The sequence below is a fragment of the Aeromonas sp. 600276 genome (assembly GCF_049175815.1).
In the GTDB taxonomy this organism is placed as follows: Bacteria; Pseudomonadota; Gammaproteobacteria; order Enterobacterales; family Aeromonadaceae; genus Aeromonas; species Aeromonas dhakensis.
The window spans coordinates 1-48,740 of record NZ_JAAKVU010000025.1 but is presented as its reverse complement, the minus strand read 5'-3'; the positions used below and the strand labels follow the sequence as shown (position 1 = coordinate 48,740).

Genomic DNA, 48,740 nt, shown 5'->3' with positions numbered 1-48,740 from the left:
AAGGAAGTGCGCACTAAAGTAGCGTAAACAAGACACCGGTTTGAGGCCGGTGTCAGGTGATAACTAGATCTGTACACATAGATATCCCTTGTTGCAGCCATTTCTCAGTCGAGTGCTTTCAAAATGGTAGGGCACAATAAGCTCCATGCATTTCACCGAGAACTTAGAAGGCACTAGACCAAGCTTCTGTACCTATGTTAATTAGTGGTCTAATAATACCATGCCAGTCCAAGGTTAGAGGGGGATTGCAGCACTAATTAGACATTTACACATTAACAATGGATTCTGTTTAATATTGCTTCGTAATGTTTCTTCCAAGTCATATGTGATTCGACAAGGTCATCACAATTAATGTTGCGAAGATTTGGATGTTCTAATTCAATCGGGTTGATTCCTATAGGAGAACTTAATCCCGCATTAGCAATTTGATAGATTTTTGACAACACTTGGTCCTGTTTACTATGACAGTTATACAAAATTCCATTGATGGTATTTGCCGCATTACCCCAACCTTTTTTATCATTTCGGCCTACAGCCCCACCGAGTAAAATAACATCATTTATGTATTTTTCTGGCTTTGTAGAAAGAGCCTCTAGCGTATAATAAATAACTCTACAGCCTAAGGAGTGGCCGACTAGGTTAAATTTTTGATTTTCAGTGCGTGAGATTGCTTCAGCCAATTGAATGCCAGTTTGGGCAGCACGCATCATAGCGTTATGCCAAGGATTTCCGGCCAAGTCGGATAGTAACATTAGCCAACCTAACGGATTTAGCTTAGAGGCAGCATCTGTACCACCAGCTTTTCCAATTTCAATCAGCATATTTCTGGCTACTTTTGTTCCTACACCTTTTGCAAAAGCTAAACCTAACTTCCTATTGGTCTCTGATGCCCAATTTACACCATACATTATATGATTTTGGTCATAGGATAGTTGGGAACATTGCCAATCGTAAAAATTAATTTCATTCTCTTGCGTAAAACCATTTATGAAAATGGTTCTTACATTGCTATCTCTGTCCCTCAATTTGCGAATCGCAAAACTCTTATCTTCTCCGTAATATTTATTCGCGATAACTCCGCCCATTGCACCACCAAGAGCGAGACCTGAGGCAGAAATAATAGCTGTACCTGTTGCGACGCTACCTCCCACTGCAGCAAGAGAGGCGCTAGTCAATGCGGCTCCAGATAAAGAAGAAATGGCAGTCCCAGTAGATGCAGAGCCTAATAAGCCAAGTTTACCAATAGCAGCTGCAACAAGGGGCGCGGCCCCCATTCCTGTAGTTGCAGCTATCCCCGCAACACTGACTACACCAGCAACCCCTAAACCTACATATTTTCCTGTTTTAGAAAGGTTGTATTTTTCACGTTCAAATATCTTTTCATATTCGGAGATGTCATTGATTTTCAATCCTAATCGAGAGAAGTTGGCGATCGTACCATCATGTTCTGCACATAATTCATTGTCCCATGATTGTGCTAGTTTATCTAAACCATTAACCTCCATCTGTTTAAGGAGGCTTGTATTTGGCTTGCCACGAGCAAGCTCTGAGCAATAACGGCAAACTAGAGTGTGATTTTTGCAAGACAGACACATATAGACATTGCGCGTTAAATGATTTTTTTCTATTAATTTGTGTTCAGTTTTTTCGTAGCACCAAGAGCAATAACCTTGAATGTTAGACATAATATTCTCATAAAATAATATTTGGAAAGTCACTATTTTTAGTGATGTGTAGTGTGCTGCTGCTACTGCTACTGCTACTGCTACTGCTACTGCTACTGCTACTGCTACTGCTACTGCTTATCTCACCTAACTTATTGAGCAAGCTGAATTTCAGCCTCTAGTTTTTTGCTTGTTACCTGCGATATGGTATGGGCTTGGCTCATGACTGACTCCTGCAAGAGGTTGCCAAGCAGCTATGTTACCGAACGGGGCTGGAGTGAAAAGCGCAAGCGGGCGGTTTTCTGAGCAAGATCAACAAACTCATCAGTAATGGGCTGTGATATGGCCGTGCAACTGTGGTGGCCATCAGCGCTGAGGGAAATTGAACTGTGGAACGACAGTCTCGCCATCTTGTTGGGGAGCATTAAAAAAACCTATGAGCCTGCTGACCCATAGGTTTTTTCTGCGGAGGTAGTTTGTGTGCGGTGGTTATCTGGCTTGGTGTACCGGCACTGCGTCTGCAAGCGGCATTTCGTGGCGACGCTGGAGTCATCGGCCAGGGTCTTGATGCTGAGCACATTGCTGTTGCTCTCTTTCGTGACGTGAAATTGCTTCTGCACCGCCTGGGCGATCTGGCCGCTGCCGGCGGTAATCAAGTTTAAAAAACTCATAGTGAAAATCTTACGCGCTATGTATTGCTCTCGGTCATTGTCATATACGTGCAACCTGCTTGGCCAAGGCGGTCAACAGATCAATATTTAACGGCTCTTTATATATTTTTTCAAATAGATTGAAAGTCGGCTGGTCATGCTGCTGCAAATAATGAAAGCTTTTCTTTGAGCCTAGATACCACAAGTCGCGCATGTCAAAATATATCTCCAGAAGGTCATGTTGAAGCCAGGTACGACGATAATGACTATCTATGTCTTTATCATGCGCACGCTCCAGCATTTTCATCACCCACTGTTGAAGGTGTGCCTTATCCACCTCCGACGTTGCCGGTTTGCCATCTGCTAGCTTCTGCTTAACGCGAGCCAGGTAGCTGCTCCCTAAACCTTGTGTATCATAAATGACTTTTCCGTCACCGAAGCGAAGGGCTTCTTTTTGAATTGAACTTAGATAATCGGTTGGGTAAACCCATACATCAAGATAAATGCCGTGAAATAACCTCGTATCCCTTTGTTCTTTCGTGTGATCACAGAAACAGGCTATATCGATATCACTGGTTTCGGTTGCCTCATTGCGGGCATAAGAGCCATAAAGAATGATTGTATGAGGTGCATACTTTCCTTTTAGTTCTTCCATAGCCAAATCTAGAATATGTTCCATTTCTACTCCGGGCATATAACAGCTATTAATTTGTCCCTGATAACACAGCAATCCTTGCCGCATCTCTACTCGGAAAGTCAGGGTCGACATACACGTACATACGGCTTATCAGCGAGCCTGTAAATTCGAATACGCTACAAAAGCGGCCAATGGAGATATTATGGTCAGGCCAAGAGGTGCCATCACTCATTACTCCCCCTTCTTGCCCCTCGACAATCACGGTGTTGCCAGCAGTCGTTATCTTAAAGCCATCTATGTCGTGCCAGATGCTGGTGAGCGAGCCACCAATTCTATTGCCAAACTCAACCAATGCATCTTTTCCTTTAGCTTGCCCAAATTTGGGGAAGAAAAAATCAACATTCTCCGAGAATAGGTCAAGATAACTGGGATCACCTGCATCTACTTTCTTGAAATACTCAATTGCTATCTCAACTAAACTTTCCTGTTCCATTACCATTCCTATATCTCTATTGGTTGTTCGCATAACCGTGATTGGAAAGAGGAGGGGCACTGATGAGTGACACCACTTTATGAATCCACTCCATCCCGGCTGTCGTTATAAAACGAGTTAAATCAATGCATCGCCAGCAAGTCTAAATCAGTGGGGATTGAACTTCTTCGGGTCGCCTAGCTTGGACTGTAACCATAAATTCATATCGCTGACGACCTCTTTACGCAGGCTTTTCCCGTCACTGTTCTTCAATCCATGATCCAGTGCTTCGTAACGCCGATAGTCGATATTGCTTTTTCCGAGATCTTTAATACTCTGCATCAATTCATCTGTTTTTTGCGGTGATACCGAAGTATCCATTCCTCCCTGAATGATCAGCAAAGGAGACTTTACTTTTTTAAGGGTATCAAGCTGATCGATGGAGAGCATCTGCTGCCACCAATGATAGCCGTGTCCGCTCACATAAAGTTCAAATGGTTTACTGTTAAGAACATGTTCGGCAAACCCTTTAAAACCGTCGATCTCTTTTCTCGCCTCTTCGGGGTTGTTATGTTTGACAGCGATACTGTGTGAAACGTCATCGATAAACCAGCGACCGCCGCCATTAAAGGAAATGGTGGCATCGATATAGTCAACATCTGCGGTCACCAGGTTGGCGATAACGGCCCCTTCACTGCCGCCCAAGAGAATTAATGTCTTGTATTGCCCATCTTTTCGAACGATATCGAGCACAGCCTTGATATCCGCGACCCGCTGTGCGGGGCTGTCCTTTTCAAGGTACTGAGCAGGGCAATCCTTGCGTGCCGGATCGGTACTGTATTTTAATTTGCTGTCAATGCCGTACTTTTCGACCAGCAAAATATCAGCTTCTGGCCAAACATTTTTATAGTCAGCCAATATCGAGTCAATGTTAAGCACGCTGTTGCAATCAGAACCTTGCAGAATCAATAGCAAGGTATCTGTATCATGGGAATGTTGGACCAAGTAATAGGAGATAGGCGAACCATCATCCCTGCTGGCAGTGCGAGTCATGATCTCTGTTGCGCTTACCGAGCAGGTCAACATGAGCAAGAGTAAAGATATTACGCGGACTTGCATCTTATTTCCTGATAGTAATCATAGAGGCAGTATGTTAATCGGTGCTGAAACCTTCATTCCTCTTGAATGGATAAAGGGCTGAGGACGCGTAGTGAAAACCGCCCCAGCCTGGCTTTTATTGGCATTCGCGCCTTGTTATCAGCGATTAACCACCAAATTCACGGCTAATAATTTGTGTGGGGATAACATTCTCTGGCAAGTCACTAGACGCTTTTTGAACAAAATCGCCAGCCAAACCAAATGCTTTTTCAACGGGATCTACTTTCACTCCACTTTCGACAGCTAACTCCAAAATTTTCTTGCCAATATCATTGCAAACATCGACCCAGTTTCCTGGTAATTCCCCTATGGTGACTTTAGGCTGACAGATTAGTTGAAAAGTTTCTTTACCTTCTTGCACTTGAATTGAAATATCAACAAATTCACTTTTATATGGATTGGCTAAGACACTTGAGCTAAGTAAGAATATGGTTCCAATATATAATTTTTTCATGACACGTCCTTGTGATTTATAATGCCCGCCAAGGGGCTGGTAACGCACGACAGCTAAACGCAGTAGCAACAACGATAGCCACTGTGGTCATGGTCTGAATCGTCACGCGTTGACAGTCCCTCTTGAGGCGTTGGTTATGAGTGTGACTCAAAGGGAGTCAGGTTTATTTCTTCAAGTTCACAAACTGCTCTTATCGTTGTATTCTCGCTAAGACGCTGTAAGTACAGCGCTAAGTGATTAAAGGTCATTGGTGAACGTTTGATTGGCAGGGACCACCCTGCAAGCATAAATAGAAAGTAATCACATGCTGAAAATTTATCACCCAACAAATACTCATTTTTTTCTAGTTGGTCGTTGATAATAGATAAGGCTTCCGCTATACGCACATCCTGTGCAGCTATCACGCTAGGGATTGAAGCTTCATCAGTTGTATGTTTATGGGGATAGTAGCGAACCATCAATTCGGCTTGGAGGGTATTATTTAGAAATGACATCCATTGGAAAAATAATGGTCTTTTCGGATCACCAATAAGAGGGATTAATTTGTATTCAGGATGCAACTCACAAATATGGATACAAATCGCAGGGCTTTCGAAAATGGCCTGGCCGTCAACGACCAATGTTGGAATGCGACCTGCTGGATTTAACTTTAAATAGTCAGCTGACTTCTGAGCATTAGACTTTTTATCGACTAACAACAGCTCATAATCTGCTTGCACATGATGAAGTAAAAAATGAGGAGCTAAACTCGCATTGTTCGGATAATAGTAAAGTTTGAACAAAACTGGCTCCTGTCCGTGAAATATAAAATACTCATAATAGTGGTGAGATGTAAGACGGTACTAACACGTTATGACCGCCCTACATATAATACTACCCGGCCTTAATGCCAAGAATGAAAATGATGTTTTTAATGAATGCTTTAACTTTACCTCTTTGAGGCTTAATGACGTCACTTTACGTCCTCTTTTAGCGCCTCCATTACTACCGAATAAAGAAACAGTAAGGGAGTTGGTTGTGGAAATCATCGGCAAGGCTACCGCCCCTGAATTCCAGCCTCCAGTCTGCTGCGCTTTCCCTGCGATATGGCTCCGGTCTGGTTCATGGCTGACTCCGACAAGAGGGGATCTGATGGCCATGTTACCGAACGGAGCTGGTTAGGGAAGGGGGAGTGAGTGATTTCTCGGGCAAGATCAATAAATTGAGCTGCCATGGGGGGGCGGGCGATAGGGGTATCTCAACGCCCTTGCTTGCTCAATGCTCGCTGCGTATTTGGGCGGGGGGAATGAACTGCGGGATGCCACTTTGTGGAATGAGTTGCAGAGCAGATGCCAAGGTAATGACATCAAGGCCGGGCCAGTGATGGCATGGGCATCCCGGCCCAGTCAGATCTGCGTTTCCCACCAGAGATAAATGGGCCCGCTGTCGGTGACGACAGGGGCCTTTTTTGTTGTTAGCGCACGGTCTCGGGATCAGCGGGCCAGCACCACCTGGCCGGCGGGGCTGGGATTGGCGAGTTGTGGAGAGGCGGGTTGTTGCTGGAACTGGCGAACCAGCCGATCCAGTTCGCTCAGCTGTCGTACCAGCTGGTTGATGCCGTGGACGGCATGCTGACTGCCGACGCTGGAGTCATCGGCCAGGGTCTTGATGCTGAGCACGTTGCGATCGATGTCGGCAGTGACCTGGGACTGCTCCTGCACGGCCTGGGCTATCTGGCTGCTGCCGGAGGCGACCTGCTGCAACATGCTGTTGATCTGCTGCAGTATGGTGCCGGTAGCGGAGGCCTTCTGCTGGCAGCTGGCGGAGAGATCCCCCCCCTTTTCCATCGCCTGCTCGGCGTTGGCCGCGCTGGTTTGCAGCAGGTTGATCATCTTCTGGATCTCGCCGGTGGAGGCCTGGGTCTTGATGGCCAGGGATCTGATCTCGTCCGCCACCACCGAGAAACCACGGCCCGCCTCACCGGCACGGGCCGCCTCGATGGCCGCATTGAGGGCCAGCAGGTTGGTCTGGTTGGCGATGTTGTTGATGACATCGAGGATGCCGTCGATATCCCGGCATTGGGTCGCCAGGGTGTGGATCACCGTCTTGGAGGTAGCGATCTCGCCGTGCATCCCCTCGACCGCCCCTATGGTCTCCTGCACGCTGCGGTTGCCTTCCCGGAACAGGTCGGCGGTTTCATCCAGCAGGTCGGAGGCGGCGGTGGAGCTGTGGGAGACCTCGCGGATCGACTCGGCCATCTGGGTGATGGCGGTGGCGACCTGATTGGTCTCGGCCTGTTGTTGCTGCAGGTTGCTGGTGATGGATTCGGCATTGCGCAGATCGCCTTCGGCCGAGTGCAGGATCCGGCTGCAGGTCTGCTGGGTGCGCGCCAGCACGGCGTTGAACTCGGCCTGATTCATCAGCATGGCGAGCTCGATGGCGGCGATGTTGTCGACCTTGTTGGTGTAGAGCAGCTGCATCAGCGGGTTGTCGAAACGGCTGCGGGCCAGCTTGTCGAGCTTGCCGAGGCGACGGCTCAGGGCCTGGGTGATCATGGCCGCCAGCAGCAAAGGCAACACGGCCAGGGCCAGCAGCCAGCCGGAGGCCTGCTCATAGCCCAGCGCCATCATGGCCACCAGGCTCGGCAGCAGGCAGAGGGTGATTGCCAGCGTGTGGGAGAAGGCCGGCAGCCTGAGCGCCAGCGGCGCCTTGTCTGCGCGCAGCCCGGCATAGATGCGCTCGGCCCGCTGCTTGATCTCCTCGCTGGGGGCGGTGCGCACCGATTGGTACTCCACCACCTTGCCGCTGGCATCCTTGATCGGTGTGACGAAGGCGCTGACCCAGTAGTGATCGCCGTTCTTGCAGCGATTCTTCACTGGGCCCATCCAACTCTTGCCGGCCCGGATATGGTGCCAGAGATCGGCGAAGGCCTGCTTGGGCATGTCTGGATGGCGCACCAGATTGTGGTGCTCCCCCTGCAGCTCCTCCAGCGTGAAGCCGGCGATCTGGCAGAACTCCTCGTTGGCATAGGTGATGCGGCTCTCCAGATCCGTGGTGGAGATGAGGTGCTGGTGTTCGGGATAGCGACGCTCATGCTGGGTGACAGGCTGATTGACTCTCATGGTGTGCTCCGAAACCGGGTTGTGGGGAAGGAGTCATCACCAATGCAAGGGCTGCACCAGCGGGGGTGAAAATCGTCGATCATGCGGCACTCATGCGGCACGGCGGGGTCTATGGCCGGTAGCGGGCGGATCTGCGGGCGTGGGGCTGGCGAGTCAGAGGCTGCGGATTTGCATTTCAGGAACCGTTTTGGCAACGGCGGCGCCATTTCGCGAGCGGCGCAGGGGGGCGCAAAACAGCGGAGCCCTGACGGGCTCCGGAGGATCAGGGGGTCGGTTCGGCCGGGGTCGGCTCAGGCCCGGCGGGCGGGGTCAGCATCATGGTCTCGATCTGCAGCCCCTGCACCAGCACGGTTTTCAGATCTTGCAGGTACTCTTCCAGCGGCGGCTCCTGCAGCAGCTGGGCGAGCTCGTTGCCGACCGGGGTCAGCCGGTAGTAGAGCAGGGTGATGTTGGCCTGCTTGCGCTGCAGGCGCCAGCGCTGATCGCCGAACTCCAGCTCCACCCCGTCGGCGGGCAGCGGGCCGGATTCCAGCTCACCCCGGTGCAGCAGGCCGAGTTCGAACAGCTGCAGCAGGGCGTTGTAAGGGATGCGGTACTTGCCAAGGCCGAGCCGGGTCACCCGGGCGCGGCTGAGCAGGCTGGCCCCCTTGTGCAGCCCCAGCAGCAGGCGCTGCTCGTCGCTACCCACGTAGTGGCAGGAGAGGGAGCAGATGCGCTGGAACAGCTGGGCCTCGCGCTGGGTCATCTCTTTGAGGGTGGTGAGCGCCCGGATGGAGAAGCGGCCCGGGGTGGCGATCTCGATGGCGAAGATGCGGCCCCACAACTGCTGCATGGGCACCATGCTGATGTCTTCCGCCAGTTGCAGGAAGTGGGTCAGCCAGTCGCTGTCCATCTCGCCGCCGGCGGCGGTCTCCTCGCAGTGGCGGGAGGCCATCACCATGATGGATTCCAGGTTGCGCTGGCGAGCGGCCTGATCCGCCAGTTGGCGAAAGGCGGCGCGCTGCTCGAAGGTGCTGTCGCTGTTGCGGGTGAGCATGCCGTCGATGCCACGGCTGCGGGCCAGGCGCAGGGTTTGCTCCTGGCTGCTCAGGATGGAACTCTCTTTCTTGGGCGGGGGCAGGTCAGCCATGCTGGCTCCGTGATCGCAAGGTCTAGCCTTGAATGTTACTCCAACCGGGATGGCGGGCAATCCCTCAGGCAGGGGCTGGCCGGGTTCTTGCCGTCGCGGATAACAAAACGGCCTCCCGCGGGAGGCCGTCTGTGCCTGGTCACTGCTCTTCGTAGACGCTGACCTCGACCGCCTCCAGCGAATAGGAGGCGGTGGCCATCTCGTGACTGGAGCTGACCGTGCGCATCTTGCCCTTCACCCAGATGGCGTCCCACAGGTCGTCCACCGGCGCCCCCTTGGGGTAGCTCACATAGACCACCTGGTTGGTGGGCGGGGGCGGCACATGGATGCAGGCGCCGAAGTAGGGCACCAGCAGGAAGGCGGTGATCTTCTTGGCGTCCCCCTCCAGCGGTACCACGAAACCCGGGATACGCACCTCTTGGTTGTCCAGCTTCTTGTTGACCCCGCCCACCGGCTGGGGCACTGAGGCAAGATTGCCATCGTGGCTCACCTGGGGTGGGGGCAGCAGTTTTTCACCTTCCGGAATGAGCACATCCCAGTCGATGGTCTTGTAGTCGGCGGCCATGGCCGGCAGCGTCAGCAGGGCGGCCAGCAGCGCCACGATTTTCCATTTCATCATCTGTCCTTCTCGTTTCTTATGGGCGCCTGGCTAGACGCGAATGCTCATGCCATCGCTCAGGCTGTAGCGATAGGCGCGGGCGGCGGGCAACAGGCCTATCACCATGCCGGCCAGCCAGACCAGCCCCAGCAGTTGCCACTCGTGGGCGCTTGGCAGCCCCAGGCTCAATTGCAGGCCATAGTGACCGAGCAGCCAGGGGGTGGCAAGGGCTTGGCCCAGGTAGAGCGCGGCCACCCCGAGCGCGATGCCGGTGGTGGTGAGGGCCATCGCCTCCAGCGCCAGCAGCAGGAACAGGTGGGAGGGGCCGGCGCCGAGGGAGCGCAAGATGGCAAGCTCACGGCGCCGCTCGTTGAGGCCGGCCAGCAGGGTGGTCAGCATGCCGATGAGGCCTGCCACCACCACGAAGCCGGCGATCACCGACAGCGCCGTCTCCGCCACGCTCATCAGGCTCCACAACTCCTGCAGGGCGGCTCCCGGCAGGATCGCCATCAGCGGCTCGCCCCGGTAGGTGTTGACGCTGCGCTGCAGTTGGAACGCCAGGATCCGGTTGCTGAGCCCCACCATGAAGGCGGTGATGGTCTTGGGGGTGAGATCCTGTGCCAGCGCCTGTTCGGCAGTCACGTTCTTGCTGTGACGGCCGGTGTCCCAGCCCAGGTGGATCGCCTCGATGCCGGCCAGCGGCACGTGGATGGTGCGATCAATGGGGGTGCCGGTCGGTGCCAGGATCCCCACCACCTTGAACGGCAGGTTGTCGTGCTGGCTGAACGAGGTATTGCCGGCGCCGTGGGCGATGACGATGGACTGTCCCAGGTGATAGCCGAGCTTTTCGGCCACCTGGGCGCCGAGTACCGCCTCGAACGGCGTCTCGAATGCTCGCCCTTCGCGCATGACCAGTGCCTGCTGCTGGCCATATTTGAGGTGGGTGAAGTAGTCGCCATTGGTGCCAAGCACTCTAAACCCCTTGTGGGAGTCGCCAAGGGAAAGCGGGATGGTCCAGGCGATGCCGGGTTGTTGCTTGATGGCCTGATAGGCGTCCCAGCCCACGTTGTTGGTGGGATTGCCGATGCGAAACACCGAGTAGAGCAGCAGGTTCACCTGGCCGGAGCGGGCGCCGACGATGAGGTCCGTACCCGACACCGTATTGGCGAAGCTCTCGCGGGCCTGGTTGCGCACTCGCTCCACTCCGAGCAGCAGGGTGACGCTGATGGCGACCGCCAGCAGGGTGAGCCCGGCGGTGAGGCGGCGGGCCCAGAGGCTTTGCAGGGCGAGTTTCAGCATGTTGCCCTCCTGTTCAGTTGTTGCAGGTTCTCCACCCGCGGGAAGAGCGGTTCGAGATAGGGGTCGTGGCTGACGAAGACCAGGGTAGAGCCCTGCTTGTCGCACTCCTCGAACAGCAGCTTGATGAAGGCGGCCCGGTTGTCGGTATCGAGCGCCGAGGTGGGCTCGTCGGCGATCACCAGCGGCGGTGAGCCGATCAGTGCGCGGGCGGCGGCCACCCGTTGCTGCTGGCCGATGCTGAGGGCATGGACGGGTCTGTGCAGCGCCTCCTCGGGCAGTTGCAGTTCCCGCAGCAGGCGGCGCGCCTCGTCGGCCGGGCTGCCCTGCAGCCGGGCCCGCTTCTCGGGGGAGAAGGTGAGGGCGCTGGTGACGTTGTCCTGCACGGATAAAAACGGCAGCAGGTTGAACTGCTGGAAGATGTAACCCAGATTGGCCGCCCGGAAGTGGTCGCGGGCACGGCCAGAGAGCCGGGCCAGCGGCTGGCCCAGCACCTCCAGGGTGCCGTGGTTGGCGGTCTGGATCCCGGCCAGCAGGCCGAGCAGGGTCGACTTGCCCGAACCGGACGGTCCCTTGATGAACACCCGCTCCCCCTCGCCGATGGTGAGGGCGGGCAGATCGAGTACAACCTCGTGACCCGGCCAGGCAAAGGCCAGATCGCGGATCTCAACCACGGCGTTTTTCATGGCGTTACCAGCTCAGTTTGTTGGCGGAGGGGGTCAGCTCGGCCGAGGTCTGGCCGCTGGGCAGTATGCCCTGCACGCTCAGCTTCTCCAGGCTCGGATAGACGCTGAACAGGGTGGCTTCCAGCCCGGTCAGTTTGGCTGGCTCCGCGCAGGTGTAGGTGTACATGGCCCCCATGTCGGCGTGACCGGCATCGTCGTGCTGGTGTTCGTCGTGCTTGCCGTCAGACTTCTGGTGGTCATGGTCATGGTCATGGTCATGGTCGTGATCTTCCTTGGCGGCCTGCAACGCCTGCTGGGTCAGCGTGCAGCCGGCGGCCGGGTCGAAGCGCAGCAGGGCATCGGGTTGCTTGAGCTGAGCCACTGCCTTGGCGTATTGCGCCTTCTCTTCATCGCTCTTGGCGGCGTGCTCGAAGCCCACCAGATCGGCGGCGGGGGCCTGCAGCTCGATCATCAGCTGGTTGCCATCGAGCACCAGGTTGAGGTGGCCGTGGCCGTGCTCGTGGGCACCGTGGCCGTGACTGTCGTGTTCATCGTGGTTTGCCTGCACGCCAAATGCGGCGGCCGCCAGTAACAGGGTGACTGCTTTCATCGTTAATCCTTTGAAAAGTTTATTGAAAAATGGATTTAGCCGGATAAGCGATGAAGTGGTGGCGGTGCGCGGATGCGGCACTGACCTGAGGGGGTGGCATGAGGTTTGGGCAAGGCGGCATCAAGGAGCTTGCCGATGACGACCTGTGAAGAGGGGATGAGCAGGGTTGGGGCGAGTGCCAGCTTGCCATCCAGATGCAGGGCGCAGAGGACGCAGGCGTGGTTGTGGCCGGGCAGGTCGGCTTCCAGCGGATGTTGTGCCAGCACGGGTTGCAGCCACAACCAGCCCAGCAGCAGCAACCAGATTTTCAGCTTGGTACGACCCATAGACCCCTATCAAAGGGGCGCCATCAGCGCCCCTTTTCTCTGGCTTAGAGATGGGACTGGATGAGCCCCATCACGGTAGCGATATTGTTGGCATCGAGCTGACCGTCCTTGACGAACAGCACCTTGCCCTCTTTGTCCAGCAGGATGATGGCCGAGCTTTCCGGCGCCAGATCCCAGGCGTTGCGGGCCATGCCCTTGGCATCCAGCACCATGGCGGACCAGGGGAATTCCTTCTTGCTGTCCTCGGCACTGCTCTTCACAAAGCCGGAGGTACCCCAGATGGCGTCATTGCTGTTGATGATGGTGACGGTCTGGTACTTGTCGTGGGGCAGCTTGGCCGCCTTGATCGCTTCGATCATGGGGGCGTTGAGCTCCTTGGCGCTGGAACGACCGGCGATGTGCTGGATCAGAAAGACCTTGCCGGCCAGCACCTTGCTTTGCCAGGGCTGATAGCTGATCTCTTTCTCTTTCAGAACCAGTTCACCCTTGTCGCTGATGTTGACCAGCGGCACCTGGGCCGATTCCTTGATGTTGTGAGCCAGGGCCAGCGTTGGCAGCAGCGCCAGAGTAAGTACGAGATGTTTCATCCTGATGACACTCCTTTTGTTATGTTATAACGATTTTTGCATTGAGGGAATGGGGCCGAACTCATCCTAAACTGATCGGATCTGTTTAAAAAGTGTTAAATATAAGCCGGCATTGAGGTGTTCGACTGCCCGCCAGCACGGGGGCTGGTGGACAAAGGCGGCTAGGATGGCACGCAGTCGATAAAAATCAATTGCTTATAAACTGGTTTGAGGAGTCTGGCCGCGCTCTGCAGCCAGACTTGAGGAAGGGGATAGGCCTCAGTAGAGCGGTTCGCTCACCAGCGGGATCTTGGCCATGGTCATCTGCTGGGCCAGCAGGGGCGAGCCGGTCAGCAGTATGTGGCGCTGGTTGCCGATCACCACGGTATCCCCTTTCAGGCCGCTGTCGGCGGTGATGGCCAGCCAGGCTGGCGAGACGCTGCCGACACTGATGTTCGGATAGATGATGCTGAGCATGTACTGGGGGGCCAGCTCGGCCAAGAGGCTTGCCATCAGCAGCGCCTTCTCGTCGCTGTCCGCCTTGTTGCTCTGCAAGGCTTGCAGCGGCGGCGCGAAGTGGTCCATCTGCTCGGGTGGGGTGGGAATGCCGCTCAGCCACTCCTGCAGCAGGCCGACGCTGGTGGCGAGATCCTTGGCCAGGAACTGTTTCGCCAGGGGCCTCAGGTCGCCTTTGAACTGGTAGAACAGCTGCGAATAGTTGGGACGCACGCAGGGCAGCTTGCGATTGGCGGGATGGACGCAGGGCACCACCCGCATCTGATAAAAGGCATCGTCCTGATACTGCTGGTAGGCCTGCCAGAACAGGGTCGACTCCATGCTGTCGTCGTGCAGGGTGAAGGCCTGCTCCAGATTGCGAAACTTGGTGGCGGTCTCCGGGCTGGTCTGATTGATCAGATTGATGCTGTTGTAGAGCCGCGGGCTGATGTAGGAGTAGAGGGTTTCCAGCGGATAGTTGAGGGAGGCATCGAGCAGGGTCATCTCGTGGCGGCTGGCGGCGATGACCCGCTCGTCTGCGTTCAGTTGCAGATGCTTCTGCTGACCGTCGCTCGATTGCCACTGCCAGCTCAGGGTGACCTCGTTGGCCCCGGCCATGGACGCGAACACTAGACTCAACAACAGACCTTGTGCCAGTTTCATGATATGCATCCTGCTCGGGGTGATAATAAACAACTAGGTGAGCTGGCCGATTTTGGATGAGTCTGGCATTTGTGATTTTGATAACAGATTGATCGGGCTTTTAATTTAATTCTGGAAATAAGTCATGCAGGAAACCGTCATGAAGCGAATCACACCCTTGTTGCTGCTGTTGGCCACGCTGCCGGCCGCGGCGGGGCCTGTCATCGTCAACCAGGGAATGTCCAGCGCGGATACCTTTGCCCTGCGCGACAAGCTGGCGAAGGAACATGAGTGGCAGGAGTGGCTACGCTTTCAGCAGGCCATCAAGTGGCTTGAGGTGCTGCCGGTAAACTGCGAGCTGATGAGCGATGCTGGTGGCAGTTATCGCTGCGGGGGGAATTACTACCGGCCCTATCAGCAGGATGGACGCGACATCTATATACAGGGGGATCCCAGCGGTGTGACGCCGGGTCAACCCCAGCAACAGCCCACGAAAAAGGCGCCCTGAGGCGCCTTTTTCACGAAGGTTACGCTTACTTGGCAGCGTAACGCTCGGCAGAGCTCTTGATCTCTGCTTCGGCAGCGGCCTTGTCGCCCCAGCCTTCAACCTTGACCCACTTGCCAGCTTCCAGCTCTTTGTAGCGCTCGAAGAAGTGCTGGATCTGGGCGCGCAGCAGCTCAGGCAGATCGTTCACATCCTGGATGTGGTCGTACTGCTTGGTCAGCTTGGAGTGCGGAACGGCCACGATCTTGGCGTCTTCGCCAGATTCGTCGGTCATCTTCAGCACGCCAACCGGGCGGCAGCGAATGACGGAGCCGGCCAGCAGCGGGTAGGGAGTCGGAACCAGCACGTCAACCGGATCACCATCCAGAGACAGGGTGGCGTTCACGTAGCCGTAGTTGCACGGATAGAACATCGGGGTAGACATGAAGCGATCAACGAAGATGGCACCGCTGTCCTTGTCGACTTCGTATTTGATCGGGTCGGCGTTCTGCGGGATTTCGATGATGACGTAGATGTCGTCGGGCAGGCTCTTGCCAGCCGGTACCAGATTCAGGCTCATGACGTTTCCTTTGAGTGTTGGAGTCAAGTTTGCAGGCCGATATTATAGCGATGTCGCGTCAAATGACCATATTTCAGGGCCACTGCGACAGAGTTGGTGGATACCGTGCAGCTTGGGTCTGCCAAATTGCCGTCACCTTGTTAGAATGCGCACTTCCCTTTACTGCGAAAGGAAGCGGTATGCATATTCACATTCTCGGGATCTGCGGCACCTTCATGGGTGGTCTGGCGGTGTTGGCAAAACAGCTTGGTTATCGGGTCACCGGCTCTGACGCCAACGTCTATCCCCCCATGAGTACCCAGCTCGAGCAACAGGGCATCGAACTGACCGAAGGCTACGACCCTTCCCAGCTCGATCCGGCGCCGGATCTGGTGGTGGTCGGCAACGCCATGAGCCGCGGCAACCCCTGTGTGGAGTATGTGCTGGACCGCAATCTGCCCTACATCTCCGGCCCCCAGTGGCTGCTGGAGCACGTGCTGCAGGATCGCTGGGTACTGGCCGTCGCCGGCACCCACGGCAAGACTACCACCGCCAGCATGCTGGCCTGGGTACTGGAATACGCCAAGCTGGAGCCCGGCTTCCTCATCGGCGGCGTGCCCGGCAACTTCCCGGTCTCCGCCCGTCTCGGCTCCGCCCCCTTCTTTGTCATTGAGGCGGACGAGTATGACTGCGCCTTCTTCGACAAGCGCTCCAAGTTTGTCCACTACCACCCGCGTACCCTGGTGATGAACAACCTGGAGTTCGACCACGCGGATATCTTCCCGGATCTCGCCGCCATTCAGCGCCAGTTCCACCACCTGATGCGCACCGTGCCGAGCAACGGTCGGGTGCTCTTCCCCAAGGGGGACGAGAACCTGGCCGCCGTGCGCAAGATGGGCTGCTGGAGCGAGGTGGAGCTGGTGGGGCAGAACGATGCCAAGTGGAAGGCGGTCAAGCTGGCCGACGATGGCTCCGCCTTCGAGGTATGGCTGGATGGCGTGAAACAGGGCGAGGTGCACTGGGAGTGCATTGGCGAGCACAACGTCAACAACGGCCTGATGGCCATCGCCGCCGCCCGCCATGCCGGTGTCATGGTGGAGCACGGCATTGCGGCCCTCTGCCAGTTCAAGTCTCCCAAGCGGCGCATGGAGCTCAAGGGGGAAGTGGCCGGCATCAGCATCTATGACGACTTCGCCCACCACCCCACCGCCATTGAAACCACCCTCGGCGGCCTGCGCGCCAAGGTGGGCAAGGCCCGTATCCTGGCAGTGCTGGAGCCCCGCTCCAATACCATGAAGCTGGGAGTGCACAAGGAAGAGCTGGCAGGTTGTTTCGACGGCGCCGACGAGGTGTTCTTCTTCCAGCCGCCCAACATCGGCTGGGATCTCGGCGAGGTGACCGCCCACATGACCCGACCGGCCAAGGTGTTCAACGATCTGGAGACCCTGATCAACCGGCTGGTGGCCGAGTGCCGCGATGGCGATCATATTCTGATCATGAGCAACGGCGGCTTCGGCGGCATTCATGACAAGCTGATCGCCCGCCTCAAGGACTATCACGGCCAGCTATGAACAAAGCGATCACCCTGGCGCTGACCGGTGCCTCCGGCGCCCCCTATGCCCTGCGCCTGCTGGAATGCCTGGTGCAGGCGGACTATCGGGTCTATCTGCTCGCCTCTTCGGCGGCTCGTGTGGTGCTCAAGACCGAGCAGCAGCAGGAGTGGCCTAGCTCGCCAAAAGAGCTCTCTGCCTACCTCTGTCGCCAATATGGCGCCAAGGAGGGGCAGATCGTCGCCTGTGGCAAGGAGGAGTGGTTCTCGCCGGTGGCCTCCGGTTCGGCGGCGCCCAGGCAGATGGTGGTCTGCCCCTGCTCCATGGGCACCGTCTCGGCCATTGCCAACGGCACCTCCGACAACCTGCTGGAGCGGGCGGCGGACGTGGTGATCAAGGAGCGCGGCCAGCTGATCCTGGTGCCCCGCGAGAGCCCCTTCTCGGCGATCCACCTGGAGAACATGCTGAAACTGGCCCGCCTTGGGGTGACCATCATGCCGGCGGCGCCGGGCTTTTATCATGAGCCAAAAAGCATCGCGGATCTGGTGGACTTCATGGTGGCGCGGATCCTCGATCATCTGGGGATCGAGCACGCACTAACCCGCCGCTGGGGCTACGCCAAAGGGTGAGATGAGCGGATAGCGGACAAACAAAAGCGGCGCCAACCTGAACAGTTCGGCGCCGCTTTTTTGCTGGCGCGGGTTAGGCTGCCTGGATGGGGGCGGTTACGTACTTGAACAGAAAATCGGTCACCTCTTCCCGGCTCGGGCGTTGTGGCTGATTGATCATCTGCATCATGACGTAGCCAAAGCCGGTCAGGGAGCGGGCCAGATCCTGCGCCGACAGCACGCTCTGGATCTCGCCGGCATCCATGGCGCGTTGCAGGTGAGGTGCAATGCGCTCCAGAGCCTTGTCCAGCAGCTTGGCGTAACGGGGCCAGACCTCTTCCCGCACCGATGAGCTCCACTCCAGCCAGATGCTGGCGTGGTCAGGCTGATCGTAGGCGGCGTCAACAAACAGCTTCACGTGGCGGCGAATGCTGTCGCTGACCGGGCCCTGGCCGGAGTAGGCCTGTTCCAGCATCTGATGCACGAAACGTTCGATCTCGGCCAACACTTCATCCACCAGCTCTTCACGGGTGTTGAAATAGTTGAACACGGTAGCAACCGAGACCTTGGCCTGTTCTGCGATTTCGGCGTGACCCGCACGGCCGATGCCGCGACGGGAAAACACCTCGATGGCACATTCCATCAATTGATTGCGTCGGGCCTCCGGCGAAAGCCGGGTTCGACGTCTAATTTCTGCGCGTGGTTCCATAGTTTTTTCATCTAATAGTTATTGATTATGGTGTTTATAGTATTGTCACCGATAATGCCCGAGGGCCTGCTAACTCTATCAATTAAAATAAGCCGATAAAAGCATCACGTATGCCTGACGCCCTTCGGCTTGAATGGTAGAATCATCGGTTTTGACGTTAATGAACGGCCAAATTTGCTTTGGCCATTATGGAGTAAGTGATGAAACACACTGTCGAGGTGATGATCTCCGAGGCTGAAGTTGCCGCCCGGATCGCCAAATTGGGTGAAGAGATCACCGCCCGTTACCAGGGCTCTGATGAAGTGGTCATGATCGGCCTGCTGCGCGGCTCCTGCGTCTTCCTGGCCGACCTGTGCCGCCAGACCCAGCTGCCCATCACCCTGGATTTTATGACCGCCTCCAGCTATGGCTCCGGCATGCACAGCACCCGTGACGTGCGCATCCTGAAAGACCTGGATGACGACATCAAAGGGAAGGACGTGGTGATCGTCGAAGACATCATCGACACCGGCTACACCCTCAACAAGGTGCGCGAGATCCTCTCCCTGCGCGAGCCGAAATCCCTGGCCATCTGCACCCTGCTGGACAAGCCGTCCCGCCGTGAAGTGCAGGTGCCGGTGGACTGGATCGGTTTCTCCATTCCGGATGAATTCGTGGTGGGCTGCGGCATCGATTATGCCCAGAAGTACCGCAATCTGCCGTTCATCGGCAAGGTAATACCGCAAGAGTAAGCAAGGTTCAGGAATATGACGGGCAAGGTGGCAGAGCGCCATTTTCTGTCTGCAGGCGGCCTTGGCCGCCTTTTCTGTCTCGAGATGGGATGAGCCATCACAGGGGTTGCAATGAACGCACTGGAAATCAGCGGCCTGAAGAAGACCTATCAGGGGGGCGTCGAAGCCCTTAAAGGCATTGATCTCACTGTCAAACAGGGGGATTTCTTCGCCCTGCTCGGCCCCAACGGGGCGGGCAAGTCCACCACCATCGGCATCATCAGCTCGCTGGTGAACAAGAGTGCCGGCAAGGTGAAGGTATTCGGCTACGACATCGACACTCACCTGGAAGAGGCCAAGGCCCAGCTCGGGCTGGTGCCGCAGGAGTTCAACTTCAGCCAGTTCGAGAAGGTGATCCAGATCGTCACCCATCAGGCCGGCTTCTATGGCGTGCCGCGGGCCGAGGCCAAGATCCGCGCCGAGAAGTACCTGCGCCAGCTCGACCTGTGGGACAAGCGCGACATGCCGGCTCGCACCCTCTCCGGTGGCATGAAGCGCCGGCTGATGATCGCCCGCGCCCTGATGCATGAGCCCAAGCTGCTGATCCTGGACGAGCCGACCGCCGGGGTGGACATCGAGATCCGTCGCTCCATGTGGAATTTCCTCAAGGATCTCAACGAGCAGGGCGTCACCATCATACTCACCACCCACTATCTGGAAGAGGCGGAGATGTTGTGTCGCAACATCGGCATCATCGACAAGGGGCGCCTCATCGAGAACACCAGCATGAAGAAGCTGCTGGGCAAGCTGGGCCGCGAGACCTTCATGCTGGATCTGGCGCCGGGCTCCGCCGTGCCGAACCTGCCGGAGTTCAACGGCCGCATGCAGGACGAACGCACCCTGGAGGTGGATCTGGACAAGAGCCAGTCTCTCAACAGCCTGTTCGATCAGCTATCGAGCCAGCAGGTGCAGGTACTGAGCATGCGCAACAAGGCCAACCGACTGGAAGAGCTGTTCGTCAGCCTGGTCGAGGAGGGGAGAAAAGCATGAACCTGACCACTTACTACATCGCCTTCAAGAGCATTTTGGCCAAGGAGATCAGCCGCTTCACCCGGATCTGGATCCAGACCCTGGTGCCGCCCGCCATCACCATGAGCCTCTACTTCGTCATCTTCGGCAACCTCATCGGTGGCCGCATCGGTGACATGGGGGGCTTCAGCTACATGGAGTTCATCGTGCCCGGCCTCATCATGATGTCGGTCATCACCAACTCCTACTCCAACGTCGCCTCCTCCTTCTTCAGCGCCAAGTTCCAGCGCAACGTGGAGGAGCTGCTGGTGGCGCCTGTGCCCAACTACGTCATCATCGCCGGCTACGTCGGCGGCGGCGTGGCGCGCGGCCTCTGTGTCGGCCTCATCGTCACCCTGGTGTCGCTGTTCTTTGTGCCGCTGCAGATCCACCACCTGTTCAGCGTCTGCTTCACCGTGCTGCTGACCGCCATCCTCTTCTCGCTGGGGGGGCTCATCAACGCGGTGTTTGCCAAGACCTTCGACGACATCAGCATCATCCCCACCTTCGTGCTGACGCCGCTCACCTACCTGGGCGGGGTGTTCTACTCCATCAGCCTGCTGCCACCCTTCTGGCAGGGGGTCTCCCAGGTGAACCCGATCATCTACATGGTGAACGCGTTCCGTTACGGCTTTCTCGGGATCTCCGACGTGCCGCTCGGCACCGCCTACCTCATCATCATCGGCTTCATCGTGGCTCTCTACGGTCTGGCCTGGTGGCTCATCTCCCGCGGCACCGGGCTGCGCCACTGATGCAATGCAACGGGCACCCTGGGGTGCCCGTTTCTTTGTTGCCTCTTTTACCTCTCCTGCGCTGACCCATCTCGAACAGGGTCAATAACCACCCTCATATCAAGGTTTTATCCGGCACCTTGTGATCCACCGCAATTTTCAGGTTACCCCCAAAGGTATAATTCCCGCGGTTGGAAGGTCTGCAAAATGGGCCCTCCGTCTCTTCTTTTTCTCACCAGGGCAGGATCGCCTATGTCACTGATCACCGAGTTGCCAGCCATTTTCGACAGTTTTTCAGATGCCCGCCGGCAGGGCTTTCTGGCCGTGATGGCACTCAAGGAGCGACAGATCCCCCTGGTCGGCACCTACTGCACCTTCATGCCGCAGGAGGTGGCCATGGCCGCCGGCGCCGTGGTGGTCTCGCTCTGCTCCACCAGCGACGAGACCATCGAGGAGGCCGAAAAGGATCTGCCCCGCAACCTCTGTCCGCTCATCAAGAGCAGCTACGGTTTCGGCAAGACCGACAAGTGCCCCTACTTCTACTTCTCCGATCTGGTGGTGGGGGAAACCACCTGCGACGGCAAGAAGAAGATGTACGAGTACATGGCCGAGTTCAAACCGGTGCACGTGATGCAGCTGCCCAACCGTGCCGATGACGAGGCCTCCCGCACCCTGTGGCGCAGCGAGATCGTCCGCTTCAAGGAGCTGCTGGAGCAGCTGTTCGGCAACCCCATCAGCGAGCAGGCGCTGCGAGAGGCCATCGTGCTGAAGAACCGCGAGCGCCGTGCGCTGGCCGACTTCTACCGGCTGGGTCAGCTCAACCCGCCGGCGCTGAGCGGCACCGACATCCTCAAGGTGGTCTATGGCGCCACCTTCCGCTTCGACAAGGAGCAGCTCATCAGCGAGCTGCAGGAGATGACCCGCCGCATCAAGGCCGAGTACGCCGACGGCAAGCGGCTCGATGCCCGCCCGCGCATCCTCATCACCGGCTGCCCCATCGGTGGCGCCGCTGACAAGGTGGTGCGCCTCATCGAGGAGCACGGTGGCTGGGTGGTGGGTTACGAGAACTGCACCGGCGCCAAGGCGACCGAGCAGTGCGTCAGCGAGGAGGGCGATCTGTTCGATGCGCTGACCGACAAGTATCTGGCCATCGGCTGCTCCTGCATCTCCCCCAACCACCAGCGCATGAATCTGCTGAGCCAGATGGTGGAGGAGTATCAGGCAGACGGGGTGATCGACGTGATCCTGCAGGCCTGTCACACCTATGCGGTGGAGTCGCTCGCTATCAAACGCCACGTGCGTGATCGCCACGGCATTCCCTACATGGCGGTGGAGACCGACTACTCCAGCGCCGACAAGGGACAGCTGGCCACCCGGCTGGCGGCCTTTATCGAAATGCTGTGAGGAGGTGCCGTGTCACTCACCATCGGGATTGACTCGGGCTCCACCGCGACCAAGGGGATCCTGTTCGACCACAGAGAGGGCGGGCGCATCGTCCGCCGCTTTCTGGTGCCGACCCCCTTTCGCCCGCTGGCCGCCATCGAGCAAGGCTGGGAGACGCTCTCGGCCGAGCTGCCAGAGCGCCCCCATCTGACCCTGACCGGTTATGGCCGCGATCTGGCATCGTTCGCCGATCGGCGGGTTACCGAGATCTCCTGCCACGGGCTGGGAGCGCGCCTGCTCTGCCCGTCGGTACACACCGTCATCGACATCGGCGGCCAGGACAGCAAGGTGATCCAGCTCGATGGTGAGGGCAACCTCACCGACTTTCTGATGAACGACAAGTGCGCCGCCGGTACCGGCCGCTTTCTCGAGGTGATCACCCGCACCCTGGGGGCGCGGGTCGAACAGCTCGACGAGCTGCTGCAAGGGGCCGAGCCCCACGACATCAGCAGCATGTGCACCGTGTTTGCCGAGTCGGAGGCGATCAGCCTGCGCTCGGCGGGCATTCCCGCCGAGTCGATCCTGGCCGGCATCGTCCGCTCCATGGCCAGGCGCAGTGCCAACTTCATCGGCCGCCTCGGTGCCAGACCGACGGTGCTCTTTACCGGCGGCGTCAGCCACTGCGCCACCTTCCGCCACTATCTGGCGCAAGGATTGGGCTGCGACGTGGCCACCCACCCGGACGCCCAGTTTGCCGGCGCGCTGGGGGCGGCCCTGTTCGGTGCGCGTGCCCGCACGGGAGGCAAATCATGAACGCAGAGTTCCTCTACCTGTTCCACTCCACCCTCGGCACGGTCAGGCTGCGCAAGCGGCTGGAGCAGCAGCCCCACGCCTTTCGGGTCTGCGACGTACCGCGCCGGCTCAGTGCCGGCTGCGGCCTCGCCATCCGCCTGCACTGCCCGCCCGAGGAGTGGCAGCAGTGGTGCCAGAGTGGCGAAACCGCCGCCGTTTTTCGTTGTGACGAAGACGGTGAGTATTGCGAACTGGCCCGCTATCCAGCCGCCGACTAGGGCATGGTGACGTCTTCCCGGGGAGTTGGCAGCAGGGGGCATGGATGATAAAGAGCTATCCCGTGGCCGTGTATCTGCGGGTGCTGGCCAGGTTGGCGCTGGGGGGATTTTTCGTCGTCTCCGCCGGGTTCAAGCTGGCGGCGCCGGAGCTGTTCGCCGAGCAGATCGGTGCCTTCGGCCTGCTCTGGTCGCCGTTCATTCCCCTTGCCGTCTGGGGGCTTATCGGGCTGGAGCTCTGCGCCGGGTTAGCGGTCATCGCCAACCGGCGCTGGGGACTCTGGCTGGTGGTGGCCCTCTTGGCCCTGTTTATTCCGGTGTTGGGCTATGGCATCGCTATCGGGCTCGACATCTCTTGCGGCTGTCTTGGCAGGGCTGATCTCGGCTCGCTGCCAGAGGCGCTCTTGCGGGATCTGCTGCTGTTGACGCTTGCTGGCGCCTTGCTGCGCCACTCCCGCCCCGTTTTTACCGTTCCAAAGGAGCAGTGACATGATGAGATTGCAATCCCGCACCCTGATGGCCTCGCTGATTGCGGCCAGCTTTGCCCTCGGTGGCTGTGGCGACAACCAGTTCGAGCAGGAGACCAAACTGGAGCAGGCGGCGGTACAGCTCTCCCAGGAGACCCAGCAGGGGGGCTACCAGCTGCTGACCGTGGCCGAGCTGAAGACCCGGATGGACAAAGGTGAGGCGCTGGTGATCATCGACACCATGCCGTTCGAGGACTCCTACAAGAAGGAGCACATTCCGGGGGCCAGGAATTTTGCCTTCGTGAAGGAGGCAAAATCCGGCGATGACTGGAGCCAGATCGTCGAGGGGAGTGGCACGCCCGAGCAGCTGCTGGCCCTGCTGGGGGACGACAAGACCCGTCCGGTGGTGTTTTACTGCGGCTTCGTCAAGTGCGGCCGCAGCCACAACGGGGCCGCCTGGGCGGTCACCCAGGGTTATCAGCAGGTCTATCGGGTGCCGGGCGGCATCTTCGCCTGGAAAGGGGCGGGTTACCCGGTCAGCGCCGAGTAGGCAGGAAACGCCCAGATACAACAAAGCCCGCATATGCGGGCTTTGTTGTCAGTGGCGCAGCGGCTCAGGGGCGGGCCAGCGTCACCACCCGGTTGTCGATGAGGCGGGCCTTGCCGAGATACGCCGCCATCAGGATCACCAGCTGCTCGCTCTCGTCGGTGGCCGCTTCCAGGGTGGCGGCATCGACGATGTCGATGGCGTCGGTCCGAAAACCGGCCTTGTCGAGGCGCTGGCTGGCCTGGGCCACCAGGGAGGGCAGGTGATGGTCACCCGCTTCAATCTGCTCGGCGATCCAGTTCATGGTGCGCGCCAGCTCAGGGGCCAGGGCCCGCTCGGCGGCGGTCAGGTAGCCGTTGCGTGAGGAGAGCGCCAGCCCGTCCTCGGCCCGCACCGTGGGCACGCCGACGATCTGGATGGGCATCGCCATGTCGGCCACCATCTTGCGAATGAGCGCCAGCTGCTGGTAATCCTTCTGGCCGAAGCAGGCCACATCCGGCTGCACCAGATTGAACAGCTTGGTGACGACGGTGCTGACGCCGCGGAAGTGACCCGGACGCAGCGCCCCCTCCAGCAGCGTGGAGAGGCCCGGTACCTCGACGAAGGTCTGGCTGGCCAGTCCCTGCGGATACATGATCTCCGGGGTCGGCGTGAACACCATGTCCACCCCGGCCGCCTCCAGCGCGGCGCAATCTTGCTCCAGGGTGCGCGGGTAGTTGGCGAGATCCTCGGCCTTGTCGAACTGCATCGGGTTGACGAAGATGCTGACCACCACCTTCTCGGCGTGGCTGTGCGCCTCCTTCACCAGGGTAAGGTGGCCCTGATGCAGGTTGCCCATGGTGGGCACGAATGCGATGGCGCGCCCTTCACGGCGCCATTGGCCGATCTGTTCACGCAGAGCGGCGGGATTGTTAACGACCAACATCAACTGTTCACCTTCGAAAAGATCAAAGAGGGGCCCGTGCGGATAAGCGCGAAGTGTCAACGCGCGGCATCATCATCGGCGGTTACCTTAGGATGAATCATCAAAAGAGGGGGCACACTCTGCCCCGGAGGGCGAAACGGGGGTGCAGGCCCCCCGCTCTCGTCACGGCATCACATCAGTTGAAGCAGTGCTCCGGGCCCGGGAAGGTCCCTTCGCTCACCTGCTTCACATAGAGCCGGATGGCGGCGCGCATGTCGCCGGTCTCGGCCAGGAAGTTCTTGGTGAACTTGGGCACATAGCCGGAGGTGATGCCGAAGGCGTCGTGCATCACCAGGATCTGGCCGTCGGTGGCCGGGCCGGCACCTATGCCGATCACCGGAATGCGCAGCGCCTTGCTGATGCGCTCGGCCAGCGAAGTGGGCACGCACTCGAGCACCAGCAGCTGGATGCCGGCGGCCTGCAGCTCGAGGGCCTGACGGTAGATCTCCTGGGCCTGGAACTCGTCGCGCCCCTGCACCTTGAAGCCGCCAAACACGTGGACGGATTGCGGGGTGAGGCCGAGGTGGCCGCACACCGGCACGCCGTTGCGGGTCAGATGGCGGATGGAGTCGCACAGCCAGTCGCCCCCTTCCATCTTCACCATGCGGGCGCCGGCTGCCATCAGCCGGGCGGCGTTCTGATAGGTCTGCTCGGGGGTGGCATAGCTCATGAACGGCATATCGCTCACCACCAGGGCATTGGTCGTGCCGCGCACCACGCAACGGGTGTGATAGACCATCTCGTCCATATTGACCGCCAGGGTGTCCTGGCCACCCTGCAGCACCATGCCCAGCGAATCGCCGATGAGCAGCACGTGGGCGCCCTCGTCGTCGAATAGCTTGGCAAAGGTGGCATCATAGGCGGTGATGGCGGTGATTCGTTGGCCTTCCTGCTTCATCTTCAGCAGGTTGGTGGTGGTGATCTTGCTCATAGAGGCTCCTGTTCGTCTGCACTTGCGGCAATGATGGCAAGACCATTGCGCGGGCAGCGGGCAACCAGTTGTGCGAGCGGCGTGCCGCAGGGCAGCACCAGAGCGGGCGCGATTTCGGCCAGGGGCAGCAGCACGAACTCCCGCTCCTGCATGCCGTAATGGGGAACGATGAGGCGCTCAGTGTTGATCACCTGATCGCCATAGAGCAGCAGATCGAGATCCAGGGTTCTCGGCCCCCACCGCTCATCCTTGCGCACACGTCCTTGTTCCAGCTCGATTTTTTGCAGTTGATCCAGCAGCGCCAGCGGCGCCAGCCGGGTGTTGAGCCGGGCCACGGCATTGACGTAGTCCGGTTGATCAGCAGGGCCCATGGGGCGGCTGCTGTAAAGCGACGAGGCCTGCACCAGCACGGAATCAGGCAGGGTCGCCAGCGCAGCGATGGCGCGGCGAGCCTGGCCGACGGGGTCGGCCAGGTTGGAGCCGATGGCGACGAAGACCTCGGTCATCACGTCAGTTGTCACTCGGCCGCTTTCGGTTTGCGACGACGGGGGCGACGACGGTTGCGGCTATTGCTGCTACGTTTCTCGCCATCGTTGCTGCGGGCCGCACCGCTCTGACCGCGCTCACCGCTGGCCGGGCGGCGAGTCGCTTCCCGTTGCAGCTGCGGGCGCACGTCCGGGTTGGACTCCACGTAGCGTTCCCACCAGCTGGCCAGCTCGCCGAGACCGCGCTCGACCCGATTGCGCAGCAGCAGGAAGTCGAACGCCGCACGGAACTTGGGATGCTCCATGGCGCGCTCGGGGTGGCGGCCCTGACGGCGGGTCAGCCGCTGCTGCAGGGCCCAGATGTCGCGCACATCGGTGGTGAAACGGCGCGGGACGGCGATGATCCGCACCTGGTTGTCCAGCACCTCGTTGATCGCCAGCATGAAGGCGTCATACCAGGGCAGGCCGCTCTCGTTCTCCAGCACCCGGCCGCGGGCCTCGACACAGCCCCACAGCAGGGTGGCGTAGAGGAAGGCGGGGGTGACGCGCTTGTCTTCACGAACGCGAGTGTCGGTATCGATCAGCGCCTGCTCGATGAACTGCTCGTAGGGCGAGTTGCCGTGCGGGGTGAACAGCGCGGCTACCTGCGGGAACAGCTGCTGGAACAGGCCGTACTCGCGCAGCAGCTTGTAGGTGGTCAGGGCATCGCCAGCCAGGAACAGCTTGAGGGTCTCCTCAAACAGGCGAGCCGCCGGAATATCCTGCAGCAGCGGCGCCAGCTCCTTGATGGGGGCGGCGGTGCGCGGGCTGATAGTCATGTCCAGCTTGGCGGCGAAGCGCACGGCGCGCAGCATCCGCACCGGATCTTCCCGGTAGCGGGTCTCGGGATCTCCGATGAGTTCTAGCTTGCGTTCGGCCAGGTCTTCCAGCCCGCCCTCGAAATCGTGCAGGGTGAAATCCTTGGCGCTGTAGTAGAGGGCGTTGACGGTAAAGTCGCGGCGCTCGGCATCCTCTTCGATGGTGCCGTAGACGTTGTCGCGCAGTAGCATCCCTTCATCGGACTGGGCCGACACATGTTTGCTGGTATTGACCTGATGGTGGTGACCGCGGAAGGTGGCCACTTCGATCACGTCACGACCAAAGACGATGTGGGCCAGCCGGAAACGGCGGCCGATCAGGCGGCAGTTGCTGAACAGAGATTTGATCTGCTCCGGCGTCGCATCGGTGGCGATGTCGAAATCCTTGGGCGTCTTCCCGAGCAGCAGATCCCGTACCCCGCCGCCGACCAGGTAGGCTTCGTAGCCACCCTTGTTCAGGCGATAGAGCACCTTGAGTGCATTCTCGCTGATCTCTTTGCGCGAAATCGGGTGCTGGTCACGGCTTAAGGTACGACGTTGCCCGGCGACACGGGCCGGAATGGGGGACTCCACCGACTGCTCGCCGTCTTCCTTGCCGAGCACCTTGCGGCAAAAGTTTGCGATCTGGGAAAAAATGGTACACCTCGTTATGACTTCAAATTGACGGGAGGCCAAAAAAATAGCGGCCTATCATAGCTCACGCCTAACCAAATGAAAAACCGTGCTGGCAATTGATCTCGTTTGAAGCGGATCATCCCGGTAAAATCACAGCCAACAGCGGCTATTTACGTTCAATCAACCCAAAATTGCCTGCGCGACTCAGTTATCAGCCAGCTGGATCTTCTCGCCGGCGGGCACCCTGGCCAGTTGCCAGTGGGCGATGCCCCAGTTGATGATCTCGTCCACCCGGCTGGCCAGCAGCTCGGGGGGCGGACATTGACCTAGGAAGTACAGTGCTCGCCACAGGGCCGGGCGCACCTCGTCCTGTGCCAGCGCGGGTGCGTGATTCTGTTTGGAGAGCTTGTTGCCGTCGGCCTGCACCGCCAGCGGCAGATGCACCCAGGCGGGCACGGGGGCGCCCAGGGTCTGGTAGAGGGCAATCTGGCGCACCGTCGGCTCCAGCAAGTCTGCGCCGCGCACTATCTCGGTGATGCCGCAATCCATGTCGTCCACCACCACCGCCAGGTTGTAGGCGTAGAGCCCATCGCGCCGGCGCACGATGAAATCCTCCTCGGCCAGCGCCACCGGTACCGCGATATGACCCTGCAGGCCATCCTCGAAGTCGTAGACCGGTTGATGCTGGCGCAGGCGGGCGGCGCAGCCCTCTGCGCTCAGGCCGAGGGTGCGGCAGTGGCCGTTGTAAAAGCCGCCGCTCGCCATGATTTCGCGCCGGGTACAGCGACACCAGTAGAGATCGCCGGCCCGGTAGAGCTGCTCGATGATCTCGTCGTAGCGGGCGTGACGCCGGCTCTGGTACATCACCTCGCCATCCCACCCGAGGCCATGGGCCTCAAGGGTCTTGAGGATAAGGTCGGCGGCCCCTGCCATCTCCCGTGGTGGATCGATATCTTCGATGCGCACCAGCCAGCGCCCCTGCTGTGCCCTGGCCTGCAAAAAGCTGCCGAGCGCCGCAATCAGGGAGCCGAAATGGAGCGGACCCGAAGGGGAAGGGGCAAAGCGGCCTATATAAGGGAGAGGTGGGGATGACGGGGTGGCATTCACGGACATGGTCATTCGGATAAAAAAGGCATTGAGGCAGCATTCTGGGACGACCCGGCCAAAAGCTCAATAAAAAAGGGAGCCCGCGAGCTCCCTTTTTTGTGTCATGCCAGAGGTCGGTATCAACCGGCCATCTGTTTTTCCTTGATCTCGGCCAGCGTCTTGCAGTCAACGCAGAGGTCGGCGGTCGGACGGGCTTCCAGACGGCGGATGCCGATCTCGATGCCGCAGTGTTCGCAGTAACCGAAGTCGTCGTCTTCGAGCAGCAGCAAGGTCTTCTCGATCTTCTTGATCAGTTTGCGCTCGCGGTCGCGGGTACGCAGTTCCAGCGCGAACTCTTCTTCCTGCGCGGCGCGATCCACTGGATCCGGAAAGTTGGCAGCCTCATCCTTCATGTGGTCAACGGTGCGGTCAACTTCCTGCATCAGTTGGTTGCGCCAGGCTCCCAGGATCTTGCGAAAATGTGCCTTTTGTTGGTCATTCATGTACTCCTCACCCGGTTTTTCCTGGTAAGGCGCCACACCCGCAATGGCCAGGGGGCCCAGAGATTTCCTGTTTTCGCCTGTTGGCATGCCCTGTCTCCTAATTCAGCACGCTACCCGTGCCATCCATAAATTGAGGGCGACATCTATAGCAGAAGGGTAACTTGGAGGCAAACAAGCCGTACCAATAATGTTACCCACTCCAACATTTATTCGTTGCCCTCGGGTAGCAGGTGACAAGATTCAAACGGGATAAAATCTTGCGCCACCATGCTCTGCACCCCAACATGGGGTCGATAGCATAAAATTTCAACCCCTGCCGCAATTGCTTGCTCAATAAGCAGACTATAGTGCGGATCTATATGCGCTGCCGGGCGCATTCTCACGATTCCGGAGTGCAAAACCATAAATAACAGCACGGCTCTGTGCCCTGCCGCCTTCATGGCCATTAATTCACGCAAGTGCTTGGCGCCACGGGTGGTTACCGCATCGGGGAAGTAGCCCATGCCGGGCTGCTCCCGCTCATCGAGCAGGGTCACCGATTTCACCTCGATGTAACAGGCCGGCCGGTGGTCATCTTCCAGCAGCAGATCGATGCGACTGTTCTCTTCGCCGTATTTCACCTCGGTGCGCAGCCTGGCATAGCCGCGCAGCGGGGCGAGGGCATCCTGCTCGATCAGCTCCCGGGCCAGCTGGTTGGCGCGGGCCGTGTTGACGCAGATGAAGTGACCGGCCGGGCTCTCGGCGATCTCCCAGCTGTGGGGCAGCTTGCGCTTGGGGTTGCTTGATGTGGAGTACCAGACCCGGGTACCCGGCTCGGCGCAGCCGGTCATGGCGCCGGTATTGGCGCAGTGGATGGTGATCACCTCGCCGTTGTCGAGCCGCACGTCGGTCAGGAAGCGCTTGTAGCGGGCGACCAGCTGCCCGGATTGCAGGGGGGGATCGAAGATCATGGTATGGCTCTCTTAATCGATGAGTCTGGGCATGGCAGCCGGTCAGGATGCCATCTTCTCTCTGGCCCGCAGCGGCCAGCAGGCGAGGGGCTCGTAGCGCACCCCGTCCGGGGTCGAGATGGATTGATAGAGGCAGAATCGGTCGGCCCGCAGCACAAAGTCGGGGGCGGGCAGCAGCGCCGGCGGTTTGCTCGCCTTGCGCGACAGGGTGACGTGAGGGCGATAGCCCTGCTCGCCGTTGCCAAGCCCCAGCTTCTCGCCGTGGCGGCGCAGCGCCCTGGCCAGCACTGTCAGCTCGTTGGGCCACTCTTTCGGGCCAATCCAGGCGGCCTTGGCGCGGCCGAACCAGCCGGTTTCATTGAGCACTATGGTGAGCGGCGGACAGTGCTGGCGCTCGACGGCGGCCATCAGCTGCGTGGTGGTGATCTGATCCGCTTCACCGAGGAAGGCCAGCGTCAGGTGGAGGTTGGCGGCGGGGACCGGCTGGCCCGGCCAGGGCAGTTGATCGCGCCAGGCGACGATATCGGCGGCCAGCGCCTCGGCGGGCAGGGCAAAGAAGAGTTTGGCCATTCGGGTGAGGGTGCCTCTTTGATGCGGACGGGTGGCCCATTCTATGGCAGCCGTCCGCTCCTGTCTCGCCGGCCGACATCCACTCACGGTGGCCGGGCAGGCTGTGGCAGAATAGGCGCCGTTTTACGGCTTGCTACAAGAAGGTGCTGATCCCTTTGTCTTCTCTCCCCATAGTGTCGGTGCTGCCCGCACTCTTTGCCGCCATCGACAACCATGCCAGCGTGATCCTGCAGGCGCCCCCCGGCGCGGGCAAATCGACCCTGCTGCCGCTGGAGCTGGTACGCCAGCATCGGCTGCCCGGTCGCATCATCATGCTGGAACCCAGACGCCTGGCGGCGCGCAATATCGCGGGCTTTCTGGCGCGCCAGCTCGGGGAGAAGGTGGGCGAGCGCATTGGCCTGCGGGTACGCGGCGAGAGCCGCACCAGCAGCCAGACCCGGCTCGAAATCGTCACCGAGGGGGTGCTGACCCGGATGCTGCAGCAGGATCCCGAGCTCACCGGCGTCTCCCTGGTCATCTTCGATGAGTTCCACGAGCGCAGCCTGCACGCCGATACCGCGCTGGCCTTCGTCATCGAGAGCCAGCAGGGGCTGCGCGATGACCTCAAGCTCTTGGTGATGTCTGCCACCCTGGACGGCATGGCGCTGGAGACCCTGCTACCGGAGGCACCTGTGGTGCGCTCCGAGGGGCGCGGTTTTCCCATCGACTACCACTACCGCCCCGCCAATCGCCAGCAGTGGCTGGAGCCCCAGGTCGGCGCCGTGGTGCTGGAGGCGCTGGCCGCCCACCCCGGCAGCCTGCTGGTGTTTCTGCCGGGCCAAGGGGAGATCGAGCGGCTGGTGCAGTGGCTGGAGGGCCGACTGCCGGATGAGGTGACCCTCGCCCCCCTCTACGGCCGTCTCGACATGGCGGCCCAGCAGGCGGCCATCGAGCCTGCGCCTGCTGGGCGCCGTAAGCTGGTGCTCACCACCAATGTGGCGGAGACCTCCCTTACCATCGAGGGGATCTCAGTGGTGGTCGACAGCGGGCTGGAGCGGCGCGCCTCCTTCGATCTCAAGAGCGGTGTCACCCGGCTGGAGACCCGCCCCATCGCCAAGGCCTCCGCCACCCAGCGGGCGGGTCGTGCCGGTCGTCTCGGCCCCGGTGTCTGCTACCGGCTCTGGAGCAGCGAGGTGCAGGAGCGCCTCGCCGAGCAGAGCCCGCCCGACATCCTCACCCAGGAGCTGACCGGCCTGCTGCTGGACGCTGCCCAGTGGGGGGCCAAGGTCGAAGATCTGCCGCTGCTGGACATGCCGCCGGCCGCCGCCGTGGCCAGCGCCCAGCGACTGCTGGTGGCCCTCGGCGCCATGAAGCCGGAGGGTGAGCAACAACTTACTCCGGCCGGCCGCGCCATGGCGGCCTTCGGTACCCATCCCCGGCTTGCCCGCATGCTGCTGCGCGTGCGCGAGCTGGAGGCCGAGGGTCTGACAGGGATTGTCGCCGATGCGGCTTTCCTGGTGGCGCTGCAGGAAGAAGATCTGCGAGGATCGGAGCGCCTCTCTGTGCAGTTCCACCGCCGTCAAAGTGCCCTGCGCCAGAGCGCGGCCCGCTGGTTTGAACGGCTTGGCGTGCGCCCTGCCAATGCGCAGGGTCAGTGGCTGGGGCTACTCTGTGCTCTCGCCTGGCCGGATCGCATTGGCAAACTGCGTAGCGGCAGTCGCTATCAGCTCAGTGGTGGGGTGAGCTGCGATCTGGTAGAAGGTCATCCCTGTCAGGGACAGGCCGCCCTTATCGCCATCGAAATGGGACAGAACGAGCGCGGTAGCCGCATCTTTATCGCCGAGCCGATCGATCTGGACGAGCTGGTACGCCTGCTGCCGGAGCTGGTGAGCGAGCGGCAGTGGTTCGACTGGGATGAACGGGAAGAGCGGGTGCGGGCCGAACGCCAGCAGGTGATCGGCGAGCTGGTGCTGAGCCAGCGACCGCTGACCGAACTCTCTGACGAGCAGAAGGGGCGCTGCCTGCTGCAAGGCATTCGCCGCAAGGGGCTGCATGTGCTGCCTTGGGACGAGAGCAGCGAAGGGCTGCTGGCCCGCCTGCGCTGTGCCCGCGACTGGCTGCCCGATGAGGGGTGGCCCGCGATGGATGACGAGAGCCTGCTGGCCAATCTGGAGCTGTGGCTGCTGCCGGCGGTGAGCGGCATGACCCGGCTGGAGCAGTTGAAAAAGCTCGACCTTGCCGACATCCTGCGCCAGTCTCTGCCCTGGCCCCTGCCAAGACGGCTGGACGAGGCGCTGCCCGGCCACTTCACCGCGCCGACCGGCAGCCGGGTGCGGATCCGCTATCAGCCGGGTCAGGCGCCGGTGATCCCGGTGCGCATCCAGGAGATGTTCGGCCAGGCCACGACCCCGTGCGTGGCCGATGGCCGGGTGGCGCTGGTGGTGGAGCTGCTCTCCCCGGCTCAGCGGCCGCTGCAGATCACCGCCGATCTGGCCGCCTTCTGGGCCGGCTCCTACGAGCTGGTGAAAAAAGAGATGAAGGGACGCTACCCCCGCCACTACTGGCCGGACAACCCGCTGGAAGCGATGCCGACCAGAGTCACCAAGAAGAAGATGGGGTTGTAGGTTGCTGCCGGGCATGGCGAAGCCCAACGCCAGCAGACGCCCCTCACCCTGACGCTCTCCCAGAGAGAGGGAACCGATCGAGCTGGGTGTTTGCGCCTTTTTCCTCTCCCTTTTCAAAGAGATGGGAGAAGGGTTGGGAATGAGGGGGCATCCATTTGTCTGACGAAATGAAACTCAGGATCCCGGTTCGATTGGTCAGGCCCGATCGGACGTTCGCGAATGCGACAACATAAGTAGAAAGAGAAGCAAAGAGGATTTATGGCAACGCAACGACGCAAGCGCACTCCCAAGAAGGTGGCGCCCAAACGCACCATCTGGCGCACGCTGTTCTGGCTGGGCTTCAAGCTCTCCCTGGTGGGAGCGGCCTTCATGGTGGTGTTTGGCATCTACCTGGATACCAAGGTGCGTGAACGCTTCGACGGCGAGAAGTGGCAGTTGCCAGTGATGGTCTACAGCCGGCCGCTGGAGCTCTATCCCAGCCAGCGCCTCTCCCAGACCCAGATGCTGCGCGAGCTCAACATGCTGAGCTACAAGCAGGTGCGCCAGCCCCACTCCCCTGGCGAGTATGCGGTGAGCGGCAATCGCATCGAGCTTGTTCGCCGGCCGTTTGCCTTCCATGACGGGGCCGACGGCGCCCGCGGCCTGCGCCTCACCTTCAACGGTGCGCGGCTGGAGGGGATCCAGTCGCTGGAGAACCAGCGTCAGCTCGGTTACGCCCAGATGGACCCGGTGCTGCTCGATCGCCTCAACACCGAGGATCGGGAGGATCGCCTGCTGGTGCGCCTCGCCGAGGTGCCGGACAGCCTGCTGGTGACCTTGCTCACCACCGAGGATCGGGACTTCTACCAGCACGGCGGCGTCTCGCCGGTGGCCATCATGCGCGCCATGGCGGCCAACCTGCTGGCGGGGCGCACCGTGCAGGGCGGCAGTACCCTGACCCAGCAGCTGGCCAAGAACTTCTTCCTGACCCGGGAACGCAGCCTGTGGCGCAAGGCGCAGGAAGCCTACATGGCGGTGCTCATCGACTATCGCTACAGCAAGGACGAGATCCTGGAAGCCTACCTCAACGAGGTCTATCTGGGGCAGAACTTCTCCCAGGGGGTCTATGGCTTCGGGCTTGCCTCCTACTTCTACTTCGGTATTCCGGTCAACGAGCTGGACATCGATCAGGTGGCCCTGCTGGTGGGCATGGTGAAGGGCCCCTCCTATTACGATCCCTGGCGCTTCCCGGAGCGGGCCAAGGCGCGCCGTGATCTGGTGCTCAAGCTGCTGATGGATCACGGTAGTCTGACCCAGGCTGAATACACCCTGGCCAGCAAGCAGCCGCTCGGCATCATTACCCGCGGCCAGATGAGTTATGGCCGCACCCCGGCCTTCATGGGGCTGCTCAAGCGGGAGATCCAGAGCCGCTTCGGCCCTGATCTGCTCAAGCAGTCCGGCCTCAAGATCTTCACCAGCCTGGATCCCATCGCCCAGCACGCCGCCGAGCAGGCGGTGGAGTCGGGTCTGGCCACCATCGAGAAGCAGCGTGGCAAGAAGAAGCTGGAGGCGGCCATGGTGGTCTCCGATTGGCACAAGGGCGAGGTGGTGGCCATGGTGGGTGGCCGGGATCCGCGCTACGCCGGCTTCAACCGGGCGCTGGATGCCCGTCGCCAGATAGGCTCGCTGGTCAAGCCCGCGGTCTACCTGACCGGTCTCTCCAACGGCTTGACTCTGGGCACGCCGCTCAAGGATCAGCCGATCCGCATTCGCGGCAAGGATGGCCAGATTTGGACCCCGCAAAACTACGACCGCAAGTTCCGCCAGAGCGTGCCGCTGATGGATGCGCTGGCCAGCTCCCTCAACGTGCCGACCGTCAATCTGGGGCTGCAGGTGGGGCTGGACAAGGTGGTGGACACCCTGCACAAGCTGGGGGTGGAGCAGGAGATCCAGCCCTATCCGTCGCTGGTGCTGGGGGCGGTGGCGCTCTCGCCGATGGAGGTGAACCAGATGTACCTGCCCATCGCCAACCAGGGGCTGACCCAGCCGCTGTCGGCGATCCGGGCCGTTGTCAACAGCGACGGCAGCAAGCTCTATCAGCATGATGAGGCGGCCAAGCGGGTGACCGACGAGCAGGCCAGCTGGCTGACCCTTTTCGCCATGACCAAGACGGTGAGCCAGGGCACGGCGAGGGCGCTCGGTGCCAAGTTCCCCGGCGCCACCATGGCGGCCAAGACCGGCACCACCAACGAGCTGCGCGACTCCTGGTTCACCGGCCTCGACAACAATGAGCTGGTCAGCATCTGGGTCGGTCGCGATGACAACACCCCGGCTGGCCTGACAGGTGCCAGCGGCGCCCTGCAGCTGTTCAGCGGCTACATGAGCCAGCGCGGGGTCAACAGCCTGGCCATGAACATGCCACAGGGGGTGAGTTGGGCCAGTTTCTCTCGCACCAGCGGCGCCCGGGTTGCCAGCGACTGCCCCGGCAGTCTGCAGGTGCCGGCCAAGCTGGCCGGGCTGGCCGAGCCCATGAGCTGTGCCACTCCGGTGTCCAGCCCGGTCAATGCGCTGGACAACTGGTTCAACGGTTTCTTCAACTGACCGCGGCGGGTAGCTCAGGCTGCCTGTCTGCCAGGAGTGCTCATGTCACATCCTCTGTTTGATGCCATCCACCACGTGGCCATCATCGCCAGCGATTATGTGCGCTCGCGCCACTTCTACCACCAGGTGCTGGGGTTGCCCATCATCGCCGAGACGCTGCGCGAGGAGCGCCAGTCGTGGAAGCTGGATCTGGCGCTGCCGGACGGCAGCCAGCTGGAGCTGTTCAGCTTCCCGGCGCCGCCCCCGCGCCCTTCCCGGCCGGAGGCGTGCGGCTTGCGTCACCTGGCCTTTCGGGTCTCGGATCTCGACCGGGTCATCGCTCATCTACGTGGCCATGGCGTCGAGGTGGAGCCGGTGCGGGTGGACGAGCTGACCGGCCGCCGCTTTACCTTCTTCGCCGACCCCGACGGCCTGCCGCTGGAGCTTTACGAAGCCTGGTGACGAGACGCTCGCCGTCATGAAGCCATGCCCAAAAACAAGCAGCCGCCCGGTGTGCCGGGCGGCTGCTTTTCATGGATGCAATCTCGGGATCAGGCAGTGGTGAGCAGGGTGACGGCGACGGCCATCACCAGCATGCCGACCCAGCCGATGGGCTTGAGCCGCTCGCCAAACAGCAGCAGGCCGCCGAGGGCGGTGCCCAGAATGCCGATGGCACCCCAGGTGGCGTAGGCCACGGCCAGATCGATCTTGCCGGTGCTGACCGCTTCCGACAGCAGGGTGAAGGCACACAGCACCAGCAGGATGCCGAGGAATCCCCACCCCTTGTGACGAAAACCGACCGAACGGTTGATCGCCATGTTGGCGCCGATATCCAGCAAGGCCGCGCCCAGCACTATCATCAGCGGGTGCATACGGCCTCCTCGTTGGCACGGGGTGTGCGAGCGGCCGGTTCATCGTGGCGCTCGCCCATCGTCACCAGAACAATCCCCACTATGGCCAGCGCCAGTCCGATCAACTCCTGAGCATTCAGCTGGTAGTCGAGGAACAGCACGGAGACGACGGTGATCAGCGCGATCCCCAGCCCCTCCCAGAGCGCGAAGGCAATGCCAATGGAGATTGTTTTGGCGGCTTTGGCCAACAACAGGTAGGAGAAGGAGATGAGCAGCCACATGGGCAGGTAGTTGAGCCAGCCGGCTTCGTTCTCCGGGATCATGGCCATGCTGGAGGTGCCGGCGACCTCGGTCAGGATGGCGCCCGTCAGGAAGATGCGGGCCAGGAGCATGCGATTGAATAACATAAAATGTCCTTTTGTTGCTGCGACGGGGCCATGATAGCCGCCACCCGGCGGGAGGCTGGAATCGCTGAGCGTCGGCAATTCAGACGCTGACGGTTTGCCTTGGCAGAAGCGGGCGAGGTAAGGTGAATATCGGATACCCAGCTCTCGACCCGGATCATGAAGCTCTACCAGATACAACTCTTTGTGGAATCAGCCAGTAGTGGCTCCATCGCCAACACGGCGCGCCGGCTTGGCAAGAGTCGCAGCGCGGTCAGTACGGCGATAGCGGCACTGGAGGTGGAGCTTGGCGTCGAACTTTTTGAACGAGGGGCCAACCAGAGTCGGTTGACCGAGATTGGCGAGCAGGTGCTGGACGACTGCAAGCGGCTGCTGCAGGCGGCCAACAGTCTCAAGCTCAAGTGCGAACATTACGCCTCCGGCGCCGAGGTGGCGCTGCGGGTGGCGCGGGATGACGCCATTCCCGAGGCGGTGTGGCGGGAGATGCTGGGCCAGCTGCGTCACCGGTTTCCCGGCACCAGCATCTCGCTGGTGCTGGCCTCGCCGCCTGAGCTGCCCGCGCTGGTGGAGGAGGGGTTTGTCGACGCCGCTTTCGGCCTCATCACCGAGGAGCAGGAGCGCAGCGGCCTCAACATCGAGGTGCTCAACCCGATCCGCACCCTGATGGTGGTGGCGCCGAGTCATCCGCTGGCCAGCCTGAAGCGGGTACTGCAGCAGGATCTGACCGGCCACACCCAGGTCACCCTCTCCTACGTGGATGAATTCTCGGTCAAGAGCCTGTTGCCCATCGGCGGCCACCACATCGGGTTGTCGAGTTTCGAGCTGATGCGCGATGCGGTGCTCGACGGCCTCGGCTGGGCCGTGCTGCCGTCGCCGCTGATCCAGAGTCAGCTGCGCCAAGGCTCCCTGCTCACCCTCAAGCACAAGTTCAGCCTGCAGTGGCGGGACTACGGCGTCTATCTGTCGGAAAATGCCTATCACGGCAGGGTGCTGGCCTGGCTGCGCAAGGCGATCCAGGCCTATCTCGAACCGTTCGAGTGAGTCATCTGTTCATGGATGGTGGCAGGCGGATCGCGCGGGGCTTGTGATCCATCGTGGCCTGATGGTACATACTGTCTGTACCCTCATGCAGCGCCTGGAGGCGTGAACGATATGAGCAGTGCCCAAGACAAGGACGAGATCTGGCTGGATGACGACATCATCGAGCTGGATGACGATGAGGCCGTGGTGACCAGGATGGCTAATCCCTGGCAGGTGCTGATCGTCGATGACGAACCGGACATTCATCATGCCACCCGGCTGGCACTCTCCAACATTCAGTACAAATCCCGCCCGCTAGCCCTGCTCAACGCCTACAGCGGTGCCGAGGCTGCCCGCATGCTGCAAGCCAACCCGCGCATCGCCCTGATCCTGCTCGACGTGGTAATGGAGACCGAGGACGCCGGCCTGCGGCTGGTACACCAGATCCGCAACGAGATGAAGAACGGCCTGGTCCGCATCGTGCTGCGCACCGGCCAGCCCGGGCAGGCTCCCGAGCAGCGGGTGATCCTCGATTACGACATCAACGACTACAAGACCAAGACCGAGCTGACGGTGCAGAAGCTCTACACCACCGTCATCGCCTCCCTGCGCTCCTACGAGACCCTCTGCGCCATCGACAAGAGCCGGCAGGGGCTCGGCAAGATCCTGGAGGGGGCGGGGGATCTCTATCACCTGCATTCGCTCAGGGAGTTTGCCTCCGGCGTGCTCAAGCAGATCAGCGCCATTCTCGACGTGGGCACCGAAGGTGCCATCTGCGCCGAACGCCGGCCCGGCTCGCAGGAGCTGGAGATCCTGGCCGCTACCGGTGACTATGAATCCCTGCTGAGCGACGTGCCGCTCACTGCCTTCCCAGCCCTGCACGACTCTGTGATGAGTGCGCTGGCCAATCGCTGCAACCGCTTCGAGCATCCCCAGGATGCGCTCTACATCGCCGCCCAGAACGGGCGCGAGTTCGTGCTCAACTTCACCCCCACTCAGCCGCTCGACCCGCTCGAGTGCGATCTGCTGGACGTGTTTTGCCAGCGGATCTCGGCGGCATACGACAACCTCTATCTTTACAACCAGCTGCTGCGCGCCCAGGAGGCCACCGTGGTGGCGCTGGCGGCGCTGGCGGAGTTTCGCGATTCGGATACCGGCGATCACGTGCTGCGGGTGCAGAAGCTCTCCGACGCCATCGTGGCCGAGCTGCAACAGGCGGGGGCCTATCCCGACGAGCTGACCCCCGGCTTCGTCGACATGATCGGCATGGCCAGCATACTGCACGACGTGGGCAAGGTGGGCACGCCGGACCACATCCTGCACAAGCCTGGCCGGTTCGAGCCGGACGAGCGGGCCATCATGGAGCAGCATGCGGACATCGGCGCCAGCATATTGCACAAGGCGGGGGAGATGGTGGAGGGAACCAGCTATCTGTCGCTGGGGGCCGAGATCGCCCGCGGCCATCATGAGCACTTCGATGGCAAGGGTTACCCGGAGCAGCTGGCCGGCGAGCAGATCCCGCTGTCGGCCCGCATCGTGGCGGTGGTCGACGTGTTTGACGCCCTGCTCAGCAAACGCCCCTACAAGGAGCCCTGGTCGCTGGCCCAGACCATGGAGTACATCATGTCGCGCTCAGGCAGTCAGTTCGATCCCGAGGTGGTGAAGGCGCTCAACCGGCTGGTCAGCGAATCGCGCTTGCCCTACGAGCTGTAGGGGAGAGCAAGAGACAACAAGGGGGCCGCGGGCCCCCTTGTTGTTGGCGGGGACTGGCTGAGGGATCAGCGCTGGCCGTAGCGTACCCTGGGCTGGCGCTGGCGAAACGGCAGCAGCAGGAGGCCGAGCAGCAGATCGCCGACAAGGGCCGCGAGCAAGCCCGCCGCCATGCCGCAGACGATGGCGGCCTGCTTGAGCGGTACCACGTAGCTGTAGTTTTGCAGGGTATCCTGCCAGAGCTGGGGCTCGGCACGCAGCAGCAGGTGGGAGAGCTGCCGGTACCAGGAGGCATCCTTGTAGACGCTCTCCTGCTGCAGGGTCTGACGCTGGCTGACCAGCAGTTGCAGGCTGGCCGCATCCTTGGCGAAGACCGGATCCGGGTTGGTGCGGTAGTGGTTGACCAGGGCCGTCAGATCGCCGTCGAAGTGCTGGTCTGCCGTCTCCTGAAAGGGGGCAAGGCTGAGGCTGGCCTGTTGTAGACGGGCATCCAGCCGCTGGTAGTAGAGGTCGATCAGACCCGGGATCTGCACACCGGCCAGCAGGCCAAGGGCAAACAGCATCATCCTGAGGTAGCTGCGCATATTGCTGTTCATCTCGCGAAAGGGAAGAGCTCCATACTAGCCGCAAGGTCGGGGACGGCCAAGCCCGCCATCTGGATCGGAACATTCCAGGGATGGCTTAAACGGAACCTGTTTTGCCGCGCTGTTTTCCCCATGAACTTTGCTTCCTCCCTCATTTGTGTGATTCACGTCACGCTTCTTATGTTCTAAAATACGGCCCCATTTTTCGGGGAGGAGAGTCCTTATGCGCAAATTTATACCCTGTTATCTGTTGGGTGGTCTCATCGCCGTCAGCTGGGCCGCTCTGCCTGAGCACGGCCCCTGGGATCAGTGGGATCTCGTCGTCTTCCATCTGGTCAATGGCTGGCTGGGTCAGGCCCAATGGTGGGCCGATCTGGTGGCGGTGACCAACAACCGGTTGTTCGATCTGGCGGTGCTCTCCTGCATGGGGCTTATCCTCTCCCGCTGCTTCTGGCGTGCGGACGAGCAGGGGCGTCGCCGGTTGGTGGCCATGGGGTGTGTCATGTTGCTGGGGGCCCTGGTGATCAACCAGTTTGGTCATCTGCTGCCGGTCAGCCGGCCCAGTCCGACCCTGATGGTGGCTGATGCACTGCGGGTCACCCAGCTCAGCGGGATCCCGACCAAGGATTCGTCCAGCGACAGCTTCCCCGGCGATCACGCCCTGTTCCTGATGATCTTCGCCGGTTTTGCCCTGCGCTATCTGCCACGCTGGGCCGGGGTGACGGCGCTGCTGATGGTGCCGCTGTTCTCGGCGCCCCGCATCCTCTCCGGTGCCCACTGGCTGACGGATGTCTATGTCGGCGCCCTCTCCTTGACCCTGCTCTGTCTGCCGCTGTTGCTGTCGACCGGATTGTCGGATGCGCTGATCGGCTGGATCGCCCAGCGGCTGCCACGCCTGCCGGGCTGGCAGTGGCTGGCGGGCAAAACGCCGGCGAGTCAGCAATAAAAAAGAAGGTCGGTGCATACCGGCCTTCTTTTTGTCTACTTCCCGCCGGTGACTGTGGTCGTCGCGAAATGACCATGACTACCACCGGCGGCCCCAGGCCTGCTGGCCCTCATAGAGAAGTATTAGCAGATTCGTTCGGGCGTGCCTAACAAGAGTTTCTCCAAGGAATCGTTTGCAAGGGATGAATGCTTGATCAGGGCCAAGATTTTTTATTTTTGCTGCCTTAGAATCGCCGCCCGTTGCTGGAGAACTCTGTATGTTAATTAATCTTTTGCGCCTGATATTCATCATCTGTGCGCTGGCGTTCATCTTCATGCTGGTACGGGCCTGGTGGCACAAGCGGCAGCAGGGTGCGCTGGAGTCGACCCCCTTCTGGCCGGTGGCGGCCATCGGTTTTGTCGCCAATTTTCTCGATACCCTGGGGGTCGGCAGCTTCGCGGTGAAGACCGCCTGCTACAAGCAGTTCAAGCTGATCGACGATCGGCTGCTGCCGGGCACCCTCAACGGCCAGTGCGTGTTGCCGACGGTCACCCAGTCGCTGATCTTCATCGGCGCCGTGCAGGTAGATCCGCTCACCCTCATCGGCATGATGGTGGCCGCCGCTGCCGGCGCGGCCTGGGGGGCGCGCCACGTCGCCTCGTTCGATCGCCAGACCATCCGGCTGGTGATGGCGGTCTCCCTGCTGGTGGTGGCCGGCCTCATCTTCGCCGGCCTGTTGGGGTTGTTCCCCCTCGGTGGCGACGCCATGGGGCTGACCGGTTACAAGCTCGGGATAGCGCTCGCCGGCAACTTCCTCTTCGGTGTGCTGATGAACGTGGGCATAGGCCTGTTCGCCCCCTGCATGACCCTGGTCTATCTGCTCGGCATGAACCCGCTGGCGGCCTTCCCCATCATGATGGGCTCCACTGCCGTGCTCAGCGTCTTCTCGGCGGGCACCTTCATCCGCAAGGGGGCCTTCGACGCCAAGGCTGTGCTGGCGGTGGCCATCTTCGGTCCGGTCGGCGTGGTGCTGGCGGCCATGCTGGTCAAATCCATGGACATGGCGATGCTCAAATGGCTGGTGGCCTTCATCGTCATCTATACCTCCTGGACCATGTACGCTTCCTGGCGGGCGGCGCGGCGGGCGCCACAACCCCGGCTGGCAGGCGTCACTGGTTAGCGAGTGCGGCGCGTGCCGGTGCTGGCCGCGGAGTATTGAAGTGGTTGCAGGCCTTTGGCGCTATCTATACCTCCTGGACCATGCCCGCTTCTTGGCGGGCGGCGCGACGGGCGCCACAACCCCGGCTGGCAACGGTCGCAGGCTGGCCTGCACCAGCGCCGCCTCGGCCCTTGCCCCCAGAAACACATAGAGCCCGAGGGCCAGTAGCAGCCCCACGGCGCACCCCATCACCCCCACCGCCGGCCAGAGCAGTTCGCTCTGGCCGAGCGAACCCTTGAACAGCAACAACAGCCCCTCGATGGATACCGCGATCAGAATGGCGGCGATGAAACGGGTAATGGTGCGGCGAATGGCGCTGTGGCGAAAGATGTCCTTATGCAGCAGCACCTCCTCTTCCAGAATGGTCTTGCCCAAGTCGAATACTGCCAGCGCCAGGGTCAGAAAGATGATGGCGCTGAAGGCCCCCAGCCGGTTCTGCTGCTCCCCGCACAGCAGCAGGTAGAGCTGCTCCAGCCCGTGCCAGATAAGCGTCGCGACGATCAGAAACAGCGCCAGACTCAGCACCACATAAACCCCTTGAACCAGGGCATGGCCCGGCGCCGCTCCCTGTCCCCCATCAGCCAGGCGATAAGTTGGTTCAGGCAGAGGGTCAGTTCACGGCCATGACCTCTCACTATCAGATGCAAACGGGCTTGCGGCGCCGGCACTGGCGGCAGGATCCCGAGCGGTTCCCGGCTGAGGGCCTGATGCAGGATAAAGGGGTAATCCTTGAGTGAATCGGGTGGCGCCGTCAACAGCCCCAGCAGCAGGGGGGCCAGTTCGGCTTCGTACTCCTGATAGCGTCGCAACACATCGATGGGGCTCATTTCCGCCATACCTACCTCGCTCACAAAGGGTGGGTCTTGCTGACGGCTGCAAATTGTAGGCCTGCTTTATGACAACGACTGTGGTGGGGGTTGCACCGTTTGGTGACAAATCACGGTTGCCGACGGGCAGATTGCACCGGCAGCGGGCATGGCGAGGGGAGGATGAAAAAGGGCCCGTGAAGGGCCCTTGTGCGACAGATGGCGACGGCTTAGCCGGCCAGCTTGGCGAAGCTGCGCTCGGCGGCAGCCAGGGTGTGTTCGATCTCCTTGTCGCCGTGGGCCAGCGACAGGAAACCCGCCTCGTAGGCGCTCGGCGCCAGATAGACGCCCTCTTCCAGCATCAGGTGATAGAAGCGCTTGAAGCGCTCCATGTCGCAGCGGGTCACCTGCTCATAGCGGGTGATCTCGGTCTCGTCGGTAAAGAAGAAGCCGAACATGCCGCCCACGTAGTTGATGGCGAGCGGGATGCCGTGTTTGGCGGCGGCGGCTTTGAGCCCTTCGGCAACCCGGGCGGTCTTGTCGCTCAGCTGCTCATAGAGGCCCGGCTCCAGCAGCAGATCCAGCATGGTGAGGCCGGCGGCCATGGCCACCGGGTTGCCGGAGAGAGTGCCTGCCTGATAGACCGGGCCGGTCGGAGCGATGTGCTGCATCACCTTCTTCTTGCCGCCAAAGGCGCCGACCGGCATGCCGGCACCGATGATCTTGCCGAGGGTGGTGAGATCCGGGTCGATGTTGTAGTGGCCTTGGGCGCCGCGCAGGGAGACGCGAAAACCCGTCATCACCTCATCCAGGATCAGCAGGGCGCCAAACTCGTCACAGATGGCGCGCAGCCCTTCCAGAAAACCAGGTACCGGCGGGATGCAGTTCATGTTGCCGGCCACCGGCTCGACGATGATGCAGGCGATCTCGCTGCCGTACTGGCTGAAGGCCTCGCGTACCGAGTCCAGATCGTTATAGACACAGGTGAGAGTGTGCTTGGCAAAGTCGGCCGGCACGCCCGGGCTGTTGGGCTGACCCAGGGTGAGGGCGCCGGAGCCGGCCTTGACCAGCAGGGAGTCGGCGTGGCCGTGGTAGCAGCCTTCGAACTTGACGATCTTGTCGCGGCCGGTGTAGCCGCGGGCCAGCCGTATGGCGCTCATGGTGGCCTCGGTGCCGGAGTTGACCATCCGCACCTGCTCCATGGAGGGGACGATCTGGCGTACCTTTTCGGCCATCAGCACTTCGATCTCGGTGGGGGCGCCGTAGCTCAGCCCTTTCTCGACGGCCTTGATGACGGCAGCCTTGATGGCCGGGTGGTTGTGACCCAGCAGCATGGGGCCCCAGGAGCCGATGTAATCCACGTAGGCCTGGCCGTCCACGTCATAGAGGTAGGCGCCATCGGCGTGATCGATGAAGCGGGGTGTGCCGCCGACCCCATTGAAGGCGCGGACCGGTGAGTTGACGCCGCCCGGAATGGTCTGGCGGGCCTGTTCAAACAGCTGATCTGATTTTGACATGGATCATCCTTAATGGGATTTTGGTCGTCACACAGGGGCAGGTGGCCGATTGCGGCTCGGCAGTCGGGGGGAGCTGGAGTATGCTTGCGCTCTTGACTCCCTGGCCAAGGACTGCCCCGTGTTAAATGAAACGGGCCGACTATAGCAGAAAGGCCCGGTGCTGGGCAGCCGGGCAGCAGGCTGGATGTCGTCACCTCCGTCAGCAAACGAATGTGGTTTTTTTCATGTCGCAACAAGCTTTCTCCTCTGCCGAACCGCTCTCGCCTCCTCGTGGCCCTGTCCTGCGGCGGATCATTCATCAAGACAAGATGCCTCTGCTGGTGCTGCTGTTGGCGGCACTGGTCGGTACCCTGGCCGGGCTGGTCTGTGGACTGTTCGAGTCCGGCGTCCACTGGCTGGCGCAGCAGCGCATTGATCTGCTGGCCGATCGCCCCTGGTGGCAGCTCGGTCTGCTCGGCTTCGGTTTCAGCGCCCTGCTGGGGATGATCGGCTATTTCCTGACCCACACCTTTGCGCCGGAGGCGGGGGGCTCCGGCATTCCCGAGATCGAGGGCGCCATGGACGAACTGCGGCCGGTGCGCTGGTGGCGGGTGTTGCCGGTCAAGTTCTTCGGCGGTATCTGCACCCTGAGCTCCGGCATGGTGCTGGGGCGGGAGGGGCCCTCGGTGCAGATCGGCGGCAACCTCGGCAAGATGGTGGCGGATATCTTCCGGCTGCCCAAGGAGCACGGCCATGCCCTGCTGGCGGCCGGTGCGGCCGGCGGTCTGGCCGCAGCCTTCAATGCGCCGCTGGCGGGGATCCTGTTCGTGATGGAGGAGATGCGTCCGCAGTTTCGCTACTCTTTTCTGGCCATCAAGGCGGTGGGCATCTCTGCCATCATGGCGACCCTGATGCTGCAGAACATGAAGGGGCAGGGGGCCGTGATCAGCTTGCCTCACTACGACGCCCCGGCCCTCAAGGCGCTCTGGCTGTTCCTCTTCATGGGGGCCGCTTTCGGCGTGCTGGGGTTCGTCTTCAACAAGCTGGTGCTGGCCTGTCAGGATGGTTATCTGGCTCTGCATCAAAACAAGCGCCATCGCTTCGTGGCCATCGGCATGCTGGTGGCAGGCACCTTCGGCGTGCTGTCGCTGTTCGCCCCGGCGGTGACCGGCGGTGGCACCGAACTTATCCCTCACCTGATGGGCGGGGAGTATGCGATGGCCACCCTGTTCCTCATCTTTTCCATCCGGTTGGTGGCCACTCTGATCTGTTTCTGCTCCGGCGCGCCGGGTGGGGTATTTGCGCCGACCCTGGCCCTTGGCACCCTGTTCGGGGTGGTGTTCGGTCACCTGTTCCACTCGGCCTTCCCCGAACTTGGCATCGAACCGGGCGCCTTTGCCATCGCCGGTATGGGGGCGCTGTTTGCCGCCACCGTACGTGCACCCATCACCGGCATAGTGCTGGTGACCGAGATGACCGACAACTATCAGCTGATCCTGCCCATGATGATCACCACGGTCGGTGCGACCCTGGTGGCCCAGTGGTTGGGAGGCCGCCCCATCTATTCCCAGATCCTGGAGCGAACTTTACGGCTCGCGGCGCGTCAAAAGCGGGGAGAAAGCGGCGCCAGTGCCGGTTAACTCTTTGTCTGCCGGCCTGAATCTGCTTGGGTCGCGTATAGTGAAGGGAGCGTGGCCGCAGTATGCGCAGTAACAAAAGAGGCCTTATGTCCCAGATAATGAAGTGGTTGGCAGTGCTGATGATGGGGGCGCTCATCGGTTATTTCGTCGGTAATCGCCAGGAGCTGGCCCAGAGCAGCCTGTTGACGGTTCAGCAGGAGACGCTGGAGCGCCAGGCCAAGGCCATTGGCCAGCTCAAGAGCGAGCTTGGCATCAAGGAGACCCTGCTGGCTACCCAGAAGGCAGCATTCGAGCAGTTGCAACAGGCGCTCAAGGATCAGGAAGCCCAGGTGCAGGAGCAGAAGCGCCAGCTGGCTTTCTTCGAGCGGATCATGCGTCCCACTGGCGAGCAGGTGGGGGTGGTGATCGACAACCTCACCCTGCAGGAGACCAGCATTCCAGGTCGCTATCACTATCGGCTGGCGCTGACCCAGCCCGCCAAGAAGCGCGAGCTGTTCCGCGGTCAGGTCCAGATAAAGGTGGAAGGAAGCCAGGGTGACAAGCCCAGAACCCTCGGCAGCCGTGAGCTGGGAATGAAAGTAGGAGAGGGGCGCTATGCACTGCGTTACTTCCAGCTGCTGGAAGGTAACTGGCAGTTGCCGGAAGGCTTTGTACCAGACCGGGTACGGATCACCATCGGCAAGGATGGCCGGCAACCGGCCCAGGAGCTGCTGGCCGAATGGGGCGAGGTGATCAAGCCGCTGGTGGTCGCTCCACCGGCACCTGTGCCGGCCGTACAGTAAGAAGCTTGGTGAATACTTGAACTGAATGGTCGGGTATTGGATAATTTCGCGGTTTCCATGTTTGTGGATTTAACGGTTGTGAGGTCAGTAATGAGTGCAGTAGCAGAAGCCCCGTTGCCCATCCAGATGACGGATGCGGCAGCCAACAAGGTGAAGACCCTGATCACCGAAGAAGAAAATCCCGAGCTCAAGCTGCGGGTGTACATCACGGGCGGTGGCTGCTCCGGTTTCCAGTATGGTTTCACCTTCGATGAGAAGATCAACGAAGGGGATACCGTGGTCGAGAAGAGCGGGGTCACCATGGTGATCGATCCCATGAGCCTGCAGTATCTGGTTGGCGGCAGTGTGGATTACACCGAAGGTCTGGAAGGCTCCCGCTTCACCGTGACCAACCCCAACGCCACTACCACCTGTGGCTGTGGTTCCAGCTTCTCTATCTGATATATAGAGATACCGCGTGATATCGAAGGGCCCCAAGGGGCCCTTTTCGTTTTGGCACCCATTTTTATAGTCGGACGCTCTGGACCAGCAACTAATGCTCAAGAGACCTTGATGGGCTTCCTTTGGGTTGCTGTTGGGGCGCTTTTTATCCTGATTGGTGGTTAGTTAAACACTTGAACGTCTTTTTCAAAAAAACACGGAGTTTTCGCTTGTCAGCGAGAATCATATCCCTATAATGCGCCTCCATCAGCACGGCGCAGTGCGCGTCTGGTCTGGCTTGCAAAGCAACCCAGCGAGGGTTATAGTTATCGACCCTGCTCTTTAACAATTTGAATCAAGCAATCTGTGTGGGCACTCACAGCATCGAGCATCAAAAACAATTTTTGATTTTCA

Annotated in this window: 51 protein-coding genes and 1 pseudogene; 21 read left to right on the top strand and 31 right to left on the bottom strand. The window is 60.5% G+C overall.

The window, feature by feature from the left end; translation table 11 throughout:
• Positions 1-272 precede the first annotated feature (272 nt).
• The 16 genes from G5134_RS19665 to G5134_RS19590 form a co-directional block, all read right to left on the bottom strand.
• Positions 273-1,685 (bottom strand): DUF726 domain-containing protein, encoded by a 1,413-nt coding sequence (locus G5134_RS19665; protein WP_421232150.1) that lies wholly within the window; start codon positions 1,683-1,685, stop codon positions 273-275.
• 413 nt (positions 1,686-2,098) lie between these two features.
• A complete protein-coding gene (locus G5134_RS19660) occupies positions 2,099-2,335 on the bottom strand; it encodes a hypothetical protein (protein ID WP_421232151.1) in 237 nt (78 codons plus the stop codon).
• A gap of 40 nt (positions 2,336-2,375) precedes the next feature.
• Positions 2,376-2,993: a nucleotidyltransferase domain-containing protein gene (locus tag G5134_RS19655; RefSeq protein WP_421232149.1), complete on the bottom strand. Its 618-nt coding sequence runs from the start codon at positions 2,991-2,993 to the stop codon at positions 2,376-2,378.
• A gap of 25 nt (positions 2,994-3,018) precedes the next feature.
• Positions 3,019-3,444, bottom strand: coding sequence for a nuclear transport factor 2 family protein (locus G5134_RS19650; RefSeq protein WP_421232148.1), 426 nt, complete (start codon positions 3,442-3,444; stop codon positions 3,019-3,021).
• A 147-nt stretch (positions 3,445-3,591) separates the two neighbouring features.
• Positions 3,592-4,542, bottom strand: coding sequence for an alpha/beta hydrolase family protein (locus tag G5134_RS19645; RefSeq protein WP_219326075.1), 951 nt, complete (start codon positions 4,540-4,542; stop codon positions 3,592-3,594).
• A 145-nt stretch (positions 4,543-4,687) separates the two neighbouring features.
• The gene (locus tag G5134_RS19640) at positions 4,688-5,035 is read right to left on the bottom strand and encodes a hypothetical protein (RefSeq protein ID WP_219326076.1); all 348 of its coding nucleotides are present in this window, start codon (positions 5,033-5,035) and stop codon (positions 4,688-4,690) included.
• Positions 5,036-5,169: 134 nt separating this feature from the next.
• Positions 5,170-5,817 carry a glutathione S-transferase family protein gene (locus G5134_RS19635; protein ID WP_219326077.1) on the bottom strand — a complete coding sequence of 216 codons (648 nt, stop codon included), beginning with the start codon at positions 5,815-5,817 and terminating at the stop codon, positions 5,170-5,172.
• A gap of 690 nt (positions 5,818-6,507) precedes the next feature.
• Positions 6,508-8,136: a PAS domain-containing methyl-accepting chemotaxis protein gene (locus G5134_RS19630; protein ID WP_421232147.1), complete on the bottom strand. Its 1,629-nt coding sequence runs from the start codon at positions 8,134-8,136 to the stop codon at positions 6,508-6,510.
• 262 nt (positions 8,137-8,398) lie between these two features.
• Positions 8,399-9,265: a TIGR03899 family protein gene (locus tag G5134_RS19625; RefSeq protein ID WP_201882869.1), complete on the bottom strand. Its 867-nt coding sequence runs from the start codon at positions 9,263-9,265 to the stop codon at positions 8,399-8,401.
• 139 nt (positions 9,266-9,404) lie between these two features.
• Entirely contained in the window at positions 9,405-9,884 is a 480-nt protein-coding gene (locus G5134_RS19620; RefSeq protein ID WP_017787621.1) for a DUF3299 domain-containing protein, read from the bottom strand.
• A 30-nt stretch (positions 9,885-9,914) separates the two neighbouring features.
• Positions 9,915-11,162, bottom strand: a complete 1,248-nt coding sequence (locus G5134_RS19615; protein WP_421232146.1) for an ABC transporter permease — start codon at positions 11,160-11,162, stop codon at positions 9,915-9,917.
• Positions 11,156-11,845 (bottom strand): ABC transporter ATP-binding protein, encoded by a 690-nt coding sequence (locus G5134_RS19610; protein WP_017780513.1) that lies wholly within the window; start codon positions 11,843-11,845, stop codon positions 11,156-11,158. Before G5134_RS19610 ends, G5134_RS19615 begins: the two co-directional genes overlap by 7 nt.
• 4 nt (positions 11,846-11,849) lie before the next feature.
• On the bottom strand, positions 11,850-12,434 hold the full coding sequence (locus G5134_RS19605; RefSeq protein ID WP_421232145.1) for a DUF2796 domain-containing protein: 585 nt from the start codon (positions 12,432-12,434) through the stop codon (positions 11,850-11,852).
• A 35-nt stretch (positions 12,435-12,469) separates the two neighbouring features.
• Positions 12,470-12,760, bottom strand: a complete 291-nt coding sequence (locus tag G5134_RS19600) for a hypothetical protein (protein ID WP_373342513.1) — start codon at positions 12,758-12,760, stop codon at positions 12,470-12,472.
• A gap of 44 nt (positions 12,761-12,804) precedes the next feature.
• On the bottom strand, positions 12,805-13,347 hold the full coding sequence (locus G5134_RS19595; protein WP_065017857.1) for a YtfJ family protein: 543 nt from the start codon (positions 13,345-13,347) through the stop codon (positions 12,805-12,807).
• Between the two features lie 258 nt (positions 13,348-13,605).
• The gene (locus tag G5134_RS19590; protein WP_065017858.1) at positions 13,606-14,484 is read right to left on the bottom strand and encodes a hypothetical protein; all 879 of its coding nucleotides are present in this window, start codon (positions 14,482-14,484) and stop codon (positions 13,606-13,608) included.
• Positions 14,485-14,608: 124 nt separating this feature from the next.
• On the opposite strand from G5134_RS19590, the gene G5134_RS19585 reads away from it, so the two are divergent.
• Positions 14,609-14,971, top strand: a complete 363-nt coding sequence (locus tag G5134_RS19585; RefSeq protein WP_017780517.1) for a hypothetical protein — start codon at positions 14,609-14,611, stop codon at positions 14,969-14,971.
• Between the two features lie 25 nt (positions 14,972-14,996).
• Here the strand turns inward: G5134_RS19585 and ppa are convergent, their stop codons facing one another.
• Entirely contained in the window at positions 14,997-15,527 is a 531-nt protein-coding gene (gene ppa / locus G5134_RS19580) for an inorganic diphosphatase (protein ID WP_005304649.1), read from the bottom strand.
• A gap of 179 nt (positions 15,528-15,706) precedes the next feature.
• Between ppa and mpl the strand changes: the two genes are divergently transcribed.
• A complete protein-coding gene (gene mpl / locus G5134_RS19575; RefSeq protein ID WP_065017859.1) occupies positions 15,707-17,077 on the top strand; it encodes a UDP-N-acetylmuramate:L-alanyl-gamma-D-glutamyl-meso-diaminopimelate ligase in 1,371 nt (456 codons plus the stop codon).
• Positions 17,074-17,685 carry a flavin prenyltransferase UbiX gene (locus G5134_RS19570; protein ID WP_065017860.1) on the top strand — a complete coding sequence of 204 codons (612 nt, stop codon included), beginning with the start codon at positions 17,074-17,076 and terminating at the stop codon, positions 17,683-17,685. Before mpl ends, G5134_RS19570 begins: the two co-directional genes overlap by 4 nt.
• Before the next feature lie 73 nt (positions 17,686-17,758).
• Here G5134_RS19570 and G5134_RS19565 read toward each other — a convergent pair whose 3' ends face one another.
• Complete coding sequence (locus tag G5134_RS19565; protein ID WP_005304640.1) at positions 17,759-18,373, bottom strand: TetR/AcrR family transcriptional regulator; 615 nt, start codon at positions 18,371-18,373, stop codon at positions 17,759-17,761.
• Positions 18,374-18,573: 200 nt separating this feature from the next.
• Between G5134_RS19565 and hpt the strand changes: the two genes are divergently transcribed.
• The 8 genes from hpt (at position 18,574) to G5134_RS19525 (ending at position 24,349) form a co-directional block, all read left to right on the top strand.
• Positions 18,574-19,104, top strand: a complete 531-nt coding sequence (hpt, locus tag G5134_RS19560; RefSeq protein WP_005304637.1) for a hypoxanthine phosphoribosyltransferase — start codon at positions 18,574-18,576, stop codon at positions 19,102-19,104.
• A gap of 111 nt (positions 19,105-19,215) precedes the next feature.
• Positions 19,216-20,133, top strand: coding sequence for an ABC transporter ATP-binding protein (locus tag G5134_RS19555; RefSeq protein WP_005304633.1), 918 nt, complete (start codon positions 19,216-19,218; stop codon positions 20,131-20,133).
• The gene (locus G5134_RS19550) at positions 20,130-20,903 is read left to right on the top strand and encodes an ABC transporter permease (protein ID WP_005304632.1); all 774 of its coding nucleotides are present in this window, start codon (positions 20,130-20,132) and stop codon (positions 20,901-20,903) included. Before G5134_RS19555 ends, G5134_RS19550 begins: the two co-directional genes overlap by 4 nt.
• Positions 20,904-21,134: 231 nt before the next feature.
• Positions 21,135-22,286 (top strand): double-cubane-cluster-containing anaerobic reductase, encoded by a 1,152-nt coding sequence (locus tag G5134_RS19545; protein WP_065017861.1) that lies wholly within the window; start codon positions 21,135-21,137, stop codon positions 22,284-22,286.
• A gap of 9 nt (positions 22,287-22,295) precedes the next feature.
• The gene (locus G5134_RS19540) at positions 22,296-23,078 is read left to right on the top strand and encodes an acyl-CoA dehydratase activase (RefSeq protein ID WP_065017862.1); all 783 of its coding nucleotides are present in this window, start codon (positions 22,296-22,298) and stop codon (positions 23,076-23,078) included.
• Positions 23,075-23,335 (top strand): DUF3343 domain-containing protein, encoded by a 261-nt coding sequence (locus G5134_RS19535; protein ID WP_065017863.1) that lies wholly within the window; start codon positions 23,075-23,077, stop codon positions 23,333-23,335. The genes G5134_RS19540 and G5134_RS19535 overlap by 4 nt, the downstream gene beginning before the upstream one ends.
• 44 nt (positions 23,336-23,379) lie before the next feature.
• Positions 23,380-23,820: a MauE/DoxX family redox-associated membrane protein gene (locus G5134_RS19530; protein ID WP_065017864.1), complete on the top strand. Its 441-nt coding sequence runs from the start codon at positions 23,380-23,382 to the stop codon at positions 23,818-23,820.
• Position 23,821: 1 nt separating this feature from the next.
• Positions 23,822-24,349, top strand: a complete 528-nt coding sequence (locus G5134_RS19525; protein WP_019839302.1) for a rhodanese-like domain-containing protein — start codon at positions 23,822-23,824, stop codon at positions 24,347-24,349.
• A gap of 64 nt (positions 24,350-24,413) precedes the next feature.
• On the opposite strand, the gene panC is transcribed toward G5134_RS19525, so the two are convergent.
• The 8 genes from panC to thpR all read right to left on the bottom strand — a co-directional run bounded on the left by panC (position 24,414) and on the right by thpR (position 31,307).
• Positions 24,414-25,271, bottom strand: a complete 858-nt coding sequence (gene panC, locus G5134_RS19520) for a pantoate--beta-alanine ligase (protein WP_065017865.1) — start codon at positions 25,269-25,271, stop codon at positions 24,414-24,416.
• Between the two features lie 175 nt (positions 25,272-25,446).
• Positions 25,447-26,241 (bottom strand): 3-methyl-2-oxobutanoate hydroxymethyltransferase, encoded by a 795-nt coding sequence (gene panB, locus G5134_RS19515; protein ID WP_005304470.1) that lies wholly within the window; start codon positions 26,239-26,241, stop codon positions 25,447-25,449.
• Complete coding sequence (gene folK, locus G5134_RS19510) at positions 26,238-26,747, bottom strand: 2-amino-4-hydroxy-6-hydroxymethyldihydropteridine diphosphokinase (protein WP_017787632.1); 510 nt, start codon at positions 26,745-26,747, stop codon at positions 26,238-26,240. The genes panB and folK overlap by 4 nt, the downstream gene beginning before the upstream one ends.
• Before the next feature lie 11 nt (positions 26,748-26,758).
• Positions 26,759-28,258, bottom strand: a complete 1,500-nt coding sequence (gene pcnB, locus G5134_RS19505) for a polynucleotide adenylyltransferase PcnB (RefSeq protein WP_017781508.1) — start codon at positions 28,256-28,258, stop codon at positions 26,759-26,761.
• 144 nt (positions 28,259-28,402) lie between these two features.
• Complete coding sequence (gluQRS, locus tag G5134_RS19500) at positions 28,403-29,311, bottom strand: tRNA glutamyl-Q(34) synthetase GluQRS (RefSeq protein ID WP_065017867.1); 909 nt, start codon at positions 29,309-29,311, stop codon at positions 28,403-28,405.
• A 113-nt stretch (positions 29,312-29,424) separates the two neighbouring features.
• Complete coding sequence (dksA, locus tag G5134_RS19495) at positions 29,425-29,874, bottom strand: RNA polymerase-binding protein DksA (protein WP_005304459.1); 450 nt, start codon at positions 29,872-29,874, stop codon at positions 29,425-29,427.
• Between the two features lie 119 nt (positions 29,875-29,993).
• Positions 29,994-30,737, bottom strand: coding sequence for a DNA/RNA nuclease SfsA (gene sfsA, locus G5134_RS19490; RefSeq protein WP_065017868.1), 744 nt, complete (start codon positions 30,735-30,737; stop codon positions 29,994-29,996).
• A 42-nt stretch (positions 30,738-30,779) separates the two neighbouring features.
• Complete coding sequence (thpR, locus tag G5134_RS19485; protein WP_065017869.1) at positions 30,780-31,307, bottom strand: RNA 2',3'-cyclic phosphodiesterase; 528 nt, start codon at positions 31,305-31,307, stop codon at positions 30,780-30,782.
• A 155-nt stretch (positions 31,308-31,462) separates the two neighbouring features.
• Between thpR and hrpB the strand changes: the two genes are divergently transcribed.
• The 3 genes from hrpB to G5134_RS19470 all read left to right on the top strand — a co-directional run bounded on the left by hrpB (position 31,463) and on the right by G5134_RS19470 (position 36,931).
• Positions 31,463-33,910: an ATP-dependent helicase HrpB gene (gene hrpB, locus G5134_RS19480; RefSeq protein WP_065017870.1), complete on the top strand. Its 2,448-nt coding sequence runs from the start codon at positions 31,463-31,465 to the stop codon at positions 33,908-33,910.
• 258 nt (positions 33,911-34,168) lie between these two features.
• The gene (mrcB, locus tag G5134_RS19475; RefSeq protein WP_065017871.1) at positions 34,169-36,490 is read left to right on the top strand and encodes a penicillin-binding protein 1B; all 2,322 of its coding nucleotides are present in this window, start codon (positions 34,169-34,171) and stop codon (positions 36,488-36,490) included.
• Between the two features lie 42 nt (positions 36,491-36,532).
• Positions 36,533-36,931 carry a VOC family protein gene (locus G5134_RS19470; protein WP_065017872.1) on the top strand — a complete coding sequence of 133 codons (399 nt, stop codon included), beginning with the start codon at positions 36,533-36,535 and terminating at the stop codon, positions 36,929-36,931.
• 89 nt (positions 36,932-37,020) lie between these two features.
• Here G5134_RS19470 and G5134_RS19465 read toward each other — a convergent pair whose 3' ends face one another.
• Positions 37,021-37,341 (bottom strand): SMR family transporter, encoded by a 321-nt coding sequence (locus tag G5134_RS19465; RefSeq protein WP_005304440.1) that lies wholly within the window; start codon positions 37,339-37,341, stop codon positions 37,021-37,023.
• Positions 37,329-37,727 carry an SMR family transporter gene (locus tag G5134_RS19460; RefSeq protein WP_005304437.1) on the bottom strand — a complete coding sequence of 133 codons (399 nt, stop codon included), beginning with the start codon at positions 37,725-37,727 and terminating at the stop codon, positions 37,329-37,331. The genes G5134_RS19465 and G5134_RS19460 overlap by 13 nt, the downstream gene beginning before the upstream one ends.
• Positions 37,728-37,883: 156 nt before the next feature.
• On the opposite strand from G5134_RS19460, the gene G5134_RS19455 reads away from it, so the two are divergent.
• Positions 37,884-38,765, top strand: coding sequence for a LysR family transcriptional regulator (locus G5134_RS19455; protein ID WP_005304434.1), 882 nt, complete (start codon positions 37,884-37,886; stop codon positions 38,763-38,765).
• Positions 38,766-38,876: 111 nt separating this feature from the next.
• Positions 38,877-40,457, top strand: a complete 1,581-nt coding sequence (locus tag G5134_RS19450) for a response regulator (RefSeq protein ID WP_010636269.1) — start codon at positions 38,877-38,879, stop codon at positions 40,455-40,457.
• 65 nt (positions 40,458-40,522) lie between these two features.
• Here the strand turns inward: G5134_RS19450 and G5134_RS19445 are convergent, their stop codons facing one another.
• Positions 40,523-41,050, bottom strand: a complete 528-nt coding sequence (locus G5134_RS19445; RefSeq protein ID WP_065017874.1) for a DUF2937 family protein — start codon at positions 41,048-41,050, stop codon at positions 40,523-40,525.
• A 211-nt stretch (positions 41,051-41,261) separates the two neighbouring features.
• Between G5134_RS19445 and G5134_RS19440 the strand changes: the two genes are divergently transcribed.
• Positions 41,262-41,984 carry a phosphatase PAP2 family protein gene (locus G5134_RS19440; RefSeq protein WP_065017875.1) on the top strand — a complete coding sequence of 241 codons (723 nt, stop codon included), beginning with the start codon at positions 41,262-41,264 and terminating at the stop codon, positions 41,982-41,984.
• 256 nt (positions 41,985-42,240) lie between these two features.
• Positions 42,241-43,143 carry a sulfite exporter TauE/SafE family protein gene (locus G5134_RS19435; protein WP_017766317.1) on the top strand — a complete coding sequence of 301 codons (903 nt, stop codon included), beginning with the start codon at positions 42,241-42,243 and terminating at the stop codon, positions 43,141-43,143.
• Between the two features lie 60 nt (positions 43,144-43,203).
• On the opposite strand, the pseudogene G5134_RS19430 reads toward G5134_RS19435, so the two are convergent.
• Together G5134_RS19430 and hemL are read right to left on the bottom strand one after the other, a co-directional pair.
• A pseudogene (locus G5134_RS19430) lies at positions 43,204-44,018 on the bottom strand (hypothetical protein).
• A 200-nt stretch (positions 44,019-44,218) separates the two neighbouring features.
• Positions 44,219-45,505, bottom strand: coding sequence for a glutamate-1-semialdehyde 2,1-aminomutase (gene hemL / locus G5134_RS19425; RefSeq protein WP_065017876.1), 1,287 nt, complete (start codon positions 45,503-45,505; stop codon positions 44,219-44,221).
• 224 nt (positions 45,506-45,729) lie between these two features.
• Here hemL and clcA point away from each other — a divergent pair, with 224 nt between their 5' ends.
• From clcA to erpA, 3 genes are all read left to right on the top strand, one after another.
• Positions 45,730-47,124 (top strand): H(+)/Cl(-) exchange transporter ClcA, encoded by a 1,395-nt coding sequence (gene clcA, locus G5134_RS19420; RefSeq protein WP_017780538.1) that lies wholly within the window; start codon positions 45,730-45,732, stop codon positions 47,122-47,124.
• A gap of 86 nt (positions 47,125-47,210) precedes the next feature.
• Positions 47,211-47,906 carry a DUF6776 family protein gene (locus G5134_RS19415; protein WP_421232144.1) on the top strand — a complete coding sequence of 232 codons (696 nt, stop codon included), beginning with the start codon at positions 47,211-47,213 and terminating at the stop codon, positions 47,904-47,906.
• Between the two features lie 90 nt (positions 47,907-47,996).
• Complete coding sequence (gene erpA, locus G5134_RS19410) at positions 47,997-48,347, top strand: iron-sulfur cluster insertion protein ErpA (RefSeq protein WP_005304404.1); 351 nt, start codon at positions 47,997-47,999, stop codon at positions 48,345-48,347.
• Positions 48,348-48,740 lie beyond the last annotated feature (393 nt).

What these genes read in the sequence shown, in the direction of transcription:
- G5134_RS19665 (WP_421232150.1), bottom strand. Translation starts at nt 1,685, where the DNA reads ATGTCTAACATTCAAGGTTATTGCTCTTGGTGCTACGAAAAAACTGAA.
- G5134_RS19660 (WP_421232151.1), bottom strand. Translation starts at nt 2,335, where the DNA reads ATGAGTTTTTTAAACTTGATTACCGCCGGCAGCGGCCAGATCGCCCAG.
- G5134_RS19655 (WP_421232149.1), bottom strand. Translation starts at nt 2,993, where the DNA reads ATGGAACATATTCTAGATTTGGCTATGGAAGAACTAAAAGGAAAGTAT.
- G5134_RS19650 (WP_421232148.1), bottom strand. Translation starts at nt 3,444, where the DNA reads ATGGAACAGGAAAGTTTAGTTGAGATAGCAATTGAGTATTTCAAGAAA.
- G5134_RS19645 (WP_219326075.1), bottom strand. Translation starts at nt 4,542, where the DNA reads ATGCAAGTCCGCGTAATATCTTTACTCTTGCTCATGTTGACCTGCTCG.
- G5134_RS19640 (WP_219326076.1), bottom strand. Translation starts at nt 5,035, where the DNA reads ATGAAAAAATTATATATTGGAACCATATTCTTACTTAGCTCAAGTGTC.
- G5134_RS19630 (WP_421232147.1), bottom strand. Translation starts at nt 8,136, where the DNA reads ATGAGAGTCAATCAGCCTGTCACCCAGCATGAGCGTCGCTATCCCGAA.
- G5134_RS19625 (WP_201882869.1), bottom strand. Translation starts at nt 9,265, where the DNA reads ATGGCTGACCTGCCCCCGCCCAAGAAAGAGAGTTCCATCCTGAGCAGC.
- G5134_RS19620 (WP_017787621.1), bottom strand. Translation starts at nt 9,884, where the DNA reads ATGATGAAATGGAAAATCGTGGCGCTGCTGGCCGCCCTGCTGACGCTG.
- G5134_RS19615 (WP_421232146.1), bottom strand. Translation starts at nt 11,162, where the DNA reads ATGCTGAAACTCGCCCTGCAAAGCCTCTGGGCCCGCCGCCTCACCGCC.
- G5134_RS19610 (WP_017780513.1), bottom strand. Translation starts at nt 11,845, where the DNA reads ATGAAAAACGCCGTGGTTGAGATCCGCGATCTGGCCTTTGCCTGGCCG.
- G5134_RS19605 (WP_421232145.1), bottom strand. Translation starts at nt 12,434, where the DNA reads ATGAAAGCAGTCACCCTGTTACTGGCGGCCGCCGCATTTGGCGTGCAG.
- G5134_RS19600 (WP_373342513.1), bottom strand. Translation starts at nt 12,760, where the DNA reads ATGGGTCGTACCAAGCTGAAAATCTGGTTGCTGCTGCTGGGCTGGTTG.
- G5134_RS19595 (WP_065017857.1), bottom strand. Translation starts at nt 13,347, where the DNA reads ATGAAACATCTCGTACTTACTCTGGCGCTGCTGCCAACGCTGGCCCTG.
- G5134_RS19590 (WP_065017858.1), bottom strand. Translation starts at nt 14,484, where the DNA reads ATGAAACTGGCACAAGGTCTGTTGTTGAGTCTAGTGTTCGCGTCCATG.
- G5134_RS19585 (WP_017780517.1), top strand. Translation starts at nt 14,609, where the DNA reads ATGCAGGAAACCGTCATGAAGCGAATCACACCCTTGTTGCTGCTGTTG.
- ppa (WP_005304649.1), bottom strand. Translation starts at nt 15,527, where the DNA reads ATGAGCCTGAATCTGGTACCGGCTGGCAAGAGCCTGCCCGACGACATC.
- mpl (WP_065017859.1), top strand. Translation starts at nt 15,707, where the DNA reads ATGCATATTCACATTCTCGGGATCTGCGGCACCTTCATGGGTGGTCTG.
- G5134_RS19570 (WP_065017860.1), top strand. Translation starts at nt 17,074, where the DNA reads ATGAACAAAGCGATCACCCTGGCGCTGACCGGTGCCTCCGGCGCCCCC.
- G5134_RS19565 (WP_005304640.1), bottom strand. Translation starts at nt 18,373, where the DNA reads ATGGAACCACGCGCAGAAATTAGACGTCGAACCCGGCTTTCGCCGGAG.
- hpt (WP_005304637.1), top strand. Translation starts at nt 18,574, where the DNA reads ATGAAACACACTGTCGAGGTGATGATCTCCGAGGCTGAAGTTGCCGCC.
- G5134_RS19555 (WP_005304633.1), top strand. Translation starts at nt 19,216, where the DNA reads ATGAACGCACTGGAAATCAGCGGCCTGAAGAAGACCTATCAGGGGGGC.
- G5134_RS19550 (WP_005304632.1), top strand. Translation starts at nt 20,130, where the DNA reads ATGAACCTGACCACTTACTACATCGCCTTCAAGAGCATTTTGGCCAAG.
- G5134_RS19545 (WP_065017861.1), top strand. Translation starts at nt 21,135, where the DNA reads ATGTCACTGATCACCGAGTTGCCAGCCATTTTCGACAGTTTTTCAGAT.
- G5134_RS19535 (WP_065017863.1), top strand. Translation starts at nt 23,075, where the DNA reads ATGAACGCAGAGTTCCTCTACCTGTTCCACTCCACCCTCGGCACGGTC.
- G5134_RS19530 (WP_065017864.1), top strand. Translation starts at nt 23,380, where the DNA reads ATGATAAAGAGCTATCCCGTGGCCGTGTATCTGCGGGTGCTGGCCAGG.
- G5134_RS19525 (WP_019839302.1), top strand. Translation starts at nt 23,822, where the DNA reads ATGATGAGATTGCAATCCCGCACCCTGATGGCCTCGCTGATTGCGGCC.
- panC (WP_065017865.1), bottom strand. Translation starts at nt 25,271, where the DNA reads ATGTTGGTCGTTAACAATCCCGCCGCTCTGCGTGAACAGATCGGCCAA.
- panB (WP_005304470.1), bottom strand. Translation starts at nt 26,241, where the DNA reads ATGAGCAAGATCACCACCACCAACCTGCTGAAGATGAAGCAGGAAGGC.
- folK (WP_017787632.1), bottom strand. Translation starts at nt 26,747, where the DNA reads ATGACCGAGGTCTTCGTCGCCATCGGCTCCAACCTGGCCGACCCCGTC.
- gluQRS (WP_065017867.1), bottom strand. Translation starts at nt 29,311, where the DNA reads ATGTCCGTGAATGCCACCCCGTCATCCCCACCTCTCCCTTATATAGGC.
- dksA (WP_005304459.1), bottom strand. Translation starts at nt 29,874, where the DNA reads ATGCCAACAGGCGAAAACAGGAAATCTCTGGGCCCCCTGGCCATTGCG.
- sfsA (WP_065017868.1), bottom strand. Translation starts at nt 30,737, where the DNA reads ATGATCTTCGATCCCCCCCTGCAATCCGGGCAGCTGGTCGCCCGCTAC.
- thpR (WP_065017869.1), bottom strand. Translation starts at nt 31,307, where the DNA reads ATGGCCAAACTCTTCTTTGCCCTGCCCGCCGAGGCGCTGGCCGCCGAT.
- mrcB (WP_065017871.1), top strand. Translation starts at nt 34,169, where the DNA reads ATGGCAACGCAACGACGCAAGCGCACTCCCAAGAAGGTGGCGCCCAAA.
- G5134_RS19470 (WP_065017872.1), top strand. Translation starts at nt 36,533, where the DNA reads ATGTCACATCCTCTGTTTGATGCCATCCACCACGTGGCCATCATCGCC.
- G5134_RS19465 (WP_005304440.1), bottom strand. Translation starts at nt 37,341, where the DNA reads ATGCACCCGCTGATGATAGTGCTGGGCGCGGCCTTGCTGGATATCGGC.
- G5134_RS19460 (WP_005304437.1), bottom strand. Translation starts at nt 37,727, where the DNA reads ATGTTATTCAATCGCATGCTCCTGGCCCGCATCTTCCTGACGGGCGCC.
- G5134_RS19455 (WP_005304434.1), top strand. Translation starts at nt 37,884, where the DNA reads ATGAAGCTCTACCAGATACAACTCTTTGTGGAATCAGCCAGTAGTGGC.
- G5134_RS19450 (WP_010636269.1), top strand. Translation starts at nt 38,877, where the DNA reads ATGAGCAGTGCCCAAGACAAGGACGAGATCTGGCTGGATGACGACATC.
- G5134_RS19445 (WP_065017874.1), bottom strand. Translation starts at nt 41,050, where the DNA reads ATGAACAGCAATATGCGCAGCTACCTCAGGATGATGCTGTTTGCCCTT.
- G5134_RS19440 (WP_065017875.1), top strand. Translation starts at nt 41,262, where the DNA reads ATGCGCAAATTTATACCCTGTTATCTGTTGGGTGGTCTCATCGCCGTC.
- G5134_RS19435 (WP_017766317.1), top strand. Translation starts at nt 42,241, where the DNA reads ATGTTAATTAATCTTTTGCGCCTGATATTCATCATCTGTGCGCTGGCG.
- hemL (WP_065017876.1), bottom strand. Translation starts at nt 45,505, where the DNA reads ATGTCAAAATCAGATCAGCTGTTTGAACAGGCCCGCCAGACCATTCCG.
- clcA (WP_017780538.1), top strand. Translation starts at nt 45,730, where the DNA reads ATGTCGCAACAAGCTTTCTCCTCTGCCGAACCGCTCTCGCCTCCTCGT.
- G5134_RS19415 (WP_421232144.1), top strand. Translation starts at nt 47,211, where the DNA reads ATGTCCCAGATAATGAAGTGGTTGGCAGTGCTGATGATGGGGGCGCTC.
- erpA (WP_005304404.1), top strand. Translation starts at nt 47,997, where the DNA reads ATGAGTGCAGTAGCAGAAGCCCCGTTGCCCATCCAGATGACGGATGCG.